The sequence below is a fragment of the Dyella marensis genome (genome assembly GCF_900112865.1).
In the GTDB taxonomy this organism is placed as follows: domain Bacteria; phylum Pseudomonadota; class Gammaproteobacteria; order Xanthomonadales; family Rhodanobacteraceae; genus Dyella_D; species Dyella_D marensis_A.
Genome location: NZ_FONH01000025.1, coordinates 1 through 51,323, shown reverse-complemented (window position 1 = coordinate 51,323; position 51,323 = coordinate 1). Strand labels below are relative to the sequence as shown.

43 protein-coding genes are annotated in these 51,323 nt (G+C 68.5%); 22 read left to right on the top strand and 21 right to left on the bottom strand.

Annotated elements, in window-relative coordinates; genetic code table 11:
• The first annotated feature begins 504 nt into the window (after positions 1–504).
• From BM172_RS20095 to BM172_RS20065, 7 genes are read left to right on the top strand one after another with little or no spacing between them, the layout of a single operon-like run.
• Positions 505–1,008, top strand: coding sequence for an RDD family protein (locus BM172_RS20095; protein WP_035324211.1), 504 nt, complete (start codon positions 505–507; stop codon positions 1,006–1,008).
• Positions 1,008–1,688, top strand: coding sequence for an RDD family protein (locus tag BM172_RS20090; protein ID WP_026636879.1), 681 nt, complete (start codon positions 1,008–1,010; stop codon positions 1,686–1,688). The genes BM172_RS20095 and BM172_RS20090 overlap by 1 nt, the downstream gene beginning before the upstream one ends.
• Entirely contained in the window at positions 1,685–2,668 is a 984-nt protein-coding gene (locus BM172_RS20085) for a stage II sporulation protein M (RefSeq protein WP_026636878.1), read from the top strand. Before BM172_RS20090 ends, BM172_RS20085 begins: the two co-directional genes overlap by 4 nt.
• Positions 2,658–4,196: a hypothetical protein gene (locus tag BM172_RS20080; protein ID WP_026636877.1), complete on the top strand. Its 1,539-nt coding sequence runs from the start codon at positions 2,658–2,660 to the stop codon at positions 4,194–4,196. The genes BM172_RS20085 and BM172_RS20080 overlap by 11 nt, the downstream gene beginning before the upstream one ends.
• Positions 4,193–5,308, top strand: a complete 1,116-nt coding sequence (locus tag BM172_RS20075; RefSeq protein WP_026636876.1) for a DUF4350 domain-containing protein — start codon at positions 4,193–4,195, stop codon at positions 5,306–5,308. Before BM172_RS20080 ends, BM172_RS20075 begins: the two co-directional genes overlap by 4 nt.
• The gene (locus BM172_RS20070) at positions 5,305–6,327 is read left to right on the top strand and encodes an AAA family ATPase (protein WP_035324209.1); all 1,023 of its coding nucleotides are present in this window, start codon (positions 5,305–5,307) and stop codon (positions 6,325–6,327) included. Before BM172_RS20075 ends, BM172_RS20070 begins: the two co-directional genes overlap by 4 nt.
• Entirely contained in the window at positions 6,327–7,634 is a 1,308-nt protein-coding gene (locus BM172_RS20065) for a DUF58 domain-containing protein (RefSeq protein WP_026636874.1), read from the top strand. Before BM172_RS20070 ends, BM172_RS20065 begins: the two co-directional genes overlap by 1 nt.
• 97 nt (positions 7,635–7,731) lie before the next feature.
• Here BM172_RS20065 and BM172_RS20060 read toward each other — a convergent pair whose 3' ends face one another.
• Together BM172_RS20060 and fusA are read right to left on the bottom strand one after the other, a co-directional pair.
• Positions 7,732–8,235, bottom strand: coding sequence for a GreA/GreB family elongation factor (locus BM172_RS20060; protein ID WP_026636873.1), 504 nt, complete (start codon positions 8,233–8,235; stop codon positions 7,732–7,734).
• 119 nt (positions 8,236–8,354) lie between these two features.
• Entirely contained in the window at positions 8,355–10,394 is a 2,040-nt protein-coding gene (gene fusA, locus BM172_RS20055; RefSeq protein WP_026636872.1) for an elongation factor G, read from the bottom strand.
• Positions 10,395–10,642: 248 nt separating this feature from the next.
• On the opposite strand from fusA, the gene BM172_RS20050 reads away from it, so the two are divergent.
• Together BM172_RS20050 and BM172_RS20045 are read left to right on the top strand one after the other, a co-directional pair.
• Positions 10,643–11,659, top strand: coding sequence for a hypothetical protein (locus BM172_RS20050; RefSeq protein ID WP_155964751.1), 1,017 nt, complete (start codon positions 10,643–10,645; stop codon positions 11,657–11,659).
• A gap of 69 nt (positions 11,660–11,728) precedes the next feature.
• On the top strand, positions 11,729–13,666 hold the full coding sequence (locus BM172_RS20045; RefSeq protein ID WP_051549178.1) for a hypothetical protein: 1,938 nt from the start codon (positions 11,729–11,731) through the stop codon (positions 13,664–13,666).
• Between the two features lie 125 nt (positions 13,667–13,791).
• Here BM172_RS20045 and BM172_RS20040 read toward each other — a convergent pair whose 3' ends face one another.
• The 4 genes from BM172_RS20040 to BM172_RS20025 form a co-directional block, all read right to left on the bottom strand.
• Positions 13,792–16,200 (bottom strand): TonB-dependent receptor plug domain-containing protein, encoded by a 2,409-nt coding sequence (locus BM172_RS20040; RefSeq protein WP_026636869.1) that lies wholly within the window; start codon positions 16,198–16,200, stop codon positions 13,792–13,794.
• A 228-nt stretch (positions 16,201–16,428) separates the two neighbouring features.
• Complete coding sequence (locus tag BM172_RS20035; RefSeq protein WP_026636868.1) at positions 16,429–18,738, bottom strand: xanthine dehydrogenase family protein molybdopterin-binding subunit; 2,310 nt, start codon at positions 18,736–18,738, stop codon at positions 16,429–16,431.
• Complete coding sequence (locus tag BM172_RS20030) at positions 18,735–19,268, bottom strand: (2Fe-2S)-binding protein (RefSeq protein ID WP_051549199.1); 534 nt, start codon at positions 19,266–19,268, stop codon at positions 18,735–18,737. Before BM172_RS20030 ends, BM172_RS20035 begins: the two co-directional genes overlap by 4 nt.
• 123 nt (positions 19,269–19,391) lie before the next feature.
• Positions 19,392–20,729 carry an APC family permease gene (locus BM172_RS20025; RefSeq protein WP_026636866.1) on the bottom strand — a complete coding sequence of 446 codons (1,338 nt, stop codon included), beginning with the start codon at positions 20,727–20,729 and terminating at the stop codon, positions 19,392–19,394.
• A gap of 320 nt (positions 20,730–21,049) precedes the next feature.
• Between BM172_RS20025 and BM172_RS20020 the strand changes: the two genes are divergently transcribed.
• Positions 21,050–21,685 (top strand): outer membrane protein, encoded by a 636-nt coding sequence (locus BM172_RS20020; RefSeq protein WP_081805324.1) that lies wholly within the window; start codon positions 21,050–21,052, stop codon positions 21,683–21,685.
• A 180-nt stretch (positions 21,686–21,865) separates the two neighbouring features.
• Here BM172_RS20020 and BM172_RS20015 read toward each other — a convergent pair whose 3' ends face one another.
• From BM172_RS20015 to BM172_RS20000, 4 genes are all read right to left on the bottom strand, one after another.
• Entirely contained in the window at positions 21,866–23,182 is a 1,317-nt protein-coding gene (locus BM172_RS20015; RefSeq protein WP_428844774.1) for an HlyD family secretion protein, read from the bottom strand.
• The gene (locus BM172_RS20010; RefSeq protein WP_035324207.1) at positions 23,131–25,236 is read right to left on the bottom strand and encodes a peptidase domain-containing ABC transporter; all 2,106 of its coding nucleotides are present in this window, start codon (positions 25,234–25,236) and stop codon (positions 23,131–23,133) included. Before BM172_RS20010 ends, BM172_RS20015 begins: the two co-directional genes overlap by 52 nt.
• 191 nt (positions 25,237–25,427) lie before the next feature.
• Complete coding sequence (locus BM172_RS20005) at positions 25,428–25,613, bottom strand: hypothetical protein (protein ID WP_026636864.1); 186 nt, start codon at positions 25,611–25,613, stop codon at positions 25,428–25,430.
• 153 nt (positions 25,614–25,766) lie between these two features.
• Entirely contained in the window at positions 25,767–27,695 is a 1,929-nt protein-coding gene (locus BM172_RS20000) for a S53 family peptidase (RefSeq protein WP_026636863.1), read from the bottom strand.
• Positions 27,696–28,135: 440 nt separating this feature from the next.
• Between BM172_RS20000 and BM172_RS19995 the strand changes: the two genes are divergently transcribed.
• From BM172_RS19995 to BM172_RS19975, 5 genes are all read left to right on the top strand, one after another.
• Positions 28,136–29,650: a fumarate hydratase gene (locus tag BM172_RS19995; protein ID WP_026636862.1), complete on the top strand. Its 1,515-nt coding sequence runs from the start codon at positions 28,136–28,138 to the stop codon at positions 29,648–29,650.
• Between the two features lie 242 nt (positions 29,651–29,892).
• Positions 29,893–32,505: a bifunctional aspartate kinase/diaminopimelate decarboxylase gene (locus BM172_RS19990; protein ID WP_269320419.1), complete on the top strand. Its 2,613-nt coding sequence runs from the start codon at positions 29,893–29,895 to the stop codon at positions 32,503–32,505.
• Between the two features lie 227 nt (positions 32,506–32,732).
• On the top strand, positions 32,733–34,076 hold the full coding sequence (murL, locus tag BM172_RS19985) for a UDP-N-acetyl-alpha-D-muramoyl-L-alanyl-L-glutamate epimerase (protein ID WP_026636860.1): 1,344 nt from the start codon (positions 32,733–32,735) through the stop codon (positions 34,074–34,076).
• Positions 34,077–34,085: 9 nt separating this feature from the next.
• A complete protein-coding gene (murD, locus tag BM172_RS19980) occupies positions 34,086–35,444 on the top strand; it encodes a UDP-N-acetylmuramoyl-L-alanine--D-glutamate ligase (protein WP_026636859.1) in 1,359 nt (452 codons plus the stop codon).
• A 114-nt stretch (positions 35,445–35,558) separates the two neighbouring features.
• A complete protein-coding gene (locus BM172_RS19975) occupies positions 35,559–35,972 on the top strand; it encodes an OsmC family protein (RefSeq protein ID WP_026636858.1) in 414 nt (137 codons plus the stop codon).
• 188 nt (positions 35,973–36,160) lie between these two features.
• On the opposite strand, the gene BM172_RS19970 is transcribed toward BM172_RS19975, so the two are convergent.
• On the bottom strand, positions 36,161–36,913 hold the full coding sequence (locus BM172_RS19970) for an N-acetylmuramoyl-L-alanine amidase (protein WP_026636857.1): 753 nt from the start codon (positions 36,911–36,913) through the stop codon (positions 36,161–36,163).
• Positions 36,914–37,069: 156 nt separating this feature from the next.
• On the opposite strand from BM172_RS19970, the gene BM172_RS19965 reads away from it, so the two are divergent.
• Positions 37,070–37,525, top strand: a complete 456-nt coding sequence (locus BM172_RS19965) for a GNAT family N-acetyltransferase (RefSeq protein ID WP_026636856.1) — start codon at positions 37,070–37,072, stop codon at positions 37,523–37,525.
• Positions 37,526–37,609: 84 nt separating this feature from the next.
• Positions 37,610–38,785, top strand: coding sequence for a GGDEF domain-containing protein (locus BM172_RS19960; protein ID WP_051549175.1), 1,176 nt, complete (start codon positions 37,610–37,612; stop codon positions 38,783–38,785).
• Positions 38,786–38,901: 116 nt separating this feature from the next.
• On the opposite strand, the gene BM172_RS19955 is transcribed toward BM172_RS19960, so the two are convergent.
• The 5 genes from BM172_RS19955 to BM172_RS19945 form a co-directional block, all read right to left on the bottom strand.
• Positions 38,902–41,430, bottom strand: coding sequence for a glycoside hydrolase family 3 protein (locus BM172_RS19955; RefSeq protein WP_081805326.1), 2,529 nt, complete (start codon positions 41,428–41,430; stop codon positions 38,902–38,904).
• Between the two features lie 138 nt (positions 41,431–41,568).
• The gene (locus BM172_RS19950; protein WP_177218847.1) at positions 41,569–42,579 is read right to left on the bottom strand and encodes a serine hydrolase domain-containing protein; all 1,011 of its coding nucleotides are present in this window, start codon (positions 42,577–42,579) and stop codon (positions 41,569–41,571) included.
• A 232-nt stretch (positions 42,580–42,811) separates the two neighbouring features.
• Positions 42,812–42,955 (bottom strand): hypothetical protein, encoded by a 144-nt coding sequence (locus BM172_RS22615; RefSeq protein ID WP_155964749.1) that lies wholly within the window; start codon positions 42,953–42,955, stop codon positions 42,812–42,814.
• A 60-nt stretch (positions 42,956–43,015) separates the two neighbouring features.
• Entirely contained in the window at positions 43,016–43,159 is a 144-nt protein-coding gene (locus tag BM172_RS22610) for a hypothetical protein (protein ID WP_155964747.1), read from the bottom strand.
• Positions 43,160–43,169: 10 nt separating this feature from the next.
• The gene (locus tag BM172_RS19945; RefSeq protein WP_051549170.1) at positions 43,170–44,291 is read right to left on the bottom strand and encodes an alpha/beta fold hydrolase; all 1,122 of its coding nucleotides are present in this window, start codon (positions 44,289–44,291) and stop codon (positions 43,170–43,172) included.
• A 121-nt stretch (positions 44,292–44,412) separates the two neighbouring features.
• On the opposite strand from BM172_RS19945, the gene BM172_RS19940 reads away from it, so the two are divergent.
• Positions 44,413–45,267, top strand: coding sequence for a LysR substrate-binding domain-containing protein (locus BM172_RS19940; RefSeq protein WP_026636854.1), 855 nt, complete (start codon positions 44,413–44,415; stop codon positions 45,265–45,267).
• Positions 45,268–45,390: 123 nt separating this feature from the next.
• Here the strand turns inward: BM172_RS19940 and BM172_RS19935 are convergent, their stop codons facing one another.
• Together BM172_RS19935 and BM172_RS22605 are read right to left on the bottom strand one after the other, a co-directional pair.
• On the bottom strand, positions 45,391–46,782 hold the full coding sequence (locus BM172_RS19935) for a C40 family peptidase (protein ID WP_026636853.1): 1,392 nt from the start codon (positions 46,780–46,782) through the stop codon (positions 45,391–45,393).
• A gap of 15 nt (positions 46,783–46,797) precedes the next feature.
• Positions 46,798–46,935: a hypothetical protein gene (locus tag BM172_RS22605; RefSeq protein WP_155964745.1), complete on the bottom strand. Its 138-nt coding sequence runs from the start codon at positions 46,933–46,935 to the stop codon at positions 46,798–46,800.
• Between the two features lie 296 nt (positions 46,936–47,231).
• Here BM172_RS22605 and BM172_RS19930 point away from each other — a divergent pair, with 296 nt between their 5' ends.
• The 3 genes from BM172_RS19930 to BM172_RS19920 all read left to right on the top strand — a co-directional run bounded on the left by BM172_RS19930 (position 47,232) and on the right by BM172_RS19920 (position 48,224).
• The gene (locus BM172_RS19930; RefSeq protein ID WP_026636852.1) at positions 47,232–47,555 is read left to right on the top strand and encodes a hypothetical protein; all 324 of its coding nucleotides are present in this window, start codon (positions 47,232–47,234) and stop codon (positions 47,553–47,555) included.
• A gap of 76 nt (positions 47,556–47,631) precedes the next feature.
• Entirely contained in the window at positions 47,632–47,889 is a 258-nt protein-coding gene (locus BM172_RS19925; protein ID WP_026636851.1) for a hypothetical protein, read from the top strand.
• Between the two features lie 41 nt (positions 47,890–47,930).
• A complete protein-coding gene (locus tag BM172_RS19920) occupies positions 47,931–48,224 on the top strand; it encodes a DUF6881 domain-containing protein (RefSeq protein WP_026636850.1) in 294 nt (97 codons plus the stop codon).
• A gap of 149 nt (positions 48,225–48,373) precedes the next feature.
• On the opposite strand, the gene BM172_RS19915 is transcribed toward BM172_RS19920, so the two are convergent.
• On the bottom strand, positions 48,374–48,565 hold the full coding sequence (locus tag BM172_RS19915) for a hypothetical protein (protein ID WP_143096566.1): 192 nt from the start codon (positions 48,563–48,565) through the stop codon (positions 48,374–48,376).
• Positions 48,566–48,653: 88 nt separating this feature from the next.
• The gene (locus BM172_RS19910) at positions 48,654–49,649 is read right to left on the bottom strand and encodes an alpha/beta fold hydrolase (protein ID WP_026636848.1); all 996 of its coding nucleotides are present in this window, start codon (positions 49,647–49,649) and stop codon (positions 48,654–48,656) included.
• Positions 49,650–49,808: 159 nt separating this feature from the next.
• Here BM172_RS19910 and BM172_RS19905 point away from each other — a divergent pair, with 159 nt between their 5' ends.
• Positions 49,809–50,642 carry a helix-turn-helix domain-containing protein gene (locus BM172_RS19905; protein WP_051549153.1) on the top strand — a complete coding sequence of 278 codons (834 nt, stop codon included), beginning with the start codon at positions 49,809–49,811 and terminating at the stop codon, positions 50,640–50,642.
• Positions 50,643–50,651: 9 nt separating this feature from the next.
• Here BM172_RS19905 and BM172_RS19900 read toward each other — a convergent pair whose 3' ends face one another.
• Positions 50,652–51,083: a universal stress protein gene (locus BM172_RS19900; RefSeq protein WP_026636846.1), complete on the bottom strand. Its 432-nt coding sequence runs from the start codon at positions 51,081–51,083 to the stop codon at positions 50,652–50,654.
• Between the last annotated feature and the right edge of the window lie 240 nt (positions 51,084–51,323).

The window sequence follows — 51,323 nt, the reverse complement described above, 5'->3', positions numbered from 1 at the left end:
ACTTTCTCTTGCTTGCCCAAGAGAAAGTAACCAAAGAGAAGGGCACCCTGCACGGCGCCCTCCGCAGCTTCGCTGCTGCGGGTACGTGAGGGCTGGCCGGGCTTTTTGACGGGACATCCATGTCCCGTCAAAAAGGCGAGGACTCCTGTCCTCGCCCCCTTCGGGGCCTGATCGTCCAGCCCTCACCGCCGCGCCAAGGGGTTCGAAGATCAAGAGCCAGAGCAAAAGCCAGAGCAAAAGCCAGAGCAAAAGCGCACAAGCGGAACGCCGCGGGCTGCGCCGCGTGCTCTCGTTGGATCTCCGCAACGCCCTGCATCTCCCTCTCCCCTCCGAGGAGAGGGTTGGATGAGGGGCCGGGGCTCGCCTCGACGTAACAACCGCAGGCCGAGGTCATCGCCGGCGAATTCGCTTCCAACAGCCGTCATGCGCCGGTCCGGAATCGCCCCTATACTCGACCCTCAGTGCCTGTCATGGGGGCTGGCACGGATCAACAAGGACGGAACCATGGAACAGGAACGGAATTACTACGCCGCACCACAGGCTGCGGTGGACGATGTCGGGGGCTTTTCGGCGGAAGATCTGGAAGCGCGCAAGGCCGGTCGCGGACAGCGCCTGGCGGCGGTCATCCTGGATAGCGTGATCTTCGCCGTGGGTGGCGTGTTCGCCGGCATCGGCGGCGCGGCCGCCGGCAGGGGCGATGGCGGCATGGTCGCGATGGCCGTGGGCTCGCTGATCATCCTGGCCCTGATCGTGGTCAATTGCGTGTTGTTGCACCAGAACGGGCAGACCCTGGGCAAGAAGCTGCTGGGTATCAAGATCGTGCGCAGCGACGGCGGTCGCATCGGCCTGGGCCGCATCATCGGCATGCGCGTCATCCCGATGGGCCTGCTCGGCGCGATCCCCTACCTCGGCTTCCTGATCTCGCTGGTCGACTCGCTGATGATCTTCGGCGTCGAACGCCGCTGCGTCCACGACATGATCGCCGACACCATCGTCATCCAGGCCTGATGCTCGACACCCTTCGGCAGATCGAGACGCCCGAAGGGGTGTTTCTGCGCCTGCGCGCGGCCGGCGCGCTGCCGCGCGCGCAGGCGTGGACGATCGATTTCGTGCTGCGCCTGGTGGTGTTCTCCGCCGCGATGATTCCCTTGTCGCTGTTCGGCTCGGCGGGCTCGGGCGTCGGCGCGCTGCTGATGTTTGTGCTGATGTGGGCCTACGCGGTGGTGTGCGAGGTGTGGTTCGGCGGGCAGACGCTGGGCAAGCGCGCGATGGGGCTGCGCGTGGTCAGCGCGGACGGCGCGCCGGTCACCCTGGTGCCGTCGGTGCTGCGCAACCTGCTGCGCGTGGTGGACATCCTGCCCGGCGTGTACGCGGTGGGACTGGCCAGCACGCTGATCGATCCCTACGGGCGGCGCCTGGGCGATGTGATTGCCGGCACCCTGGTGATCCATGGCGGCGAACTGCCGGTCGGCAGCCAGGTGCCGAAGGTGGCGCCGATGGCGCCGCCGCCGGGGCTGGCTCCGGACGAGCAGGCGGTGATCGTGGAATTCGCCGAGCGCTGCGGGCAACTCACGCCGCAGCGCCAGCAAGAGCTTGCCGACCTGCTGCAGCCGTTGACCGGCTGCAGCGGCGAGGCCGGCGTGCAGCGCCTGCTCGGCTACGCCAACTGGCTGCTGGGGCGGACATGAAGCAGGAACGGTTCGTCGCCTTGCATCGCGAGGCCTGGAGCGAGCTGCAGCACTGGCTCGACCTGGTCGACAGCAAGCCGCGCCAGGCGCTGCGCGATGCGCGCGCGAGCGGGTTTCCGGTCGAATACCGGCGCCTGTGCCACCACCTGGCGCTGGCGCGCGCGCGCGGCTACAGCGGCGAGGTCACCGACCGCCTGCAGCGCATGGTGCAGCAGGGCCATCGCCTGCTGTACCGCCCGCCGGCGCCGCGCTGGCATCGCGCGCTCAGCTTTCTGGTCGCGGGTTTTCCGCGGCTGGTGCGCAGCGAGTGGCGCTGCATGGCGGCGGCGGCCGTGCTGTTCTTCGCGCCGGCGCTGTTCTGCCTGGTCGCGCTGCAGTTCCATCCGCAATGGGCGCATTCGATCTTCGGCAGCGCGCAGCTGGCCGAATTCGAGAAGATGTACGACCCGGCCAACCACAGGATCGGCCGCAGCAGCGGTACGGACCTGGCGATGTTCGGCCATTACGTGATGAACAACGTCAGCATCGCCTTCCGCACGTTCGCCTCGGGCCTCGCGCTCGGCGTGGGCGCGGTCTACGTGCTGGCAGCCAATGGCGTGATCATCGGCGGCGTGGCCGGCCATCTCACCCAGATGGGCTACGGCGGACCGTTCTGGCGCTTCGTCGCCGCGCACGCGGCGTTCGAGCTCACCGCCCTGGTGATCGCCGGCGGCGCGGGACTCAAGCTCGGCCTCACCCTGCTGGCGCCGGGCCGGCAGCGGCGCGGGCCGGCGATGGTGGCGGCCGGATGGATCGGCGCGCAGCTCGCGCTGGGCGCCTTCGCCATGCTGCTGATCGCTGCGGCGATCGAAGCGTTCTGGTCGTCGGTCGCGTGGTTTCCGGACCTGCTGAAATTCGGCAGCGCCGCGCTGCTGTGGCTGCTGGTGCTGGGCTGGCTGTGGCGCGGCGGCGCGCAGGCGGAGGGCGGCGATGGAGCTTGAGCGCATCACCGTCGCGCTGCGTCCGCGCACGGCGCGCGAGGCGATCGACCTTGGCGCGGCCATGCTGCGCGCGCATGCGCGGCCGGTGTGGGCGGCGTGGTTCGTGTTCAGCCTGCCGATCGCGGCGCTGTGCATCGCGACGGGCTGGCTGCTGCAGCTGCCGTGGCTGGCCACGCTGCTGATCTGGTGGCTGCTGCCGCTGTTCGACCGGGTGCCGCTGTACGTGCTGTCGCGTGCCGTGTTCGAGCGCGCGCCGCGCTGGCGCGAGACGCTGCGGGGCCAGCGGCAATGGCGCTGGGGCGGCACCATCGCCTCGATCAGCTGGCGGCGCATCGACAGCCATCGCGCCTTGCGCCTGCCGATGGAATTGCTGGAAGGACTGGCCGCGAAGCAGCGCCGCGAGCGCTGGCGCGTGTTGCGGCGGCCGATCGGCGCCGACGCGACCGGACTGGCGTTCGGCTGCCTGGAACTGGCCCTGGTGATGTTCATGGGCGCCTTTCTGTTCGTACTGCTGTTCATTCCGCCGGAGCTGCTGCCCGACTGGCTGCGCGGCTCGGTGGGCGGCGTCGCGCACCGCACGCCGGAAGTCACCGGCGCGCTGATCGCCGCCGTGGCCTACCTGGCCTGGAGCGCGATCGAACCGCTGCACGTGGCCGCCGGTTTCGCGCTCTATCTCAACCGCCGCACCCAATTGGAAGCCTGGGACGTCGACCTCGCCTTCCGCCGCCTGCGCGACCGCTGGCTCGCCGCCGGCCGCGTCGCCGCCGCCGTGCTGCTCGCGCTGGCCTGCGCCTGGCCGCATGGCGCCTGGGCGCAGAAGACCGCCGCGCCCGCCGAACACAAGGACGTCCCGGTCACCCACATCGAGGACACCTTCGCCGCGCCTGCCGGCAAGGACGACCAGCGCTTCGCCGAGGCGGCGGCGCAGGCTTTCCGCGATCCGCGTTTCGGCGGCGAGCACAAGGAACACGCCTGGATGCCGCGGCAGTGGTCGGACAAGCCCAAGGAGCTGAAGCCGGGCCCCATGCCGCTGGAAGGCATCGGCAATGCGCTGGCGCTGGGCATGAAGTGGCTGCTCCTGCTGCTGCTCGCCGCGCTGGTGGTGGCGATCGCGGTGTACGTCGCACGGCGCGCGCGCCTGCCGGTGCTGGCCGCGCCGTCGCGCCGGCAGGCGGTGCTGGACACACATCTGGAAGCCATCGAGGCGCAGGAGCGTCTGCCGGAGGACCTGGCCGGCGCCACGCAGCGCCTGTGGAGCGGTGGCCGGCGCCGGGAGGCGCTGGCCTTGCTCTATCGCGGCTGCGTGGAACAGGTGGCGACCGCTTTGCAGTTGCCGGTCGAGCCGGATGCCACCGAGGCGGATTGCCTGCGCAGCGCGCGCCGGCTGGACGACCGGCAGCAGCGCCAGCGCGCCGAGGCGATCGTGCGCGCCTGGCAGTACGCGGCGTATGCCGACCGCTATCCGCGCGACGAGGATTTCGAGCGCCTGCTCGACGGCTGGCCGGCGCGGCACGGGAGCGCGGCATGAACCGCGCGCCGATCCTGGTGATCGTCGTGGCCGCGCTGATCGCCATCGGGGCGACGGCGTTCTTCACCGCCTTCGAGCGCCGCGAAATCACCGTGCCGGCCGAGGCCAAGGGCGAGGCCAGGTACAACCGCTTCTTCGCGCTGGAGCGCACGCTGGCCAGGCTCGATATCCCGGTCAGCTCGGTCGCCACGCTGTCGCCCGAGCGCGTGCCGCTGGCGGAGGACGACATCCTGGTGCTGGGCGACGGCCTGGAGCGCATCGGCGTGGACGACGCGCAGCGCATCGCCGACTGGGTGCGCTCCGGCGGCCGGCTGGTGTTGTCGACCGGCCAGTCCGAAGACGCGGCGCATACGCCTTTGCTGGAGGCGCTGGAGGTGCTGTCGTCCAAGGCCGTGAAAGCCGGCTGCGACCGGCTCGTCGCCGACGTGAAGGACAACAGCGGCGACGGTTTCATGCTGTGCGGCCCGCGCTTCCTGCTCAACGACGAGACGGCGCAGGATCTCGACCTCGGCGTCGGCGACGACCAGCGCGGCTACTCCTTCGCGCGCTTCTTCGTCGGCGACGGCGAGGTGAGCCTGCTGTCCGACCTGGCGCCGCTGTCCAACCGCGCGCTCAGTCATCCGGCGCAGCAGCGCTTCGCCTGGCGCCTGCTGGAGCCCTCGCGCGAGGGGCACGTATGGCTGCTCTACGCGCTGGACGGTCCTTCGTTCTGGCGGGCGCTGTTCACCCGCGGGTGGCCGGGGCTGCTCGCGCTCACTGCGCTGCTGCTGGCCTGGATGGCGATGCGCGGCACGCGGCTGGGTCCGCTGATGCCGGTGCCGCCGCTGCAGCGCCGCGCGCTGCTGGAACATGTGCAGGCCGCCGGCGAGTTCCTCTATCGGCGCGACGCGGGACTGGGCCTGCACGCACTGGCCTGCCGCGCCGCGCTGGCGCGCGCGCGGCGGCTGGACCCGGTCTGCGCCGAACTGGAAGGCGAGGCACTGTACGAACGCCTCGCCGACCGCCACGGCATCGAATCCGCGCAGCTGGCGCGGGCTTTCCAGATTCCCGCGAACGCGCACGCGTTCCGTGACAGCATCACCACCCTGGCGCGACTCAGGAGCCGCCCATGACCACCGATTCCACTTCCCCCGCGCTGGCGCCGGAGCCCGCCGCACCCGCCGTGTCGGCGCTGCCGCTGGACCAGCTGGTGACGCGCATCGCCTCGCTGCGCGAGCAGGTCGCGCGCGCCTTCATCGGCCAGGAGCGGGTGTTCGACGAGGTGCTGCTGGCGCTGCTGGCCGGTGGCCACGTGCTGATCGAGGGCGTGCCGGGCCTGGGCAAGACCCTGCTGGTGCGCGCGCTGGCCGCGGCGGTGAGCTGCAGCTTCGGCCGCGTGCAGTTCACGCCCGACCTGATGCCGACCGACGTCACCGGCCACGCGATCTACGACCCCAAGGCCGAACGCTTCCAGATCCGCCGCGGCCCGGTGTTCGCCAACCTGCTGCTGGCCGACGAGATCAACCGTGCGCCGGCCAAGACCCAGGCCGCGCTGCTGGAATGCATGCAGGAAGGGCAGGTGACCATCGAGGGGCGCCGCTTCCCGCTGCCGGCGCCGTTCATGGTGGTGGCGACGCAGAACCCGATCGAGCAGGAAGGCACCTATCCGCTGCCGGAAGCGCAGTTGGACCGCTTCCTGATCAAGGTGCTGATCGACTACCCGACCCTGGACGACGAAAAGCGCATGGTCGACGAAGTGCTCAGCGGCCGCGTCGCCGCGGACCTGGACGTCTCCCGCGTGAACCCGGTGCTGAGCCAGCCGGAACTGCTCGCCCTGCAGCAGGGCGTAGCGGCGCTGCGCGTGGATGCGGCGGTGATCGATTACGCGGTGCGCATCGCCCGCGCCACCCGCGAATGGCCCGGCGTGCTCGGCGGCGCCGGCCCGCGCGGCGGCCTGGCGCTGGTGCGCCTGGCGCGCGCGCAGGCGGTGCTGGAGGGGCGCGACTTCGTCACGCCGGACGACGTGCGCCAGGTGGCGCTGCCGGCGCTGCGCCATCGCCTGCTGCTGGCGCCCGAGGCGCTGATCGAGCGGCAGCAGCCGGACGACGTGCTCAAGGCGCTGCTGCACAAGGTCGCCGCGCCCCGCCAATGATGCGTCCGGCTTCCACCCTGCTGTGGCTGCTGCTCGGCTGGACCGGGCTGGGCGTGCTGGCGGCGATCGGCTGGCTGCCGCTGGCGGCATGGCTGGCGTTCGCCGTGCTGGTGATCGTGCTGGCCGCGTTCGATGCGCGGCGCCTGCGCGCGCAGCCCAGCCCCGCGGTGCAGCGCGAACTGCCACCGGTGGTGCCGCTCGGCCCCGAGCTGGTGGTGAACCTGCGCCTGCGTCCGCAGGGCAAGCGCTCGCTCGCCTTCGAACTGCACGACCTGCATCCGGGCGGCTGGCCGGTGCGCGGCATGCCGCGCCGGCTGAGCCTGCCGCCGGGCCGCGAACTCGCGCTCGACTACGCGCTGACGCCGACCGGCCGCGGCCGCTTCGATTTCGCCGGCACCCATCTGCGCCTGCATTCGCCGTGGCGGCTGTGGACGCAGCGGCGCACCGTCGGCGAGCCGGCCGGCCTGCGCGTGTATCCGAACTTCGCGCCGCTGGCGCGCATGGCGGGCCTGAGCGTGGAAGTGGCCTCGCGCAGCGTCGGCGCGCGCCTGCAGCGTCGGCGCGGCGAAGGCACCGAGTTTCACGAGCTGCGCGATTACCGCATCGGCGACAGCCTGCGCAAGATCGACTGGAAGGCCACCGCGCGCGTGGCGCGCCTGGTCTCGCGCGAATACCGCGACGAACGCAACCAGCAGGTGGTGCTGCTGCTCGACTGCGGCCGCCGCATGCTAGCGCAGGACGACCGGCTGGCGCATTTCGACCACGTGCTCAATGCCTCGCTGGCGCTGGCCTATATCGCGCTGCGCCAGGGCGATTCGGTCGGCATGCTGGCCTGCGCCGGCGAAGACCTGCGCTGGATGCCGCCGCAGCAGGGCAACGGCGGCATGGACATGCTGCTCGGCGCCGGCTACGACCTGCAGCCGCAGGCGGTGGCCACCGACTACCTCGCGGCCGCCAGCGCCTTGCAGGCGCGGCAGCGGCGGCGCGCGTTCGTGGTGCTGGTGACGAATGTGCGCGACGAGGACGACGAAGAATTGCGCATGGCGGTGCGGCTGCTGTCGCGGCGGCACCTGGTGCTGGTGGTGAGCCTGCGCGAGCTGGCGCTGGATCAGGCGGCGGCGAACGTGGATCACGAACTCGATACCGCCATCCGCGCCGCGGCGGCGATGGATTACCTGGCGCAGCGCGATGCGATGCACGATGCGCTGCGGCGCGCGGGCGTGGCGATGCTGGATGTCAGCTGCAGCGAGCTGTCGGGTGTATTGGTGGAGCGGTATCTCGCCGTGAAACGAGCGGGCCGCCTCTAGCCGGCGTAGGTTGGGGTGAGCCGCAGGCGAACCCCAACAGGCCTTGCATGTGGTCGCGATGTTGGGGTTCGCCTGCGGCTCACCCCAACCTACGCCGTCAGGTATCGTCTCCGTAATCGATCGCCACCACCTCCACCCTCAAATCCCCCGCCGGCCGCTGCCACGTCACCTCCTCGCCAATCCGCGCCCCGATCAACGCCCGCGCCAACGGCGACACATAACTGACCAGCCCGCGCTCCACATCCGCCTCGTCCTCGCCGACGATGCGATACGTACGCTCGCCTTCCTCCGCCGAATCCACCGTCACTCCCGCGCCGAACGCCACCCGGTCGCGCGGCTGCTGCGCCAGGTCGATCTCGATCGCGCCGGCCACGCGCGCCTTCAGCCAGCGCAGTTCGCGTTCCACCGCGGCCAGCTCGCTCTGCTGCGCCAGCGTCTGCTCGCCGGCCTTCAAGGCATCGCGCCGCGCCTGTGCCGCGTCCAGGCGCCCGCGCAGCAGCTCCAGGCCATGCGGGGTGACGTAGTTGGGATGCTCGCTCAGCGGGATTTCCGGCAACGCGTCGCCGGCGTCGTCGGTGTCCTTCACGAAGGCACGGCTCATGACATTCTCCTGCGCCCCGGGACGCGGGGCGCCATGCTTGGTCTATCCATCGACATGGCGCCGGCGCGACCGCGGCTCAAGCGCCGGACGGTCGCGATGCGTCAGATGTGAAGGCGCCGTCAGTCTTCCTCGGCGTGCGGCTTCCAGGCCTCGCTGAGCTGTTTCTGCACCGGCGGCGGCACCGGCTCGTAATGACTCAGGTCCAGGCTGTAGCGGCCGCGACCGCCGGTGACCGCCTTCAGTTCGGAGGGATAGTCGATCAGCTCGGCCAGCGGCGCCTGCGCCTTGATCACCAGCTCGCCGCCGCGCTGCGCATCGGTGCCGAGGATGCGCGCGCGCTTGCCGGCCAGGCCGCCGGTGACGTCGCCCACGTTCGCCTCGGGAATCGCCACCTCCACATCCACGATCGGCTCCAGCACGATCGGACGCGCCTTGCCGACGGCATCCAGGAAAGCCTTCTTGCCTGCGGAGACAAAGGCCACTTCCTTGGAATCCACCGGGTGGTACTTGCCGTCGTACACGGTCACGCGCAGATCCTGCATCGGATAGCCGGCCACCGCGCCGTTCTCCATCGCCTGGCGCACGCCTTTCTCGATCGCCGGCAGGAACTGGTTGGGAATCACGCCGCCTTTCACCTCGTCGACGAACTGGAAACCCGCGCCGCGGTCCAGCGGTTCCACGCGCAGGAATACTTCGCCGAACTGGCCCGCGCCGCCGGTCTGCTTCTTGTGGCGGTGATGGCCTTCGGCGCGGCTGGCGATGGTTTCGCGATAGGCCACGCGCGGCGGGTGGGTGATCACCTCCACGCCGTAGCGCTCCTTCATGCGTTCCAGCATCACCTTCAGGTGCAGGTCGGACAGGCCGCGCACCACGGTCTCGTTGAGTTCCTTGTGATGCTCGACGCGGAAGCAGGGATCTTCCTCGGCCAGCCGCGACAGCGCCTGCGAAAGCTTCTGCTCCTGGCCCTTGTGCTTCGGTTCCAGGGCCAGGCCGAACATCGGTTGCGGAAAGCGCAGGGGCGCCAGGTGGATCAGGTCCTCGTCGTGCGAATCGTGCAGCACGGCATCGAAATGGATTTCCTCTACTTTCGCCACCGCGGCGATGTCGCCCGGGATCGCCTGCTCGATCTCCACGTGCTGCTTGCCGTTGAGCCGGAACAGATGGCCGACCTTGAACGGCTTGCGGCCGTCGTCGATGAACAGCTGCGTATCGCGGCGGATGGTGCCTTGCCACACGCGGAACACGCCGAGCTTGCCCACGAACGGATCGTTGACGATCTTGAACACGTCGGCGATCACGTGCCTTGCCGGATCGGCGCCGACCTCGATGCTTTCGTCCTTCACGTTGAGGAACGGCGGCGGATTGCCTTCGGCGGGATTGGGCAGCAGGCGTTCGGCCAGTTCCAGGAATTCGGCCACGCCCGCGCCGGTGCGCGCGCTGACGAAGCAGATCGGCACCAGGTGGCCTTCGCGCAGGCACTGCTCGAAGGCATCGTGCAGCTGCTGCGGGGTGAGCGCTTCCTCGCCGGCATCGAGGTAGGAGCCCATCACGGCTTCGTTGATTTCCACCACCTGGTCGAGGATGCGCTGGTGCGCTTGGGCCAGCGAGGAGAAATCGGTGGCGCCATCGTTGTGGAAGAAACAGTCCAGCACCTTGGCGCCGCTGTCGGCAGGCAGGTTCACCGGCAGGCATTCGGCGCCGAATTCCTCGCGCAGCGCCTCGACCAGCGCCTCCAGGCGCGCGACGTCGGTGTCGATCTTGTTGACCAGCAGCACGCGGGCGAGGCCGCGTTCCCTGGCGCGCTCCATCATGCGGCGGGTGCCGTATTCGATGCCGTTGGCGGCGTTGACCACGATGGCGACGGTCTCGACCGCGGCGAAGGCCGACAGCGCGGCGCCGCGGAAGTCCGCGTAGCCGGCGGTATCGATCAGGTTGACATGGCAGCGCGGACGATCGATCGCGGCCAGGCAGCTGTCGATGGAATGGCCGCGGGTCTTTTCCTGCGGATCGGTATCGGACTGCGTGCTGCCGCGTTCCACCGAGCCCTGCGTCTGGATGGCGCCGCCTGCATGCAGCAGGGCCTCGAACAAGGTGGTCTTGCCGGAACCGGCATGGCCGGCGAGCGCGATGTTGCGGATGGTTTCCGTGTTGTACGACACGATGCGACCCTCCTCTGCTGAAGCCGGAGGCGCGGGTCCTGCGGTCGTCGACAGTCGGCGCCGCACGACACCGCGCATGGCGGCTGACGATGGCGGGGCGTCATGGCGAGTCCGGGCGTCGGGGACGCGGGGGCGGTCATGGCGGGGTACGGCGCGGGGCGCCGTCCGCATAGCCTTGAGCGAGGGGACGGCGGGGTCAAGCTGCAGCGCGGGGAACCACGACGGATGGGATTTGTCTTGGATGGGTTGTGCGCGGACCATCCGCGCTTTGCCCCGCTTTCAGGTCGCCCGCCATCGAACACGCACCGCAGGTCGAACATCACCGCTGGAACGCGCCGGACGGACGCGACCGTGGCCTGGCTCCGCTGGACGGTCCCACCCGCGCGCTGCTGCACGAGCTGCGCTGGCGCCGGCCTCAGCGCGACCGGCGGCGTTTCTGGGGCGGCATGGCGCTGGCGCTGCTCCTGCACGTGGTCTTCATCGGCATCACCTGGTGGGAAATGCAGCCGCGGCCCGGCGAGCCGCTGCCTCCGCCCCGGGCTGGCGACGCCCTGCAGGTGCGCTTCATTCCCCGCGGCGAATCGCAGGCCGCGCCGCCACCGCCCGCCGAGGCGTTGCCGCCGCCACCGTCCGTGCCGCGCGTGGCGCCGGTGCGCGAGCCGCCGGCCAAGAACGCGATGACGGCCAGCCTGCCCACTCCTGCGCCGGCCCCGGCCACCAGTGTCGCCACGGCGGCGCCGCGCCTGTTCGGTCCGGATGGCCGGCCGCTGCTGCCCTCGACCCAGCCGGCGCGGGCCTCCACCGCCGGTTATGTCGAGCGCGGCGTGGTGGGCGACAGCCAGGTGATGCGGCACGACAACCCGGTGAAATACCAGGCCACGCGTTTCGACAAGGACTGGAACAAGGGCAATGCGCTCGACAGCGCGCTCAAGCGCGTGGTCGACGCGACCACGGTGAAGAAGACCGTGACCCTGGCGCCCGGGCTGCGCATCCACTGCGCGGTCGCGCTGGCCGCGCTGGCCGGCGGTTGCGGCGGCGATCCGCCGCCGCCGCCCTCGGCCAAAGATGGCGACTTCCGCCTCAGCATGGCGCCGGCCCGTTCGCTGGCGCCGGAGCCGAACCCGCCGGCGCCGCCGAGCGAAGAGGAGTGCATCAAGATCTATCGGGACGGCAAGCCGTTGCCGTATGGATGTCCGGTGGATACGCCCACCCGCTCGGTGGATGCCGAATTGAAGCTGCACGCGCCGAAAGAAACGCATCCGTAGGTTGGGGTTCGCCTGTGGCTCACTCCAACCTGCGCCCGGCTGGCGGGCCCGCCCGCTACACTGCGCGCCATGTCGCCAGCCGCCCCGGAACCCTCCCGCGCCATCGTCTCGCTGCCTTCGCCGCGTGACGCAGCGACGCGTGCGGCGGTCTACCGCAATCGCCGCAAGGACCGTCCGCGCGACCGCCTGCTGCGCGTGCTGGGCCTGGTCGGCACGCTGCTGGTGCACCTGATCGTGCTGTTCAGCGCCATCCTCGGCCCGGCCTACGACCTGGCGGAGCCGCCGGAGGAACACAGCGCCCCACTGCAGGTGCGCCTGATCGAAAAGAAGAAAGACGAGCCGCCGCCTCCGCCGCCGGTGCGCGGCACGCCGCCGAAGGAAGTCGGACCCGTGCGCAAGGCTGGCGGTGCGCCCGCGGTGGCGCGCACGCGGCGCGAGAGCAGCAGTTCCACCCGCGTCGAGGCGGATCTCGCGCCGGTGCCGGTGCCGGCGGTGGAGACGCCGGTGATCGTGGTGAAGGCGCGCCCCAGCGCGCCGAAGCCCGAAGCGGTCGCCGCGCCGCGTCCCGCGGTGACCTTGCCCAAGCCGTCGCCCGCGCCGGAAATGCAGCCCGTGCCGACCAGCGCCGAGCCGCCGCAGGTCACGCTGGAGACGCCGCCCGCGCCGCAGCCGGTGCCGCCGAAGTTCCAGCCCGAGCCGGTACGCAAGGCGCAGGCCGAAGGCACCGCGCCGATGCCGCCGCCGGCCTCGCTGGCGCTGCCCGACGTGCCGGCGCAGTCCGCGCCGCAGGTGAGCGCGCCGACCATCGCGATGGAACACGCGGTGCCCAAGCCCACGCCGCCCAGTCCTCCGCAGGCGATCCGCGCCGAAACCGTCGCCGCGCCTGCCGAACCGGAACTGCAGGCGGTGCCGCTGCCGGCGCAGGCCGCGCCGACGGTGAACCTGCAGGCCCAGTCCACCAGCACCGCCGTGGTGCCGCGCGAACAGCAGCGCATCCAGGCGCCTTCGATCCGCGTGGCCGAAGCCGAACTGGAAGCGGTGCCGCTGCCCGACAACGCGCGTCCCAGCCTTGACCGTCCGCAGGCGCCGCCGGTGCAGACGCTGGCGCCGCAGTCCGTCGCCATCGACAACAAGCCTGCGCTGGAACGCCCGCAGCTCCAGGCCGCGCCGTCGCCGGCGCAAGCCGCGCCATCCACCAGCCAGCAGGCCGCACCCGCGGAAAGCCAGGCCGCCAGCTCCACCGCCGGCCCCAAGGCCAGCACGCCGACCGGCGCAACGGCCAGCGCCGAAAGCGGCAAGAGCAGCGCGCCGAACGCCACCCCGCAAGGCAGCGAGAGCGGTACGCCCGGCGCCTCGCCCAACGGCGTCGCCGCTTCGCCCGGCGGTCCCGGCAAGAGCGGCCTGAACCTGTCGCTGCCGCCGGGGCAGGGCACCGGGCAGGGCAATGGCAAGCAGGGCGGCGGCGAAGGCCAGAACGGCCTCGCCGGCAACTACATCCAGCTGCAGCCGCGCGGCAACAGCGAAATCATGGAGCACCGCGCGCCGAACATCGGCTACAAGTCCACGCGTTTCGAGAAGGACTGGACGCCGGAGGGCGAGAGCTCGATCGACACCGCGCTGCGCCATGCGGTGGAGAAGACCACCGTGCGCCACACCTTCCACCTGCCGCGCGGCGTGCGCGTGGAGTGCGTGGTGATGCCGCTGTTCCCGGTGGGGCTGTTCGGCTGCGGCAATGGCGATCCGCCGCCGAAGCCGGTGGACGACAAGGTGTACGAGCGGATGGTGCTGGCGCCGGCCAATCCGCTGGTGCCGCCGGCGCCGGCGGCTTCTGCGGCTGCCGTCGCTGCGCCGATCAAGCTGGACAACAGCGCGCAGTGCGCGACGGCGAGAGTGAGCGGCGGTCCGTTGCCGCCGGGGTGCGTGGACGATCGCCTGCCGGCGGGGCGCGCGGCGCCGGCGAAGGCATCCACCTCGTCATGGGTGCCGGCGAGCGATCAGTTTCACTGATCCGCCCCCGCCGTAGGTTGGGGTGAGCCACAGGCGAACCCCAACAAACGTCACGAAGTGCCTCAGCGCCTGTTGGGGTTCGCCTGCGGCTCACCCCAACCTACGGCGGCGTTGCGTTGCCGGCATTACTTGAAGTCGATCGCCACGCGCGCGAACCACGACGCGCCATTCAGGCCGAACTGCACCGCTTCGTACTTGAAGCCGTTGTCGGTCTCGTTCGGATCCTGCCTGGTCGGGAACTTGTCGAAGATATTCGAGCCGCCCACGGTCAGCTTGATCTGATCGTTGAAGTGATAGGTGAGCGCCACGTCGGCTGATGTCTTGTCCGCATAGTGCTGATTGGGCACCGGCGGTCCACTGAAGGTGCCCAGCGTCATCGGGCCGAAGTAGATGAACTTCCAGCTCGCTTCCCATGCGCCGCGGGCGTAGTCGAAGCCGAGGATCGCCTTCGAGCTCGGTGCGCCGTCTTCCAGGAACAGGCGTTCGCGCTCGGACAGCAGCACGTCCTCGCGGCCTTCGAGGGCCGGCGGTGCGTGGATCTTCTTGACGCGGGTGAACGAGCGGTTGAAGCCGAAGTTGGTGCGCAGCGTGCCGCCGCCCAGTTCCATGCGGTGGCTGGCGGTGAAGTCCAGGCCCTTGGTGCTGGTGTCGACCGAGTTGACGAAGAACTGCGCCTCGCCCACGCCCAGCTGTTGCAGGGTCGCGCCGATGTTCGGGTCGGTGGTGTCGAAGCGGCCGCTGAGCACGATGCGGTCGTCGATATCGATGCGATAGCCGTCCAGGGTGAACTGCAGGTCGTTGCCCGGCGACCAGGTGGCGCCCAGCGTGTAGCTCTTGGACTTCTCTTCCTTCAATGGCGGAATGCCCGCGGCGTTGGCGATCGCGCCGCCGTTCGGCGCCAGCACCACGTCGACCGGCTGGCCGCTGACGAAGTCGGTGAAGGTCGAGGAGAACCAGCGCTGCTGCAGCGACGGCGCACGGAAGCCGGTCGACACCGAGCCGCGCAGCAGCAGCTTGTCGGTGGCGTGGTAGGCGCCGGCCAGCTTGCCGGTGGTGGTGGAGCCGAAATCGCTGTAGTGCTCGTAGCGCACCGCGGCGTCGGTGAGGAAGCGTTCCGTCCAGTCGGTTTCCACGTCGGCATAGGCCGCGTAGCTGTGGCGGCTCTGGTTGGTGGCGTCGCCGGGCTGGAAGCCGGGGAAACCCTGGCTGCCGGCATTGCCGCCGCCGGGGCCGTCGGCGTCGATGTACGAGCCGGGCTCGCCGGGGGTGATGCGGTAGTTCTCGCGGCGGTATTCCGCGCCGAACGCCACGTTGAGGCCGTGCAGGATGTCGCCGTAGTAGCGCGACAGATCCAGGTTGGTGGTTTCCTGCTCGAAGGAGAAGCCGCCGGCGTGGAAGCGGTCGGGACTCAAGCCCGCGCCGCCGGCCAGCAGGTCGGCGTTGGCGATGGAGGCGTTGAGCGTGTTGCTGATGATGTCCTGCAGCGAGTTGTAGCCGTAGGTCTGCGACAGGTCCGCGCGCCAGTCGCCGAAGTTGTCCCACACGCCGAGGATGGCGTAGCGGTCCTTGATCGAGCCGTTGATGTACGGCACGAAGCCGTCCGGATACATCGCCGCCGAGTTGCGCGAGGGAATGTCGTCCGAGCCGAGGCCGCCGCGCGCGAACGCCGCGGAGGAGGCCGAGCGGTTCTGGATGCCGCCGGTGAAGTACAGGTGCGCCGATTCGGCCACCGGCACTTCGCCGTTGACGTACAGCGTCTCGTTGTCGACCTTGGTGTCGCCGATGGTGCGCGGATCGCCCGGGTCGGAACGGTTGGAGCGCCCGCGCTTCTGCCACTCGCCGGTGACGCCGACGCTGCCGCCGTTGTCGAAGCGGAAGCCGCAATAGGCCGAGGTGAGGTAGTTCTTGCCGTCGCCGCGGGTGTATTCGCCGAAGCCGGCCACGCTTTCGCAGCCGGGGCTTTTCTTCAGCACGATATTCATCACGCCGGCGATGGCGTCCGAGCCGTACTGCGCGGCGGCGCCGTCGCGCAGCACTTCCACGCGTTCGATCGCCAGTGCCGGAATCGCATTGAGGTCGGTGCCGGTATTGCCGCGGTTGCGTGCGCCGAACAGGTTCACCAGCGCCACGCTGTGGCGGCGCTTGCCGTTCTCCAGCACCAGGGTCTGGTCCGAGCCCAGGCCGCGCAGCGCGGCGGAGTCGACCAGGTCGGCGTTGTCCGAGCCGGTCTGTCGCACCGAGGTGAACGAAGGCACGGTGTACTGCAGGTTCTGCGCGAGATCGAATTGCGGGCTCTGCTCGGCGAGCTTCTGCATCGGGATCACATCGACCGGCACAGGCGTTTCCGTTTCCGAACCGCCGACGCGGCGCGAACCGAGCACGGTCACGCCTTCGAGATTGGTGGCTTTCTTCTGGTCCGCCGCTGGCGCGTTGGCGTCGGCGCTCTTGGCATCCTGGGCCGCCGCGGTGGCGGCAAAACCCATCATGGCCATGGCAACGGCCGTGCACAGCAGTGTCTTGCGCGAGTAATGCATTCCACCCTCCCCGGTGAATGTGGATCCCCCCGGGCGAGACTAAGCGACGCATGCGCCGGCTGAAAACCTGCGCAGCGCACATTGTGGACGATGTCAGCTATGCGCAAGCTTGAAAGGTAGGTCGGGGTGAGCGCAGCGAACCCCAACGGGCGGTCGTTTCAAACGCCCGGTTAGCCGTGTGGCGTTTTGTTGGGGTTCGCTGCGCTCACCCCAACCTACGACGTGCGTCTACAACAGGCGCAGCAGTCCCTTCATCAGCGGCAGCCGGCGCACGCGCACTGCGCTGACCCGGAACACCGCATTGGCCAGTGCCGGCGCGGCGGTGGGCATGGCCAGGAAGCTGGCGGCGGCCGGATCGCGGTCGCCGGGCACGATGATCACGTCCACCGCATCGGGCAGCTGGGCCATGCTGGCCAGCGGATAGTCCTTGTAGCTGCGCTGCTGCGGCTGGCCGTCCTTGAAGGTGATGGCGAGATTGAGCGCGGCGGAGAGCGCATCCAGCGTGGCGCCGGCGATCTGTCCCTCGAGGCCGAGCGGATTGATCACGCGGCCCACGTCGACCGCGCAGACCACGCGTTCGATATTGAGCTTCTCGCCCTGCAGCGAGGTCTCGATCGCATGCGCCACGTAGGCCCCGTCCATATGCCAGCACGCCATGCCCAGCCCGTTGACCGTGCGCAGCCAGTTCCTCCACTCGATGCGGTCGGCGACCAGCTTGAGCACATTGATCAACCGGCCGGTATCGAACGAGCCGCCGCCCTGCAGCGGCACCTCGCGCGCCTCGCCGAGCAGGCGCAGGCGCGTGACGAGCGGGTCTTCCTTCAGCGCGTTGGCGATCTCGTCGACGAAGCTTTCCACCGCGAACGCGTTGCTCACATGCGGCATGCCGCGATGCGGGCCGCGCGGCAGCGCGGACTGCAGCGCATACCAGTCGCTGCGGTAATTGGGCACCAGGCCGGCGGGCAGCTGGTTGACGTCGACCTCGGAGGTCCACAGCCGCTGTTCCGGCGTGCCGCGGCGGGCGAGCGCGGAGGCGCTGGCCATGCGCTGGTCCCAGGTGACGATCTGGCGCTTGCGGTCCAGCGTGGCGCTGAGCCGGTGCACGCTGGCGGGGCGGTAGAAGTCGTGCGCGAGGTCTTCCTCGCGCGTCCACAGCAGGCGCACCGGGCGGTCGGCCAGCTTGGCCAGCATCACCGCCTCGGCCACGAAGTCGTGGTCCAGGCGACGGCCGTAGCCGCCGCCGACGCGCGGCACGCGGATCTCGATCTGGTCCGGCTTGAAGCCGGTCAGCCGCTGCACCACCGACCAGGCGCGCTGCGGCGCCTGGGTCGGCGCGACCAGCACGGCGCGGTCCTTGTCCACCCGCGCCAGGCAGTTCATCGGCTCGGCGGTGGCGTGGGCCAGCCACGGCTGCACGTAGGTGGCGTCGACGCGGCGCGCGGCTTTCTTCGCCATGCCGTCGACGTCGCCGTCGTTGCGCACGCGCATGGTGGGGGTGTTGTCCCTGGCGGCGGCATCCTTGGCCGCGGCGCCCTTGGCGGTGGCCTCCCTGGGATTGACCAGGTCGTTCGCCTGCTGCTCCAGCGCGGCGCTGGATTCGCTGCCGCTGGGGCCCGGCTTCCATTCGAGCTTGAGCTTGGCGCGCGCCTGCAGCGCCGACCAGGTGTCCTCGGCCAGCACGGCCACGGACGGCGCCAGCGGCGTTTCGCCGGGCAGCAGGCCGGGCTCGGGCTTGAGCTCGACGATCTTGACCACGCCCTTGACCGCTTCGGCCTCGTGGAAATCCTTGTCGGCCAGCGTGCCGTCGACCCACGGGCAGTGCACCAGCACGGCCACCAGCGCGTCGCCGAAATAGTTGTCGATGGCGAACTGGGCCTGGCCGGTGACGATGGCGCGCGCGTCGACGTCGCCGGCCGGCTGGCCGATCAGGGTGTAGCGGTCGGGCGTCTTCACCGGCACCGGCGCGGTGGGCGGGGCGACCTTGGAGGCGGCCTCCGCCAGCGAGCCGTAGTCGAAGCGGCGGCCGTCCGGCGAGATCACCGCGCCGCCCTGCGTGCGCAGGCGGTCCGCCGGCACGCCGAGGCGGCGCGCGGCGGCCTGCATCAGCAGCCAGCGGGCCAGCGCCCCGGCCTGGCGCAGGTCGTGCCAGGCGGCGGGGATCGAACTGCCGGTGCCGCCGACCTGGTGGCCGTAGATCCAGCGCGGCTCGCCATTGCCGTTCTCCACGCCCAGGCCCAGCGGCACCACGCTCACGCGCGCCCAGTCGGCGTCCAACTCGTCGGCCAGGATGCGCGGCAGCGCGGTGGCGACGCCGGTGCCGGTGTCCGGATCGCGCGCGCCGATCAATACATTGCCGTCGGCGTCGATGCGCACATAGGCGCCCAGGCCGTACAGCGTGTCGCCGAGCATGGCCGGCGGCACCGGCGCATCGCCGGCTTCGGCGTAGCGCACGCCGACGATCAATGCGCCGGCGGTGCCGGCCAGCACCTGCAGGAAGCGGCGGCGCTGGGGCAGGGCGGGAGTGTTCTTGCGGCTCATGCATGGCCTCCGGCCATCGCCGCGGAAGCGCGCTTGATCGCGCGGCGCACGCGGGTCTGGCAGCCGCAGCGGCACAGGTTGGGCAACTGGTCGATCTGGTCGTCGCTCGGCTGCGGATGGCGGTTGAGCAGGTCCAGCGAGGCGATCAGCCAGCCCGGCGTGCAGTAGCCGCAGCCGATCGCGTCCTCGTCCACGAAAGCCTGCTGCAGCGGATGCAGCTTGCCATCGGCGGCCGCCAGGCCTTCGACGGTGGTGACTTTCTTGTCGGCCAGCTCATGCATGGGCACGCTCGCGGCCGACACCGGCTTTTTGTCGACCAGCACCAGGTCGGCGCCGCCCAGGCCATGGTCGCTGGCGTACTTGGTACCGGTGAGGCGCAGCACGTCGCGCAGGTACCACAGCAGCGGCATGTCCGGATCGCCGGTATGGCGGAACGGGCGCCCGTTGATCTCCACCTCGATGCCGTCGCGCACCTTCTCGGGAGTGATGCTGCTGGTCGGATTGCTTGCCAGGGCCTGCGCCTGCGCCATCGTGAAACTCTCCTTGCCGATCCGGTGCATTGTGGCATCGCCGGGGCGGCTTGGGGACTCGCCCGCGCGTCCGCGCCGGGCCCGTGGTTCATGTGACCGGTGCTGACGAGCGCCGCGAGGGGATCAGGGCGACTGCGAAGGCAGCGCCGACGCGGGGAACATCCGACGCCAGACATGGAACACCGGGATGCCCACCGCCATCACGGCGAGCACGATGCATGCCTGGATCGGCTTGGCCAGCAGGGTGGCCACGACGATCCAGCCGACGACGCCGACGAAGATCAGTGGCAACACCGGATAGCCGGGCACGCGGAAGTCGGCGCCACCTTTGTCGCGCGAGCGATACCAGAAGATGGTGACCACGCCGACGGCGCAGGCGAGCCAATCGCCAAAGGTCGCGTAGTCGAGCAATTGGCCGAAATTGAATGCCATGGCGAGAAACACGGCCCAGCCGGACAGGAGCAGCAGCGCCACGTTCGGCGTGCGGTGGCGCGGGTGCAGGCGCGCCACGTTGCGGAAGAACAAGCCATCGTCGCCCATCACCTGCAGCACGCGGGCGCCGGCCACCAGGGTGATGTTGCAGAAGCCCAGGGTCGAAACGGCGATGCCGATGGCAATGACCTTGGCGCCGATCGGGCCGAACACGCGGCTCATCACGTCAGCGGCAGGCGTGTTGCTGCGGGCGAGACCGTCGTGCCCGAGCACCGCCAGATAGGCGACGTTGACCAAGGCATACACCACGATCACCGCGAGCATGCCGAAGAACAACGCCCGCGGCAGCGTCCGCTGCGGCTCGCGCACTTCGCCGGCAAGATTATTGAGATAGGTGAACCCCGAGTAGGCAAACAGCACCGGCAGCGCCGCGCCGATGAAGCCCACATTGCCGCGCGCCGGATCGCTCGCCAGCACGCCCGCGCCATCGGCGCCGGCCAGGAACAGCCCGCACACCACCAGCACCGCCACCGCCAGCAGCTTCAGCAGGGTGAACAGGTTCTGCACCTGCGCGCCGAGCTTCAGGCCGAACAGGTTGATGCCGGCCACGAACACCAGCGCGCCGGCCGCCAGCGGCTTGATCGTGCCCGGCGGCAGGCCGAACACGCCGGAGGCGTAGCTGGCGAAGATCGTCGCCACCGCCGCCGCCGAGCCGGAATAGATCACCAGCAGCATGGTCCAGCCGAACAGGAAGCCCGCGAGCGAGCCGAACGCCTCGCGCAGGTACACATAGCTGCCGCCCGCATGCGGGCGCCGCGCGCCGAGCTCGGCATAGCACAGCGCGCCGATCAGCGTGAGCACGCCCGCGCCCACCCACACCAGCAGCAGGGCCAGGCCCGATTCCGTGCGCTGCGCGGCAATGCCGGGATTGAGGAAGATGCCCCCGCCGATGATCCCGCCGACCACGATCATGGCGGCATCCCACGAAGTCAGTCGCCGCATGTAACCGGATGCCGGGGTATCGCTCATGGAGGGGCCGCCCTGTGGAAAAAACTGGCGGCGAGCATGGCGGGTATCGAAGGAGGGGGCAAGCGTTCGGCCGCTCTGGCCGAGCTGGGGCCGAGGGGAACACCCATCGCTTTCCAGGGCACTCGACGATTCCGTACGCAGCCGCGTGCGCTCCAGAGCTCCAGATAAATCCGGGTTACCTGCTTTTTTGCGCTCCCTACGATGCGCAGCCCCATGACTTTCTATGACAGAAATGCCGCCGTCGAAGCGGCCGGGGTTCATCCGCAACGGGGCTGGTTAATGCGCTCCCTTATTCATCAATCTCCAAATCGGTAAATCAAATGACGCATTGGATTTCGAAGACCGCCCTGGCGGTGGCAATGGTGACCTCCGGCGCGGCGATGGCGGCCGACGGCGGCCAGTTCTTCGTCAACGGCCAGATCGGAAGCCAGAAGGTTTCCACGTCCAAGGCGCTGAAGGGCGTGAAAAAGAACGAGCTGATCGGCACCCTGCGTGCCGGCTATATGTGGAACAACGGTCCGCTCTCCTACGGCGCCGAAACCGGTTATGTCGTGCTGGGCAGCGAAAACGGCGTTATTGCCAAGGAGTCCAACGGCGTTTCTCCCCGTATCGTGATGCCTGAGCAGGCGTTGAGGGTCAAGACCAATGGTTGGCTCTTCGGCGGCAACGCAAAGCTGCATATCGGCGACAGCTGGTTCGTGTCCGGCCGTGGCGGCCTGTTCCGCTCCAACCTCAGGGTGCGTACCGGCGAGGTCAACAAGCCCGCGAGTTCGTCCCACAAGAGCACCAAGAACGGCTATTACGCCGGCGTCGGCGCGGGCTACGATTTCAACGAACACTTCGGCCTGGGCGCCAACTTCGACTACTACCGTGCCCGCGTGAATCTCGGGAGCGGCGTGAAAACCATCGGTGGCGGCTATGAAGTCTATGGTGTCACCGCCGAGTATCGGCTCTAAAAAAGCGACATCACCCGGTGTCATCCGATGCAATAGGACAGCGGCCGCTTGATGCGGCCGTTTTCTTTCGGGAGCAAGCCAATCGCGCCAAAAAAACCGGCCCCTCGCGGGCCGGCCAATGTCGTTGAAGCGGCTCCACCGCAGGACATACACCACGGTCGCCGCGAGCATGCCTCCGCTTCAGTCGGCATTGCCGGCGATTCCACGCAATGAATACAGCGGCTCCAGCAGCCACTCGTAGATCTTGCGATGCTCGCCCAGGATGTCCGCCTCGAGTGCCATGCCAGGGCGCAACGGCTCCTGCCGGCCGTAGGTCATGACGGTTTGCGCCTCCAGCGTCACCGACACGCGATAGTACGGTTCGGTGGCCTGGCCGTTACCGGCCAAGGCCGTCGATTCGCCGGGATTGACCGCGCTGCGCGAGATCCGGCGTACCCGGCCGCGATAGTGCCCGAACTTCTGGTACGGGTACGCCTCGTAGCGCAGCAGCACGATGTCCCCCGGCTTGACGAAGCCGATGGCGCGGCTGGGCACCATCAGCTGGGCACGCAGTTCCGAGCCTCTGGGCAGCAAGCTCAGCAAGGGTTGTCCGGCCTTCAACGCCTGGCCCGCTTGCACCAGACGGCTGGCGACCAGGCCTGCGACCGGCGCTTTCATCAGCAGCTCGCCATGGGTCTCCTGCTGCACGCGCTCCTGGTTGAGCAGGGCGCGATCGCGCCGGATCGTCGCCAGCTGTGCCTGCCGCTGTGCCCGCAGTTCGTGCAGGGATTGTTCCATCTGCGCCATGCCGCGGTAGATCGACGTCGCCTGCCGCTCTAGGGTCTGCCGCTCGCCCGTCAGTTCCAGCAAGGCCTGTTCCTGCTGGTTGACCTGCAGCTGGCTGACGTATTTCGCGTGGGCGATGCGTCGATAGCGCTCGAGGGTATCGCGGCCGAGACGAATCTGTTCGCCCCGCGTCGCGAGGGATTCCTTCACCTGGCGCAGTTCCTTGCCTGCCATCGCCAGCTGTCTTGATGCACCGGCCATCTGCGCGTCGATCTGCGCGACCTGCGCGTCTCCCAGTCGCTGCACGTTGAGCTCCCGCACGGCCAGTTCCTGGCGAATGACGGTCAGTACGTCCTGCCCGGCTGCAGTGGCGCGCGGTACGTCGATCCGTGCCAGCGGGTCACCGGCGGCGACCAGATCGCCTTCTTCCGGAAACAGGCGTCCGACCACGCCGGCAACCGGCGCCGCCACGGTGGACAGGCCCAGGCTAGGTACGAGCTGTCCGGTCACGCGCGAGCGCCGGCTGTACTGGCCGCAGACGAGGAAGCCGATCACGGTCGCCGCGGCGGCGACCGAGAACCCGGCCAGCACCCACGGTCGTGCTGGCTGGGCCAGCGAAATTCCGCCGAGCTGGATGCTCCGCCTGGACTCCAGTACTTCGCGGCGAAAGAGTTCGCCCGTCATGCAGGACCGGTGGGCATGGCTTGGGCTGGCCGCGGTGGTGGCCGCCATTCCTTTGCAATGCGGCCGCCATGCAGCACCAGCACCCGGTCGGCGCTGGCGATGGTTTCGGGGCGATGGGCAATGATAATGCGGGTCATCTTGAGCGCACCGACGGCCTCGTTGACCAGGCGTTCGCGCTCCACATCGAGATGGCTGGTCGCCTCGTCCAGGAACAGGAAGCGGGGATTGCGGTAAAGCGCGCGTGCCAGGATCACTCGCTGCTTCTGCCCGCCCGACAGCGTCGTACCCATGTCGCCGATCAGGCTGTGATAACCCATCGGCATGGCTTCGATCTCCTGATGGACTCCGGCACGGCGGGCGGCGTCCTCGACGCAGCGCAAGTCGTAGCCGTCATCGCCGAAGGCGATATTTTCGGCCAGGCTTGCGGCAAACAACTGGTCTTCCTGCATCACCGCGCCGACCCAGCGGCGGAAGTGTCGTGGGCCAAGACGCTGCAGATCTTCACCATCGATGAGGATCGAGCCCGCTGTCGCCGGCAGCAGTCCCAGCAACAGTTTCATCAGCGTGGTCTTGCCGCATCCGGAGGGGCCGACGATCGCCAGCGATTCGCCGTCTTCGACGGCGAAGCTGCAGTCCTTCAACACCCACGGTTCGCCTTCGGCGTAGCGAAAGCCCAGCCCTGTCACCTCCAGCCGCGCGTGCTCGGGCATCGCAGGTTCGGACCGGCCCTGGTCGGCTTCCGGCTCGGCCAGCGCGATGTCCGCCAGGCGTTCCCCATGCAGACGGAGCATGCGAAATTCGACCCACTTGTCGATCAAGGTGGCCACGCGCTGGGCGAACTGGTCCTTGTAGGCCAGGTACGCCACCAACATGCCGACGGAGAAGGCGTCGGAAAGCGCCAGCACCGCGCCGATCCAGATCACCGCAATGCGCTCGGCGCCGAAAATCAGCTGGCTGGCGGAGTTGAAGCCAAGGCCAAGCCTAGCCAAGCAGACTTCACTGTTGAGCGTATCCTGCATCAGGTTGGCATGACGCGAGCGACGCACGGATTCGCAGCCGGCGACTTTCACCGACTGGATGCCGCGGATCGATTCAAGCAGATGGGTCTGCTGCAGCGCGGCCGCGACCAGCTGCCGCTCGGTGCCTGCGCGCAGCGGCCCATAGACCAGCCAGCGCAGGCTCAGATAGAGCGTCGCTGCCAGCAGCGTCACCAGAGCGAGCTTGGCGCTGTACAGGAGCATCATGCCGAGTGTGACCACCGCCATGAGGCCGTCGATGAACGCCTCGACGAAGTGGGTGGTAAGGGTCTGCTGGATCGCCTGCACCGCGCCCATGCGCGAGGTGATGTCGCCGAGGTGGCGCTTCTGGAAGAAGTCCAGGGGCAGGCGGAGCAGGTGGGCGAACACATTGCCCATCCATTGGAAGCCGAGCCGGGTCGAAAGGTAGATGACGCTCCAGCCACGCAGCAGGCCGATGCCCAGCTGCAGCAGCAGGGCAAGACTGAAGCCGAGGCCCAGCACGGCGAGCAGATCGCGGTCGGCCGTGACCAGCACCTGGTCGACCACCCACTGCATGAAGAACGGAGCCAGCAGCACGAACACCTGCAGGGCGACCGACAGGAGCAGGATCGGCGTGATAGCCCGGTACAGGCCGCTGATGCGACCCGTAAGCTGCAGCACGGAAATCCGCGGGAGGGCACGCCGCGGCTGGAAGGTCGAGGTCGGCGTCAACTCCAGCGCGATGCCGGTGAAGTGCTTGGAAGCTTCGGTGCGCGGAAGCGTGCGCTTGCCGGCCGCCGGATCATGGACGGTGAGCCGGTCGCGCTTGACCTTCGCCAGCACGACATAGTGGTTCAGGTCCCAATGCAGGATGCACGGCAGGCTGAGTCGATCGAGCTGTTCCAGCTCCAGCCGCAGCGGGCGGCCTTGCATCTGGATCTGCTCTGCAACATGCATCAGCCGCAGCAGGTTCATCCCCCGGAGCGACGCCGGAAAGCGGCGTCGCAGTTCGAACAGGCCGATGCGTTGTCCGTGCGCCGCGGCAATCATGGCCAGACACGCCAGACCACATTCCCCAGTCTCTGTTTGGACGATCGCCTCCATCGTCAATGTGCCAAGGACCGGCAGTCGCCCCGATCGATGGCCGCGGAGGCGAACCACGAGCCCGATGCATGCCGGGTGCAGCACACAACGGGGAAGTGGCTTTCAAAGCGGCAATGCAAACCAGGGCTCCTTCTTGGGTAAAGGTGCCCGCTCCGAAGAAGGGGCACGGGATGATTCTGGTGTGATTGAAATCAGGGCCGGCATTCGGCGACGTAGAAGACTCCGCGTCGCAGGAATATCGGCGGGCCGAACATGCCCGGTGTGGGGTAATCGCAGATTCCAGGCGCCGTGATCCGCTTCCCGTCGTCTACCAGCCAAATAATGCGGCCGTTGCCGCCGTTGACGGTTTCCAGTTCTTGCATGGTGAGTTCTCGCATTTTCTTTCTTTCCGTTCTGGCAATGCTGCACGGGTAGAAAAACACACGGAGAGCTTGCGCGAAATCGATAGACGTCCAGCAATCGACGCAAAAACGCCAAAAAAAACCGGCCCCTCGCGGGGCCGGCCAAAGTCCTGTATCGCTTAAGACGTTTCAGAACGCGCGCAGGAACAGGTCGAAGTTCGCCACGTTGAGCGTGCCGATGCCCGAACCCGGCTCGTAGCCGCCCTTGCCCTGGTAGAACCAGTTGTCGCCCTGGCGGATGTCGTTGAAGCCGCTCCAGCTGCCGTAGCCGAAGATGTTCTGCAGCGCATACACCTGCGGATTCCAGAAGCCCACGCGGTGGCCGGCGCTCTGCGTCAGCAGCGCGCTGATGCCGTTGAGCTGCGGCGCCACGAAACTGGTGCCGCCGTTGCCGGCGGTGGCGCCGCCGTCGACGCTGGAGACCACGATGTAGCCGGTCTCCGGATCCGCATTGAGCGAGATGTCCGGCAGGTTGCGGCCGTGGAAATTGCCCGGCAGCTTCAGCAGCACCTGCGGACCGGTGGTGTCGTTGTAGGTCAGCGTCTGGTTCTTCTCGCTGGTGCGCACGCCCTGGGTGAACAGCTGGTAGAACGGCCGCTTCCAGTACACGCTCACGCCGCCGCCGGCGCCGACTGAGAACAGGTCGATCGCGCCCTGGCCGACGTACTTGTCGAAGTAGTTCTGCAGGTAGTCCCAGCCCCACACCTGTTCCTTGGTGATCGACTCCACCGGGCCCGTGCGGAACTTGTAGCTGAAGGGCGTGGTGGTGCCGCCCGCGGCGGTCATGAAGGGATCGGAGGCCGGCGAATCCACCGTCAGCGGTGCGTTGAAGGTGCCCGGCGTGGTGCCGACGCCGAGGCCGCGCACCGTGTCGTAGGCGCCGGAATCGCCGGTGGCGGCGAAGAACGACTGACCCTGCACGGCCGCTTCCAGCAGGATCTGATGCCAGATCTGCAGGTCGCCGACGTCGGTGGTGTCGGTGTTCTTGGCGCCGTCCACGTTGAGCGCGGCGAAGTTGTAGATCTCCGGCAGGCCCCAGCTGGTGGAGATGGTGTCGGCCACGTTGTCCGACACCGCCTGCAGCGCGGCGTTGGTGAAGCTGCTGCCCGAGTTGGGCCCGTGGTAGACCAGGATGTCCGCCTCGGGCGCCAGGCCGCCGGCCTGTTCCACGTCCAGCGAAGTCTCGCCGCTGCCGCCGTCGATCGGGGCGCCGCCATCGACCGGAACCTTGGTGATGCGGTTGGCCTTGGTGGTCAGGCCGATGCCGTCCCAGTAGGCCTGCACGTCGTCGACATAGAAGTCCGACAGCGTGACGATGGCGACCGTGGTGCCCTTGCCGGTGATGCCGCGCGCGTACAGCGGATTGATGTTGTACAGGTTGGCCACGTCGCCGACGGTGTACTCGCCCGGCACGCCGGTCGCGGTGGGATTGCCGGCGGCGGGCTTCGCCGTGGCGGCGATGCTGGCCTGGGTCTTGGCCGCCGGCTGCAGCGTGACCTTGGCCGCGTCCGGCGCGGTGATGCGGTGCGACAGCACTTTGTGCTCATTGCTCAGGCTGGAGCCGAGCAGCACGCTGTCGGCGATCGAGGCCGGCAGGACCGGCGCCTTGGACGGACGATGGAAGACATCGCCGCTTTCCTTCGACCGGTAGTTGTGGATCGGCGCCTGGAACGCGGTGGCGAACTGGCTGATGGTGCCGCTGGTGCGGATCGCCATGCGGTTGGGCAGCAGCGTGCCGGTGAGGCCGTTCTGGCGCAGGAAGTCCTGCACCCGCTTGATCTCCTGGTCGGTCGCGCCGTACTTGTCGGCGAACTGCGCGGTGCTCAGGAAGCGGCGGAAGTTCGGATGGCCGGGTGTCACGGTCTGCTGGATGTACTGCTCCAGCTGCGCCTGGTTGTGCAGCTTGAGCACCAGGGTGACGTTGACCTTCTGGTCCGCGCTGGCGGCGCCCAGGTCCGCGGCGGGCTTCGTGCCGGCGGCGAATGAAGCGGTGGAGACGGTGGCGAACAAAAGCGTCAGGGACGCGGCGAGGGTCTTGCGGTGAAGCTTGGCGAGCATGTGCGTTCCTCCGTGGATGGACCCGGATGCGCGGACACGAACGAACGGCGAGGCGACAGGTGCCAACGCCGCGCTCCGCAGCCAGGCCGGCTAAGCGCTGCTTTGGTCAATGCGAAGAACTTCCCCGCCGATACGCGGCTCCCCTGAAGGCCGAGGTATCGGTTCGGCAAAGCTAGCGCTTGGCGGTGCCGGAGCCAAGAAGTTTCCTATGGAAATTTTCTTATTAGATCGCCGAAAAATCCGAGGCTGCGACCGGATGGCTCTCGGCAACTCGTTGGTTCTCAAGGGAAAGAATGGGCGAGTGTTGGCCGTTATTTCTTAGGGCTTAATCCATCCGGTTTGGGAGCCAGCGCACGCTTGCGGCACAATGGCCGGGTTGTGCACCGCGAAAAACCATCGCGCGGCGCACCGCTTCTTCCCTCCAGTCCCCAGCCGCCGCCATGACCACCATCAAGCAAGACGATCTGATCCAGTCCGTCGCCGACGCCCTGCAGTACATCAGCTACTACCACCCGGTCGACTACATCACCAACCTGGCCCAGGCCTACGAGCGCGAGGAATCGCCGGCGGCACGCGATGCGATGGCGCAGATCCTGATCAATTCGCGCATGGCGGCCGAAGGCCATCGCCCGCTGTGCCAGGACACCGGCATCGTCACCGTGTTCCTCAAGGTCGGCATGAACGTGCGCTGGGATGCCACCCTGTCGCTGGAAGACATGGTCAACGAAGGCGTGCGCCGCGCTTACAACCATCCGGACAACAAGCTGCGCGCCAGCGTGCTGGCCGACCCGGCCGGCAAGCGCCTCAATACCAGGGACAACACGCCGGCGGTGATCAATGTCTCGATCGTGCCGGGCGATACGGTCGAGGTGATCGTGGCGGCCAAGGGCGGCGGTTCGGAGGCGAAATCCAAGTTCGCCATGCTCAACCCGTCCGATTCCATCGTCGACTGGGTGCTCAAGACCGTGCCGACCATGGGCGCCGGCTGGTGCCCGCCCGGCATGCTGGGCATCGGCATCGGCGGCACCGCCGAGAAGGCCATGCTGCTGGCGAAGGAATCGCTGATGGAGCATATCGACATCCAGGAGCTGATCGCGCGCGGCCCGCAGAACCGCATCGAGGAACTGCGCCTGGAGCTGTACGAGAAGGTCAACGCGCTGGGCATCGGCGCGCAGGGCCTGGGCGGCCTCACCACGGTGCTGGACGTCAAGATCAAGGACTATCCGACCCACGCCGCCAACCTGCCGGTGGCGATGATCCCCAACTGCGCCGCTACCCGCCATGCGCACTTCACCCTGGACGGCTCCGGCCCGGTGATGCTCGAGGCGCCGTCGCTGGAGCATTGGCCGAAGCTGACCTACGACTCCTCCAAGGGCCGCCGCGTCGACCTCGACACGATCACCCGCGAGGACGTGGCCAGCTGGAAGCCGGGCGAGGTGCTGCTGCTCAACGGCAAGCTGCTCACCGGCCGCGACGCCGCGCACAAGCGCATGGTCGACATGCTCAACAAGGGCGAGCCGCTGCCGGTCGATTTCAAGGGCCGCTTCATCTATTACGTCGGCCCGGTCGATCCGGTGCGCGACGAAGTGGTCGGCCCCGCCGGCCCCACCACCGCCACCCGCATGGACAAGTTCACCGAGCAGGTGCTGGCGCAGACCGGCCTGCTGGGCATGGTCGGCAAGGCCGAGCGCGGCCCGGCGGCGATCGAGGCGATCAAGCAACACCAGTCGGTGTACCTGATGGCCGTGGGCGGCGCCGCCTACCTGGTGTCCAAGGCGATCAAGTCCTCGCGCGTGGTGGGCTTTGCCGACCTCGGCATGGAGGCGATCTACGAGTTCGACGTCAAGGACATGCCGGTGACCGTGGCGGTCGACTCGGCCGGCACCTCGGTGCACCAGACCGGCCCGAAGGAATGGCAGGCGCGGATCGGCAAGATTCCTGTAGTCGTGGCCTGACCAGGGCGTAAGCCCCTCTCCCTCCGGGAGAGGGGTTGGGGTGAGGGTGCGGGCGGAGCGGTGCGCCTGACTCCGCCCGTACCCTCATCCGGCTGCCGCCACCTTCTCCCGGAGGGAGAAGGACTACACCTCCGTAGACTTCCGTCCAGCCTGATTTTCCGGCCTATATCCCATTGCATTCTTCCCTGATGCAGCGCAACACTCGGTGGATTACTTCTTCCACCACGCAACCGAAGGTACCCGTGAACCCGCAAAGCCCCGCGTCGCTTCCTGCCGACGCATCCTGGATCGTGATGAAGTTCGGCGGCACCAGTGTCGCCACCCTGCCGCGCTGGCAGAACATCCGTGAGCTGGTCGCCAGCCGCCGCGCCGAAGGCGCCCGCGTGCTGGTGGTCGTGTCCGCGCTCACCGGCATCACCGACGCACTCAAACAGATGTGCGCCCAGGAAGACAAAGGCAAACGCGTCGAGGCTGCACGGGCGATCGCCCAGCGTCATTACGACCTGCTCGATCACATGCAGCTGGCGGTTCCGGCCACCCTCGCGGAGCGGCTGTCCGAACTGGCGATGCTGGCCGAGGACGGCCCCGGCGCCATGGGCGAACTGGCCTGGGCCGCGCTGGTGCAGGCGCATGGCGAGCTGATGTCCAGCGCACTGGGCGCCGCGTTCCTCTCGCATGCCGGGCTGCCCACCGAGTGGCTGGATGCGCGCGACTGCCTCGCGGCGGTGGCGCTGCCCAACCAGAACGAGCGCACCAAGCTGCTGTCGGCGATGGTCGAGGCGCGCCCGGACCCGGCGCTCAACGCGCGCCTGGCGGAGCTGGGCGAGGTGTTCATCACCCAGGGCTTCATCGCCCGCGAGGCGCAGGGCCGCACGGTGCTGCTCGGCCGCGGCGGCTCGGACACCTCGGCTTCGTACTTCGGCGCGCTGCTGAAGGCGCAGCGCGTGGAGATCTGGACCGACGTGGCCGGCATGTTCACCGCCAACCCGCGCCAGGTGCCGGGTGCGCGCCTGCTGCAGCGGCTGGATTACGAAGAAGCCCAGGAAATCGCCTCCACCGGCGCCAAGGTGCTGCATCCGCGCTGTCTCTCGCCGCTGCGCGAGCCGCGCGTGCCGATGCTGATCAAGGACACCAACCGGCCCGAGCTGGAAGGCACCGTGATCGGCCCCGAGGTGCGCGAGCACGCGCCCAGCGTCAAGGCGATCAGCGCGCGCAAGGGCATCACCCTGGTCTCGATGGAATCGGTGGGCATGTGGCAGCAGGTCGGCTTCCTAGCCGACGTGTTCGCGCAGTTCAAGCAGCACGGCCTGTCGGTGGACCTGATCGGCTCGGCCGAGACCAACGTCACCGTGTCGCTGGATCCCACCGAGAACCTGCTCGATTCCGACGCCATCGCGGCCCTGGCCAGCGACCTGGCCAAGGTGTGCCGGGTCAAGGTGATCGCGCCCTGCGCGGCGATCACCCTGGTCGGCCGCGGCATGCGCTCGATGCTGCATACGCTGTCCGGCGTGCTGGCGGAATTCGGCCAGATCCGTGTGCACCTGATCTCGCAGTCGTCCAACAATCTCAACCTCACCTTCGTGGTGGACGAGAACGTGGTGGACGATCTGCTGCCGCACCTGCACGAGCTGCTGATCGCCGCCGGCGCGCTGCGCACCGACGACAGCGCACTGTTCGGCCCCAGCTGGCAGGCGCTGTACGGCAGCGGCGAAGTGGCCGCCCCGGCGGCCTCGTGGTGGCGCACGGCCGAGCGCGAGCGCCTGCTCCGGCTCGGCGCCGAGCGCACGCCGCGCTATGTCTACCACCTGCCCACGGTGCGCCAGCAGGCACGCGAGCTGAAGTCGCTGGGCGCGGTCGACCGCCTGCACTACGCGGTGAAGGCCAATACGCATCCGGCCATCCTCAAGGCGCTGGCCGAAGAGGGCTTCGGCTTCGAATGCGTGTCGCCGGGCGAGCTGAAGGCGGTGCTGGCGGCGGTGCCGGAATCGGCCCCGCTGCTGTTCACGCCGAACTTCGCGCCGCGCGCCGACTACGAGTGGGCGCTGACCACGCGCGCCACCATCTCGCTGGATGCGCTGTACCAGCTGGAAAATTGGGGCGAACTGTTCCGCGGCCGCGAAATCGTGCTGCGCGTGGACCTGGGCCGCGGCCTGGGCCACCACGAGAAGGTGCGCACCGGCGGCAGCGGCAGCAAGTTCGGCCTGCCGGTGGAACTGGTGGACAGCTTCCTGCGCCTGGCCGACGCGCACGGCGTGATCGTGCGCGGCCTGCACGCGCACCTGGGCTCGGGCATCCTCGACGAAGGCCACTGGGGCGAGGTCTACGGCCAGCTGGCCAGCCTGGCCGAGCGCATTGGCAGCGTGGCCTTCCTGGACATCGGCGGTGGCCTGGGCGTGCCCTCGCATCCGGGCGAGGCGCGGCTGGACATCGCCGCCCTGGACCGCGTGCTGCGCAGCGTGAAGGCGGCCTATCCGCACTATCAACTGTGGATGGAGCCCGGCCGCTACCTGGTGGCCGACGCCGGCGTGCTGCTGGCCCGCGTCACCCAGCAGAAGGGCAAGGGCTCCTGGCGCTACCTCGGCGTGGACACCGGCATGAACAGCCTGATCCGCCCCGCGCTGTACGAAGCCTGGCATGAGATCGTCAACCTCACCCGCCTGGACGAGCCGGCCACCGGCCTGTTCCAGGTGGTCGGCCCGATCTGCGAAAGCGGCGACGTCCTCGGCACCGACCGCCGCCTGCCGGAAGCGCAGGAGGGCGACGTGGTGCTGGTGGCGCAGGCCGGCGCGTACGGCAAGGTGATGTCGTCGCCGTACAACATGCGCGATGAGGCGGAAGAGGTGATCCTCGACTAGCTACTTGCCCTTGCCTCACGGTGTGAGGTGGAATCCTTCTCCCTTCGGGAGAAGGTGCCGGCAGGCGGATGAGGGTACGGGCGGAGTGGTGCGCACCACTCCGCCCGTACCCTCACCCCAACCCCTCTCCCGAGGGGAGAGGGGCTCTGCGCCGCCGCACGATCAGCATTCAGCCACTTTGCTGCCGACACAGTCAGGCAAGGTGACAAAACGGAGCCACTAATAAAGTGACCACCCCCATCCAACCCCGCCTCACCCAGGTCTTCCGCTTCGTCCGCTGCAGCTACGCCGACGGCGTGGCCGAGCTGGCCTATGCCTTCGACAATGGCGAGGAGCTGGTCGAGCGCGTGCGTTTCCCCGGCGCCCCCGCCGTGCCGCCCGCGTATGCCGCCGCCTTCGAGCGCGCGCTGCAACTGCTGCACCTGGTCGCCGGCGTCAGCTACTACAAGGCCGGCGTGCCGCCGCGTATCGAAGTGGCGGGCGGTCCGCTGGACGACGGTACAGCCGATCTGCTGGATGCGCTGTACCTGCATGGCCTGGCGGAATTCGCCTATCGCAATGGCCTGGATCTGCGCGGGCGCATCGCCTTTCCACGCGGCGCCGCCGCGGCTGCGCCGGCGCCCGCGCTCAACCTGCCCAAGCGCACCCTGGTACCGATCGGTGGCGGCAAGGACTCGCTGGTCGCGGTGGAGGCGATCAAGTCCGCCGGCGGCGCGGCCACCGCGGTGTGGGTGGGCAATTCGGAGCTGATCGCGGCCTGCGCGGCTCGCACGGGCCTGCCCACGCTCAACATCCAGCGCGAGCTGGCGCCGCAGTTGTTCGACCTCAACCGCCTGGGCGCCTGGAACGGGCATATCCCGGTGACCGCGGTGAACTCGGCGATCCTCGCCCTGGCCGCGATCCTGTACGGCTTCGACAGCATTGCCTTCGCCAACGAGCGCTCGGCCTCGGCCGCGACGCTCGAATACGAAGGCCAGCAGGTCAACCATCAATGGAGCAAGGGTTACGCCTTCGAGCAGCTGCTGGGCGACTGGCTGCATGCGCAAGTGGCGGCGGATCTGGACTATTTCTCGCTGCTGCGGCCGTACTCGGAGCTGGCGGTGACCCGCGCCTTCGCCAAGCTCACGCCGTACTTCGATGCGTTCTCCAGCTGCAACCGCAACTTCCGCATCCTCGGTCCCAAGCCGGCCGACCGCTGGTGCGGGCAGTGCCCGAAATGCCATTTCGTGTTCCTCGCGCTGGCGCCGTTCCTGCCCAAGCCACGCCTGCTGCAGATCTTCGGCCGCAACCTGCTGGACGACGACAGCCAGGCCGCCGGCTTCGACGCGCTGCTGGAATACCAGGACCACAAGCCGTTCGAATGCGTGGGCGAGGGCGCCGAGGCGCGCGCCGCGATGTACGCGCTGAGCCAGCGGCCGGAGTGGCAGGAAGACGCGCTGGTGGCGCGCTTCCGCAGCGAGATCCTGCCGCAGCTCGATGTCTCGGCGCTGGCGCTGGAGCCCTGGCTGCAGCCGTCGCCCGAGCAGCGCATCCCGGTGCGCCTGCGCGGCGCGCTCGACTTCTTCGCCTGAGCGGCCCGCATGCGCATCGCTGAGCTGGACGCCAGGCGTGTCGCCATCTGGGGTTTCGGCCGCGAGGGCCGCGCCGCCATCGCCGCCCTGCGGCAACGCCTGCCGCAACTTCCGCTGACGCTGTTCTGCCGCGAGGCGGAGGTCGCCGCGGCACAGGCTTTCGATGCCGCGCTGGCCGTGCATGGACGCGAGCCGGATGCGATCGACCTGGCCGCGTTCGACGTGGTGGTGAAATCGCCCGGCGTGTCGGCCTACAAGCCGGCACTGCTCGCCGCGAAAGAGGCGGGCCTGCGGGTCACCTCGGGCACCGCGCTGTGGTTCGGCGAGAACCCCGCGGCCAAGGTCATCGCGGTCACCGGCACCAAGGGCAAGAGCACCACCACCGCGCTGCTCGCGCACCTGGCGCGTGCGCTCGGCGTGCGCACCGCCCTGGCCGGCAATATCGGCATGCCGCTGCTGGAGCTGCTCGACCAGTCGGCCGAGCTGTGGACGATCGAGCTGTCCAGCTTCCAGACCGGCGAAGCCGGCCCGCTGGCGCTGGGCGTGATCACCAGCCTGTACGAGGAACATCTGGACTGGCACGGCTCGCGCGAGCGCTACGTCGCCGACAAGCTGAAGCTGGCGGACGTCTCGCAACGCCTGCTGGTGAATGCCCTGCAGCCGTCGCTGCTGGACAAGACCGCCGGCCATCCCGCACGCCTGCTGTTCGGCGAGGCGCATGGCTGGCATGTCGCGGACGGCTTCATCCGCCGCGGCGACCGCAATGTCTTCGAGGCGAAGCGCCTCGCCGCCCCCGGCGCGCACAACGCGCTCAATGCCTGCGCCGCGCTCGCCGCACTGGAAGCCATGGGCTACGACGCCGTGGCCGCGGCGCCGGCGCTGGCCAGCTTCGTGCCGCTGCCGCATCGCCTGCAGCCGCTGGGCGAGCGCGACGGCATCCACTGGGTCAACGATTCGATCAGCACCACGCCGCTGGCCACGCTGGCCGCGCTGGAAAGCCTGCACGGCCGCGCGGTGACGGTGCTGGCCGGCGGCCACGACCGTGGCCTGGACTGGTCGGAATTCGTCGCCGCCGAACTGGCGCATCCGCCGCATGCCATCGTGTGCAGCGGCGCCAACGGTCCGCGCATCGCCGCCGCGCTGCGCGAAGCCAAGGTCGCGACCACGCTGGTCGAAGCCGCCACCCTCGACGCCGCCGTGGCCGAAGCGCGCAGGCTTACGCCAACCGGCGGTTGCATCCTGCTTTCGCCCGGCGCGCCCAGCTTCGACCAGTTTCATGACTATGCCGAGCGCGGCCGCCATTTCGCGGATCTTGCCGGCTTCGACGGGCGCGCGATTACCGGCATCGCCGGCCTGGGCATCGCCTGACCGAAACGGATGGCGTAGGTTGGGGTGAGCCGCAGGCGAACCCCAACAGGCCTCTCATCACGAACGCCACGTTGGGGTTCGCCTTCGGCTCACCCCAACCTACGAGGGATCTTCATGGGCCGCGTCGCCGCTGTTTCGATCGTCTCCACCGACACCGACTACCTGCACCGCATCCAGGCCGGCCATTTCGCCCTCGACACCGACGAGCCCAAGGCGCTGGGCGGGCAGGGCGCGGCACCGGCGCCGTTCGACCTGTATCTGTCCTCGCTGGCGGCATGCACCGCGATCACTTTGCGCATGTATGCGCAGCGCAAGGACTGGAACCTGGGCGAGTTCCGCGCGGAACTCAGCCTCACGCGCGATGAGGAAGGCAAGCTGCATATCCATCGCGTGCTGCGCTCGGACCAGCCGCTGAGCGACGAGCAATGGAACCGCCTGCTGGAAATCGTCGCCAACACGCCGGTGACCAAGGCCATGCGCGAAGGCGCCGAGATCAGCAGCGAGCGCGGGGCTTTCATTGCTTTATAAAAGGCAGTTGTCGCCCTCAGGTACGATTTAGCGTCATTCCGGCGCAGGCCGGAATCCAGCAGCGACCACGTCCGATCCTGGCGGGAGAGCTTCCCGCCTTTCATCGCCTCGCAAACATCCAACAATATCGCCACTGGATTCCGGCCTGCGCCGGAATGACGGGCTTTGCCGACTTGTAGCGCCATGACCTACGGCGTGGTGACTGCCCCCAGCTGCTTCGCCAGCGCATACAGCACGCGCATGTCGTCGATATCGAGCGTGTCGCCGTCCATGCCGCGGAAATGGTGATGGAACGAGCGCACCGCCGCCGCGCGGTTGTCGAGCGAGTAGCCGATCAGGCCCAGCGCCATCCACGGATCGAAACCCGCCGGCGGATCCACCAGCCATCCCTGCGGCCACAAGCCGTAGCCCGCATCGGCCAGCCGGTTCCACGGAAACAGCGGGCCGGGATCGTCCTTGCGCCCCGGCGCGAGGTCTTCATGGCCGATGATCTGCGTGCGCGGAATGCGCAGGCGCGTGGTCAGGTCGCCCAGCAGCCGCAGCAGGCTGTCGATCTGCGGCTGGGCGAATGGCGTGTGGCCGTCGTTGTCCAGCTCGATGCCGATCGAGGCGGAGTTGACATCGGTGATGGTGCCCCAGCGTCCGGGTCCGGCGTGCCAGGCGCGCTGCTCGTCCGCCACCAGCTGGTAGATGCCGCCGTCCGCGCCGATCAGGTAATGCGCGCTCACCGGGCCGCCGCTGTTGGCGGTGCGCAGCGTGTGCAGGCTTTCCTGCACCGAGTGCTGGTCGGTGAAATGCAGCACGATCAGCACCGGCCGGCGGATGTCGTGATTGGGCGAGGGCACCCAGGTGGCCAGCGGATTGCGCGCCGGCAGCGGCGCGCAGGCGGCCAGCCAGGCCAGCGGCAGCAGGATCAGGCCGCGGCGCGCGGCATGGCACAGGGCAACGCAGGCGGAACGTGACAAGGCGCTCTCTCGCGGCAGGAAACCCGGCGAAAGCTGCCGCAGCGCAGGGACAGCGTCAAGGATGCCGATCGCCGGTTGGCGGCCGCCGGTCCCGCGGCTAGGATCGATGCGACCACGATTGCGCGCCCCGCCATGCAGATCCGCCTCGACGACCTGACCGATCCCCGCATCATCGACCTGCTCGGCGAGCACCTGCGCGACATGGCGCGCCACTCGCCGCCGGAAAGCATCCATGCCCTGGACCTGGACGGCCTGCGCCGGCCGGAGCTCAGCTTCTGGACCGTGTGGGACGGCGAGGACCTGCTGGGCTGCGGCGCGCTCAAGCAGCTCGACGCCGGCCATGGCGAGATCAAATCGATGCGCACGGCCAACGCGCACCGGCGGCGCGGCGTGGCGGCGGTGATGCTGCGGCATATCGTGGATGAGGCTGCCGCGCGTTCGTACCGCCGGCTGAGCCTGGAAACCGGCTCGATGGCGGCCTTCGAGCCGGCCCGAAAACTTTATGCCAGCTTCGGCTTCGCCTTCTGCGGACCCTTCGCCGACTACGTCGACGACCCCAACAGCGTCTTCATGACCCGGCTGCTGTAGCCGTCACGCACGCCGCTTCGGGCTGGGCAATAATGCGGCCGTCTGCACTTTAGGGGGCGCCGCTTTTCGGCGCAGGGGTGTGCGATGCATCTGGACCTTTTCACGCTCGGCGTCATCGGACTCGCCGTCGGGGCGACGATTTCCCTGAGCTTCACCCTGCTCGGCCTGGTGCTGCGCGGGCTGCCTGCGCTGCGCATCTGGGCGGCGGCGTTCTGGATCATCACCCTGGCCGGCCTGGCACAGGGCCTGGACGAGCGCGAGACCTTCCTGTCGGCGATCGTCGGCAACGTGCTGATCGCCATCGCCAACGCGGCAATGCTGATGGGCATTGCCGTGCACGTGCGCTATGCGTTGCGCTGGCGCTGGCCGCTGTTGCTCTCGGGTGTTTTCCTGGTCATGCAGGTGGCCTTCCTGCTGGCGCCGCCCGGGCAGCGCGTCGAGGCGCTGGCGTTCGGCGGCAGGAGCGTGGTGTGGGATGCGTGGATGATCTGGGTGCTGCTGCGCCGCGCGCCGCGCGACCTGCGCGTCAGTTGCGTATTCACCGCGCTGGTGTTCGGTTCCGACGCCGTGTTCTACGCCATGCGCTCGATCGTGATGGTGGCGCCGGCCACCACCTCGCAGGTGCTGCTGGCCACGCAACTGGTGACGGCCAACTATCTGTTTGCGATCTTCTGCACCTTCCTGGTCAGCACCGGCTTCACCCTGATGCTGGCCGAGCGCCTGACCCTGGACCTGCGCAGCATGGCGCGCACCGACGGCCTCACCGGCCTGCGCAACCGCAACGCGGTGATCGACGACGGCCGCCAGGCGGTCGCAGCCTGCCGTGCGCAAGGCCGCACCTCGTCGGTGCTGCTGCTGGACCTGGATCGCTTCAAGGCCGTTAACGACAGCTGGGGCCATGCCGCCGGCGACGAAGTGCTGCGCCACTTCGTGAAGATCGTGCACGCGGTGCAGCTGCCGGATGGAGCGCTGCTGGGCCGCTACGGCGGCGAGGAATTCCTGCTGGTGCTGCCTGGCATCGACGCCGCCCAGGCCATCGTCGCCGCCGAGGAAGTGCGCTCGCGCCTGGCCGCGGCGCCCGCCGCGCACGGCGAGCTGCGCATCGCCGTCACCACCAGCATCGGTGTCGCCGGCGGCGCCGGCCTGGATATCAACAGCCTGATCACCGCGGCGGATGCGGCGCTCTATCGCGCCAAGCACCACGGCCGCAACCGCGTCGAATGGGCCGGCTTCCGCGAGGCGCAGACGGCGGCGGTGTGAGATTGACCCTGGCGTAGGTTGGGGTGAGCCGCAGGCAAACCCCAACAGACCTCACACGTGTTCGCGATGTTGGGGTTCGCTGGCGCTCACCCCAACCTACGCCGAAGTAGGGGTTTTCAGCGCGGCAAAGCCAGTGAGCCTTCGATCAAGAACTCCGTCCCGGTGTTGCCGGCGGGCTGTTGCCCGCCGGCGAACAACACGTACTTGCCTGGCGCCACTTTCCTCTCACCCTTGAGGTTCACCACGCTCAACTGCCGTGGATCGATCTCGAAATGCACGAGCTTCGATTCGCCCGCCTTGAATGCCACTCGCCGAAAGCCGACCAGACTATGCCGTGGCGCGCCTTCCTCGCTTGAACTCAGATACACCTGTACCACCTCGTCGCCATCCCGCTCGCCCGCATTGCGCACCCGCACATCGACGCCAAGCTTGTCACCGGCCTTCAAGGTTTTGCTCGACAACGTCGGCGCCTCATAGGCAAAGCGCGTATAGCTCAGCCCTTCGCCGAACGCGAACAGCGGCGTGCCACGGAAATACCGATACGTCCTTCCTTCCATCCGGTAATCGTCGAACTTCGGCAGGTCGTCCGCGGACGCATAGAACGTGACCGGCAGGCGGCCCGCCGGGTTGTAGTTGCCGGCCAATACATCCGCGATCGCCGTACCGCCTTCCTCGCCGGGGTACCACGCGGCGACGATCGCGTCGGCGTGCTGCTTCGCCCAGTTCAGCGCGACGGCGCTGCCGCTGGTCAGCACCACCACCAGCGGCTTGCCGCTCGCCTTGGCCGCCTCCAGCAGCTTCTGTTGAGTGGCGGGCAGGGCCAGGTCGGTGCGGTCGCCGCCGGAGAAGCCCGGCACGCTGACCTGCAGTTCCTCGCCCTCGACATCCGGCGACAGCCCGACCACCGCCACCACGACATCGGCCTTGGCAACCGCTTCCTTCGCTTCGCGCAGCTGCGCATCGGCCGGCGCGTTCCATTGCAGGCGGATGCCCTGGTCCTCGCCGCTGTGGCGCAGTTCCAGCTTCAGCGGGCGCGGGCGCGTGTCGGCGAAATGCAGCGGCACGTTGAGGTCGTAGTCCTTGCCGTGGTCGTCCAGCACCAGCTTGCCGTCGACGTACAGGCGCACCGGATCGTGGCCCTTGCAGTCGAAGCAGCGGTCGATGTGCACGTTGAGGTTGTAGTCGCCTGCGCCAGGCGGGAGCAGGTCGCCGGTCCAGCGCACGGCGTAGTTGGCGGCGGCGAAGCCCTTGGCGGGCGGCACTTCGTCCCAGTCGAAGTCGATGCGGTGGTCGGTGCGCACGAGCCTGGGCTTGCCGTTGAAGTCGGCGTGGTCGAAGTACTCGCCGCGCAGCCCCGGCCCCGCATCCTTGCCGCCCGTGCGCAGCGCGCTGGCCGGCACGGGCACGGACACGCCCTGCGCCAGCGTCGCGCCTTGCGCATAGCTCACGCGCGCCGCGCCGAACTGCTTGCGCAGGCCCGCCAGTGGCGTGACCGGATCGACCGCGGTGCCGTGGTAGTTCGCCTCCAGGATATTCAGCGCATCGGCATTGGGTCCGATCACCGCGATGCGCGTGTCCTGCTTCAGCGGCAGCGCGCCGCCTTCGTTCTTCAGCAGCACGATCGATTCGCGCGCGGCCCGCAGCGCGAGCGCGCGATGCGCCGGGGAGTTGATGTCGGCCGCGCCAAGCGTGGCATAAGGGCCGTTCGGCTCGTCGAGCATGCCCATCCGGTAACGCGCGGCGAACAACCGCCGCGCAGCCTGGTCCAGCACGGCCTCGCTCACCTGGCCCTTGCGCACCGCCTCGCCCAGCGCCGCGTAGGCGATGCCGCAATCGAGATCCGTGCCCGCGGCAACCGCGGCGGCCGAGGAGCCGGCGTTGTCGGGCTTGTAGTGGTGGAACTGGGTCATGTCGTCAACCGCATCGCAGTCGGAGACGACGTAGCCGGCGAAGCGCCAGTCGCGGCGCAGCCGCTCCTGCAACAGCAGCGGCGAGGCGCAGGCCGGCGTGCCTTCCAGCGCGTTGTAGGCGCACATCACCGACGCGGCCTGGCCTTCGGTCACCGCCATGCGGAACGCGGGCAGGTAGGTGTCTTCCAGGTCATGCGGCGGGGTGTGCGAATCGAAGCCATGCCGGCCTTTCTCCGGCCCGCTGTGCACGGCGAAATGCTTGGGCGTGGCGGCAGCCTTCAGCTCGGCCGGGTCGTCGCCCTGGATGCCGCGCACGAACCGGGTGGCGAGCGTGCCGGTGAGGAACGGATCCTCGCCGTAGGTTTCCTGGCCGCGGCCCCAGCGCGGGTCGCGGAAGATATTGATGTTCGGCGACCAGATGCTCAGGCCGTGATAGCGCGGATGATCGCCGCGGCCGGCCAGATTGTACTTCGCGCGCGCCTCGGTGGAGACCACCTCGCCCACCTCATGCAGCAGCGCCGCGTTCCAGCTCGCCGCCAGGCCGATCGCCTGCGGGAACACCGTGGCATAGCCCGCGCGCGCCGTGCCGTGCAGCCCCTCGCTCCACCAGTCGTAGGCCGGCACGCCCAGGCGCGGGATCGCCGGCGCCGAGCTCTGCAGCTGCGCGATCTTCTCCTCCAGCGTCATGCGCGCCACCAGCTCCGCCGCGCGGCGCTCGGCCTGGGCGGCGTCCATGGCGACGGCGTGGCCGGCGCAGGCCAGGCCCAGCGCCAGGGCGGCCAGGCGCCGGAAACGAAGGGGACGAACGCGGGAACGGGACGACGGCTTCACGGACTCTCCTCGCAGGGCAGGGGAGTCCCGAGTCTGCCACGTTCAATTTTTTGGACGGGACAATGCCGAGGCCGCCGGGGCAGGGCCGTAGCTGGCCTCCATCAGCGTCGTCGCCAGCTCGCCGATCTTCAGGTGATCGAAGCTGGTGTTGTTCAGCACGATCACGCTGTGGCCGTCGTCCAGCGTGCGCCAGGCGAGCGCGCGGAAGGCGCCGTTGGAGCCGTATTCCCAGGCGACGGGGTGCTCGACGCCGGCAAAGGAGAGCGTCTTGGTGCGTCCGCCCAGGGCGTAGTGCTGGGGCGAGCGCTCTACGCTCATCAGCGTGCGCGTACTTTCCGGCGACAGCAGCCTGCCGCCGAACAGGCCATCCATCAGGGCGAACAGATCGTTGGCGCTGGCGTAGTAGCCGCCGGCAAGCGCCATGAAGTCCGGCGAAGGCTTGTCCAGCGCGATGGGATGCGGTGCGAGCTGCCGATAGCCGAGCGCCATGCCCGGCACCTTGGACGAGCTTCCCGTATAGACGCCGCTGTGGCGCAGCGCCAGCGGCTGGACCAGATAGCCGTCCACCAGGGACACATAACTGCGCCCGGTGACTTTCTCGACGATCGCTTTTACCAACAGCCAGTTGGCGTGTGAGTAATCCCAATCCGTGCCAGGCGCGAAGCGCAGGTCGCCACTGGCGTAGCGGCGGACGGCTTCGGCGTTGTCGAGCGACAGGAGACGCACGGACGGATCGCGCTTGATCGCCTCGTCGATCTCGTTAGGTACGCCGCTGGCGTGGCTCAGCAGATGGCGCAAGGTGAGCTTGTTGCCGTTGTCGCGGCGATAGTCCGGCAGATAGGTCGAGATCGGCCGGTCCAGCGCCAGTTCGCCTTGCTGCACCAGCCGCATCACCAGCATCGAGGCGATCCATTTGGAGATCGAGCCGCTTTCGAACGGCGTATCGGCCGTCAATGGGCGCTGCGTCTGCGCATCCGCTACGCCGAAGCTCTCGACATAGTCCACCTGCGAGCCATGGCCTACCAGGATCACGCCATTGAAGTGCTGGTCCACGGCAAAGCGCCGGGCGGTGGCGGCGCAGGCAGCGCAATCCGCGAGGGCGGGGAAGGCGGCCAGCAGGAAAGGCGCTGCCAGTATCCATCGCCATCCCGCCCATCCATGCTTACGCTTGCGCAACTTCGACGAGCCATTCATCGGGGCACCTTGCGGGAGAGAAGCTCCAGTTCGGATGCCCGGCGGCGCTGCAGGGTTTAAGCGCGCCGCGATCTTTCCTCGCCGTGTCGGCTCAGCGGCTGGTGGACACCGCGGCGTTGCTGGCGACCGAGGCCGGTACCGAGACCTGCGTGGTCAGCATGCTGCCCAGCACCAGGGCGCAGACCAGCAGACCGGCGGCGAAGAAACCGTGCAACATGATGTTCTCGAATTTCATGACAGCTCTCCCAGGCGCAACCGATGGGTGGCATCCGTACGCGCCGTCTTGCGCGTCGTATCAACGGCCGGCGGTAACCACCGCGGTGGCGGCGATCGCTTGCGGAGCCGCGGCGTGGGTGGTCAGCATGCCGCCCAGGACCAGGGCGCAAACCAGCAGGCCGGCGGCGAAGAAGCCTTGCAGCATCACGGTCTCGACTTTCATGACATCTCTCCTAGGTGGGTGATTGAGTCTTTCGAGGTATAGATGGCAAGGGGCGTGCCAACCTCGAAGAAGGCTCGCAGGCCGCACCGTTGAGCCATTTCTCGAAAACGTCATGAGGCGCCGAGATTGTCCGCGGACAGATGGACGGCCATATCCGGACACGGCGGACACCGGACACCAACGCGCCGTACCAGGGCAGCGCGTCCCGCTGCCGCTCCAGGAATGCACCCACCAGGCCGGCCACTTCATCCGGCGCATCCAGCGTCGCGAAGTGCGTCGAATCGAGGATATGCACCTCCGCCTGCGGCGCCTCGCGCCGGTAGGCCCAGGCGCCGGGCACGGTGAAGTACTCATCCCGCTTGCCCCACAGCACCAGCACCGGCACGCGCAGCTTGCGCAGCAGCGCCTGCCAGGCCGGATAGCGCTCGACATTGCTGCCGTAGTCGAACCACAGGTCGTTGCGCGCCTCGACCACGCCGGGCCGTTGCGTGGCGGCGCGCATCAGCGCCCAGGCGTCGGGGCCGGCGTGATCTTCGTCGTCCCAGTCGTCGGCGCCCGGGTACGGCAGCCTGCCGGCATACGCCGTACGGCGCATATCCAACTGTTCGTTGCGCTCGCGCCAATGCCGCCGCAGCTCGCCCTGCGGATTCTGCGCGGCGGGAAAACCATCGAGATGGATCACGCCGTTCTGCACCATCACGGCGGTGATCGCCGAGGGATCGGCGCCGATCAGGCGGAAACCGACCGGCACGCCGTAGTCCTGCATGTACAGGCTGTAGCGATGGATGCCGCGTGCGGCCAGGAAGTGCGCCACCGTCTGCGCGAGATGGTCGAAGCTGTAGCGATAGCTCCGGCGATCCGGTGCGTCGGAATAGCCGAAGGACGGATAGTCCACCGCGATCACATGCAGATGCCGGTCGGCCAGTTGCTCCATCACCCGCGCGTACTGGATCGACGACAGCGGATAGCCATGCAGGAACACCACGGTCGGATCGTCCGGCGAGCCGCCCTCGCGATAGAACAGGCGCAGGCCGTCCACCGCCTGCCAGCCTTCCCGCAAGGTGGCGGCGCTTGCCGTCATCGGTGCGCAGGCCAGCGCGAACAGCCACAGCAGGGACACGAGCGTCTTCATGGGTTCTCCGGCAAGATGGGCAGCCCCGAGCGGGGTGCGCCGAGTATTCGGCGCGGTAGCGGGCCGGTGAAGCGAAGAGTCTTCATCGAGCCATGAATGCCCTTCATGCCGCCGGAGCACCATGCGCTACACGCTGCCGCCGATGCACACGCTGCGCGCCTTCGAGGCCGCGGCGCGCCTGCGCAACTTCACCCTGGCCGGCGAGGAGCTGCACCTGACCGCTAGCGCGGTGAGCCACCAGATCCGTGCGCTGGAAGCGTTCTACGGTACGGCGCTGTTCCGGCGGCAGCGGCACGAGGTGGCGCTGACCTCCGCGGGCGAGCGCCTGCTAGACGCGGCGCAGCCGTTGCTGGAGCGGCTTTCCGCGCTGGGCGATGCGCTGCGCGCGCGCGACGCGCAACGCTTGTCCCTCACCGCGCCGCCGTCGCTGGTGAGCCGCTGGCTGATGCCGCGGCTGGGCGCCTTCCTCGCGGCGCATCCGCAAGTCGACTTCAGGCTGCATGCCACCACGGCGCTGCTCGACCTGGATGCGGAGCAGGCGGACCTCGCCATCCGCTATGGCGACGGACGCTGGCCGGGCTTGCATGCGGAGAAGCTGTTCGACGAGTCGATCTTTCCGGTGGCCGCGCCGGCGTATGCGCGCATGCTCAAGCTGGTTGGCGACGATTTCCATGCCGCTACGCTGTTGCGCGATGACTTCCACAGCTGGGAGCGCTGGCCCGGCGCCGCGGGCGCAACGCCGTCCGGGCCGGTGTACAGCGATTCCGCGCTGCTGCTGCAGGCGGCCGAGGCGGGGCACGGCGTGGCGCTGGGGCGCAGCGTGCTGGTCGCCGATGCCATCCGCTCCGGCGCGCTCGTCCGGCTGGGCACGCGTGCCATCGCCGTGCCTGGCGCCTATTACCTGGTTTCCGCCCGCGACGTAGCGGACACGCCGGCGGTGGCCGCGTTCCGCGCATGGCTGGCAACGGCCACGTAGGTTCGGGTGAGCAGAGCGAACCCCAACGGTCCCTCGATGGCCGCCGTCACGCTGGGGTTCGCTCTGCTCACCCCAACCTACGCGGTGCGGCTTGCTCCCGGGCATTGGTCATATCGCGGCCGCTTATGGCCGAATGCTTACCAGGCTGGTCATCGCGTCCACGTAGGAAAGCTTTTCGTCCACCAGCAACGGCAACAGCGGCGTCACCGACACTTCGTTGGTCTTGGTCCAGCGCAGCTTTCCTTCGCCATCGCGGAACACCAGTCCGCCCACGTCCTGGATCACGTACGGTTCGCCATTGACGCGGCCCAGGAACATCATCACGTGGCCGGGGATGTAGATCAGATCGCCAACCTGGGCATGGGCCAATGCGCGCATGCGCTCTTCGTGGTTGTCCCTGGCATCGAAGAGCCGATGCTTCAGCACCGGGCTTCTGGCTTGATCGCCGCTGTTGCGCGGCAACTGCAGGCCCATGCTGCGATAGACGTCGGAGACGAAGCCACTGCAGTCGCGACCGTTGTAAAGATGGCCCCAGCCGTAGCGCTCGCCGAGGAACTTGAACGCCTGGCGGATCAGGTTGGCGCGGGTCAACGGCAGATAATCGGCGGCGCTGTCGGCCTTGCGCTGGAGCAGCGCCGGTTGCAGGTGCAGCGAGCCGTCTCCCGTGCGAGTGGGCAGCGACAGCGTCCAGGCTTCGTAGGGTCCCTGGCCATTCACCGGTTGATCCGGCGGCAACAGGGCCAGCGGGATGCGTGTGCCCATGTCCAGTTGCGTTTCCGATACGGTCGGCGCTTCCGGCGTGAACACGGTGCGCTCCTTGTCGCCGGTGATTACGCGATACGAGGTCTTGGCCGCATAGGCCAGCACTTCGTCGCGCGTGCCGATACCGATGGCCGCGCGTTCCACCCAGGCGGCGTAGCGCGGGCTCACCACGAAGAACCACTGGCCGTCCGCGCTGGTGTGCACGATGGCCACCGGGTCGCCGGGGAACAGCGTGCTCTCCTGGAACTGCTCGAAATCCTGCAGTCCCTTGCCGGGGAAGGCGCGCAAGCCGGTGGGCAGGTTGCGCATCGATACGCGGTGCGTCACCAGGCCGTAGCGGACCGGCGCACGCGCGGGAATCTTGTCCAGTGCCAGTGCGGCGATCGCCGCATCGATCGCGGCCTTCGGCACCAGCTGGTCGTGTTCGTCGTACAACGGTTTGGCTGGTGCCTTCGACAGCTTGGCGATCCAGGCCCGTACTTGTTCGCCTGCCACTTCGCTGCCGAGCCTGGACAGGTCGTACATGCTTGGGTCGTTGGCGAGCAGGCGCGCATTCAAGGCGTCGATCGCGCTCTTGTCCAGAATGAGTTTGTCCGTTTCTGAAGCGCGCGCCACCCAGTATTCCGGCGAGAGCATCGCATCGTCGGTGCCGATCACGCCGGAAGGCGGAATGGGCAGCACATCGCCGGCGACGACCGGCGCGCAGACCAGGGCAAGCAGCAGCGCGCCGGCGAGATGGGTGGTCAATCGCATGTTTCGTTTCCCGGATCAGCGGTGAGCGGATACGTTGCTGGCGACCGACTCCGGCGCAGACACATGCGAGCTCAGCATGCCGCCCAGGGCCAGGGCACAGACCAGCAGGCCGGCGACGAAGAAACCCTTCAGCATCATGGTCTCGAATTTCATGACATCTCTCCTTGGGGTGGTGATTGAGGCTTTCGGGGTACAGGTGGCAAAGGGCGTGCCAACTGATGCGATGGCTCGCAAACGGCGCAGTTGAGCCATTTCTTCAAAGTGGCGCGGCGCGGGAGGGTTGTCCGCGGACAGGCGGACGCCCGTGTCCGGACAACGGGGCGGACAGCGGACGCGGGCCTGCCCGCGGCGGGCGGATAGTGGGGTGTCGGTCACGCGGCCCGGCGGCATGCCCCGCTAAAATCGCCGGACCGCGCCGCGCGGCAACCGCTGAAAAGGAGTTTCACGGTATGCGCATCGAAACCGTCGATGAGCTCAAGCACCACCTCAAGATCCTGTTCGACGACCCCTCCCTGCAGTTCGACGACGACCTCGGCTACGGCGTCACCTTCGGCGTGCCCGGCAAGGCCAGGGACGTGATGCTGTCCCTGCAGGACCGCACCGACGCCACCCGCTGGGGCGGCGAGGCCGGCAATCTGTTCTACAAATGCGACGACCAGAACTGGCTGCTCTACCTGCGCTCGATTCCGCACGCGGTGGTTTGCATCGCGTCGGTGCGGTCGCTGCATCGGCGGCATCTGGAGCAGTACCAGGGGATGGGTTCGCAGGCGTGAGAGCGTGGCCGGCTGGAACGGTCCGTTGAAGTCGGGCAGGCTAGGGGGAGATGGGCTGCGACCGGATAGGGGCGTCATGGCCATACCGAAAGTCTGGAATCCCGGGTCGAAGGCGCGGCTCGGCATCGCGTTGTTCGCGCTGGCGTATCTCGCGGCGACTCATCCGTGGACGTCGGACGAACGCTCGATCGCGCAGGGCCACTATCAGTTGGCGCTGGCGTTCTTGATGATGGCTGCGTTTCCGCGCGGGACGAAGCTGTACGTGGCGCTTGGCGTTACGCTCGCGGTGCTCCTGCTGGTGGGGGCGGCCCTCGATGGGCTGTCCATGAGATGAGACCTCAGATAGTGCGGCGTGCCGGAACCGAGGTGATGTCGATGGAGTACATCAGAGTCTTGTGGAAGGGCGTAGGCCTCGGCTATCCCATCGAAATCCTGCTGGAGATCGGCCCGGACGGTTACCAGCGGCGCAAGGTGGAGCGTTTCGCCGATGGTCGCGTGGCGCTGGCCAGCGCGAGGTTTGCGGAAGGCGATACGCGGTTGGATGAAACGCCGTCGCCGTCGCTGGCGGAGATCGATGCCGATCCGGAATTCGTGGCGCAGCGGATGACGAGGATGGAGTTCGAGCGTGCGTGGAACGATGGATTCCTGACGCGACGCGCGACGTCTTGATACAGGTCCGTAGGTTGGGGTGAGCCGTAGGCGAACCCCAACGCCGCGATCACGTGCGAGGCCTGTTGGGGTTCGCCCATGGCTCACCCCAACCTACGCCAGCTCGTCATTCCGGCGCAGGCTGGATGACGGGTCGAGTGATGAGCTGCTCACGCCTCCGGCGGCGTCACCCCGCATGCCGCCAGCATCTCCGTAATCTTCGCGCTGACCCAATCGAAATCCTCCGGCCCTGCCGCGGCCAGCGGCGGGTCGGTGAGGTTGGCGAAGGCGGTCCAGAATTCGTCGCGGTCGTCGGTTTCGCGCAGCAGGTGCGGGACCTGTTGCGCGATGGTGTCGAGCATGGCCTGGAGCTGGTCGCGGGGCGTAGTCATTCGCGAAAAGTACGCCGCCGGTTGCTATGGCGGCGTGTAGGTCTTGGCCTCAGCGATATCAGGCAATGCCCCACAGCTTTTTCGCTTCTTCTGCGACCACGTCAGGGAATTCCTCGGGGAAGAACAGGTTCGCGCCTTCGATCCGGCGTACGCCCTTGGAGTTGCCCAGCGTCTTGTCCAGGTAGTCCGGATCGGAACCCTTGAAGATGGTGTCGCCGGTGCCCCAGAGGATGCGGGTGGGGATCGTACTCTGCTTAAGCTTCGCCTCGACGCCGGCCAGCGGGTTGGGATCGAGGCCGAGCGCGTAGGCATCGGCCAGGGCCTTGCGCTGTGGCGTGGCGACGATCGGGCCCAGGTACATGTCGAAGGTTTCATCGGCCATGCGCGCGGGGTAGGTGAAGGTCGAGCCGCCCAGGCCCTTGGGCGAACGGGCGAAATTCTTGTCGAGCACGTTGGGGACCAGCCACTCGTCGGCGAACTTGCCGCGGCGCGCGGCTTCCAGCACCGGCAGCACGGCGGGTGGCGGGCTGTCCGGCTCCACGTCGCAGTTGGTGAGCAGGACGGTGCGCACGCGCTCCGGATGCGTAGTCATGAACAGCTGGGCGACGGCGCCGCCGCTGTCGTTGGCGATGAGATCCACTGTGCCGATGTTCAACTGGTCGAGCAGGGTGGTGAGCATCTGCATCTGGTCGGCGGGTGTCACGCCCTGGCCGGGCGCGGGGCGGGTGTAGCCCAGGCCCATCGAGTCCGCCGCCACGCAGCGGCGGTAGGGCGAGAGGCGGTCGATCGCGCCGCGCCATTGATAGCTGTTGAGCGGGAAGCCGTGCAGGAACAGCGCGGCCGGGCCGCTGCCGCGATCGACGTAGGCGATCTCGCCGAAGCGATTGCTGGCGTAGCGGCGGGCTGCGTTGAAAGCGGCGACGCCGTCGAGGCTGCCGCCGCCGGAGCCGCCTGAGGCGGCGATGGCCTTCCGGGCGCCGCGAGGGACACAGGCGACCAGCGCGCCGGCGGCCAGGGTACCGGCGGCGAGGCTGAGGAACTGTCTGCGATGCATGGCGATGCTCTCCGAATGGTCTTGCATGTGGGTAGGAGACGGCTGATGAGGGACGATGATTCGCTCGCGCCGGCATCGCGGCAATGACCTCCGAGGTCATGGCGCCATGACCTGCCAGGTCATGGTTTCGGATATGGGCGCGCCGTATGCTCCGTTCCCATGAACCGAGCCCACGCCCCCTTGCCGATGGCCATGCCCGCCTCCGCGGTGGGCGGATTGCTGCGCGAATGGCGTGCCGCACGGCGGCTCAGCCAGCTGGATCTGGCGCTGGAGGCCGGCATCTCTGCCCGTCACCTCAGCTGCGTCGAAACCGGCAAGGCGCAGGCCAGCCGCGAGATGCTGGCGCGGCTGGCCGACACGCTGGGCATGCCGCTGCGCGAGCGCAACTCACTATTGGTGGCGGCGGGTTTTGCGCCGAAGTATCCGGAAAGCGCACTGGCCACACCGGCGATGGCGCAGATCCGCAATGCCATCGACGCGATCCTGCAGCAGCAGGAGCCGTACCCCGCCTTCCTGCTCAATCGCCACTGGGATGTGCTGGGCGCCAACCGTGCCGCGGAGCGCATCGGCAACCATGTGATGCGCGGCAGGCCGAGCAAGCACACCAATATGCTGCGGCAGATGTTCGATCCGGAAGACTTCCGCCAGGCGGTGGTCAACTGGGAAGAGATCGCCGGGAGCATCGTGCGCCACCTGCACAACGAGGTGGCCGCGGCGCCTTCCGATACCCAGGCGCGTGAGTTGCTGGACGAAGTGCTTGCCTACCCGGGCGTGCCGGCCAGCTGGCGCACGCGCGACCTGTCCACCGCGCCGTCGCCGCTGATGACGACGGTGTTGCAGGGCGACGGCGAGCAGCTCAGCTTCTTCTCCACCATCACTACCTTCGGCACGCCGCGCGACGTGACGCTTGAAGAGTTGCACATCGAGTGCTGCTTCCCGATGGACGAGGCCACCGCCGCGCGTTGCCGCCAGCTGGCGGACCAGGATCCCTGAGCCAACCGGCTAGTGGCAGACCAGCACCGGCACGTCGCAGCACAGAATCACCTTGTGCGCGACATTGCTGAGCATCAGCCGCTCGATGCCGTTGTGCGTGTGCGCGTCCATCACGATCAGGTCGCAGTGGTGCTTGGTGGCGGCGCCGGCGATGGCCGCATAGGGGCGGTTGTCGAACACATATTCCGCATCGCAGGGCACGCCGGCCGCCTGGGCTTTCTCGCGCACCTCGTCGAGGTATTCCTGCGCATGCTCGATCGAGCGCCGCTTGCAGGCGTCGCCCTGGACCATGTCGGCGATGAAACTGACGGCGGGTAGCGGCGGCAGCACATGCAGGGCGTGCACGCGGGCGTGCAGTTGCGCGGCGAGGCGGATGCCCGTGTCGATGGCGTGGACGGAGGCGTCGGTGCCGTCGGTGGGAATGAGGATGTGCGTGTACATGGTCGTCTCCCTTATGACTCGCCTGCCGTGCGGTTGGGGCGCGGCGAGGGCGGGTGACGGTTCCGGTATCCGCTGATTGGGGTGAGGTTGCAAGTGGTGCGCTTGGTGTATTGATTTCCTTCAAGTTGGAATCCTTCTCCCTCCGGCGACCCGAAGGTAGTCCCCGTGGGAGAGCACGCGGGGAGCGCACATGGATGTGCGCGGCTCTGAGGAGCGAGGAAGGTGGCGGCAGCCGGATGA

Excerpts from the sequence above, each read along its gene's own strand:
- BM172_RS19995 (WP_026636862.1), top strand. The coding sequence starts at position 28,136 with ATGACCACCATCAAGCAAGACGATCTGATCCAGTCCGTCGCCGACGCC.
- BM172_RS19960 (WP_051549175.1), top strand. The coding sequence starts at position 37,610 with ATGCATCTGGACCTTTTCACGCTCGGCGTCATCGGACTCGCCGTCGGG.
- BM172_RS19915 (WP_143096566.1), bottom strand. The coding sequence starts at position 48,565 with ATGCTCGACACCATCGCGCAACAGGTCCCGCACCTGCTGCGCGAAACC.
- BM172_RS20080 (WP_026636877.1), top strand. The coding sequence starts at position 2,658 with ATGGAGCTTGAGCGCATCACCGTCGCGCTGCGTCCGCGCACGGCGCGC.
- BM172_RS20075 (WP_026636876.1), top strand. The coding sequence starts at position 4,193 with ATGAACCGCGCGCCGATCCTGGTGATCGTCGTGGCCGCGCTGATCGCC.
- BM172_RS20015 (WP_428844774.1), bottom strand. The coding sequence starts at position 23,182 with ATGGCGGCCACCACCGCGGCCAGCCCAAGCCATGCCCACCGGTCCTGC.
- BM172_RS19975 (WP_026636858.1), top strand. The coding sequence starts at position 35,559 with ATGGGCCGCGTCGCCGCTGTTTCGATCGTCTCCACCGACACCGACTAC.
- BM172_RS20010 (WP_035324207.1), bottom strand. The coding sequence starts at position 25,236 with ATGGAGGCGATCGTCCAAACAGAGACTGGGGAATGTGGTCTGGCGTGT.
- BM172_RS20020 (WP_081805324.1), top strand. The coding sequence starts at position 21,050 with ATGACGCATTGGATTTCGAAGACCGCCCTGGCGGTGGCAATGGTGACC.
- BM172_RS20025 (WP_026636866.1), bottom strand. The coding sequence starts at position 20,729 with ATGAGCGATACCCCGGCATCCGGTTACATGCGGCGACTGACTTCGTGG.
- murD (WP_026636859.1), top strand. The coding sequence starts at position 34,086 with ATGCGCATCGCTGAGCTGGACGCCAGGCGTGTCGCCATCTGGGGTTTC.
- BM172_RS19920 (WP_026636850.1), top strand. The coding sequence starts at position 47,931 with ATGGAGTACATCAGAGTCTTGTGGAAGGGCGTAGGCCTCGGCTATCCC.
- BM172_RS20005 (WP_026636864.1), bottom strand. The coding sequence starts at position 25,613 with ATGCGAGAACTCACCATGCAAGAACTGGAAACCGTCAACGGCGGCAAC.
- BM172_RS19910 (WP_026636848.1), bottom strand. The coding sequence starts at position 49,649 with ATGCATCGCAGACAGTTCCTCAGCCTCGCCGCCGGTACCCTGGCCGCC.
- BM172_RS20095 (WP_035324211.1), top strand. The coding sequence starts at position 505 with ATGGAACAGGAACGGAATTACTACGCCGCACCACAGGCTGCGGTGGAC.
- BM172_RS19900 (WP_026636846.1), bottom strand. The coding sequence starts at position 51,083 with ATGTACACGCACATCCTCATTCCCACCGACGGCACCGACGCCTCCGTC.
- BM172_RS19905 (WP_051549153.1), top strand. The coding sequence starts at position 49,809 with ATGAACCGAGCCCACGCCCCCTTGCCGATGGCCATGCCCGCCTCCGCG.
- BM172_RS19945 (WP_051549170.1), bottom strand. The coding sequence starts at position 44,291 with ATGAAGACGCTCGTGTCCCTGCTGTGGCTGTTCGCGCTGGCCTGCGCA.
- BM172_RS19940 (WP_026636854.1), top strand. The coding sequence starts at position 44,413 with ATGCGCTACACGCTGCCGCCGATGCACACGCTGCGCGCCTTCGAGGCC.
- BM172_RS20035 (WP_026636868.1), bottom strand. The coding sequence starts at position 18,738 with ATGAGCCGCAAGAACACTCCCGCCCTGCCCCAGCGCCGCCGCTTCCTG.
- BM172_RS20045 (WP_051549178.1), top strand. The coding sequence starts at position 11,729 with ATGTCGCCAGCCGCCCCGGAACCCTCCCGCGCCATCGTCTCGCTGCCT.
- BM172_RS22615 (WP_155964749.1), bottom strand. The coding sequence starts at position 42,955 with ATGAAATTCGAGAACATCATGTTGCACGGTTTCTTCGCCGCCGGTCTG.
- BM172_RS20060 (WP_026636873.1), bottom strand. The coding sequence starts at position 8,235 with ATGAGCCGTGCCTTCGTGAAGGACACCGACGACGCCGGCGACGCGTTG.
- BM172_RS19965 (WP_026636856.1), top strand. The coding sequence starts at position 37,070 with ATGCAGATCCGCCTCGACGACCTGACCGATCCCCGCATCATCGACCTG.
- BM172_RS22605 (WP_155964745.1), bottom strand. The coding sequence starts at position 46,935 with ATGAAATTCGAGACCATGATGCTGAAGGGTTTCTTCGTCGCCGGCCTG.
- BM172_RS20030 (WP_051549199.1), bottom strand. The coding sequence starts at position 19,268 with ATGGCGCAGGCGCAGGCCCTGGCAAGCAATCCGACCAGCAGCATCACT.
- BM172_RS19935 (WP_026636853.1), bottom strand. The coding sequence starts at position 46,782 with ATGCGATTGACCACCCATCTCGCCGGCGCGCTGCTGCTTGCCCTGGTC.
- BM172_RS19955 (WP_081805326.1), bottom strand. The coding sequence starts at position 41,430 with ATGGACGCCGCCCAGGCCGAGCGCCGCGCGGCGGAGCTGGTGGCGCGC.
- BM172_RS20040 (WP_026636869.1), bottom strand. The coding sequence starts at position 16,200 with ATGCATTACTCGCGCAAGACACTGCTGTGCACGGCCGTTGCCATGGCC.
- BM172_RS20085 (WP_026636878.1), top strand. The coding sequence starts at position 1,685 with ATGAAGCAGGAACGGTTCGTCGCCTTGCATCGCGAGGCCTGGAGCGAG.
- BM172_RS20065 (WP_026636874.1), top strand. The coding sequence starts at position 6,327 with ATGCGTCCGGCTTCCACCCTGCTGTGGCTGCTGCTCGGCTGGACCGGG.
- BM172_RS22610 (WP_155964747.1), bottom strand. The coding sequence starts at position 43,159 with ATGAAAGTCGAGACCGTGATGCTGCAAGGCTTCTTCGCCGCCGGCCTG.
- BM172_RS19930 (WP_026636852.1), top strand. The coding sequence starts at position 47,232 with ATGCGCATCGAAACCGTCGATGAGCTCAAGCACCACCTCAAGATCCTG.
- BM172_RS20000 (WP_026636863.1), bottom strand. The coding sequence starts at position 27,695 with ATGCTCGCCAAGCTTCACCGCAAGACCCTCGCCGCGTCCCTGACGCTT.
- BM172_RS20070 (WP_035324209.1), top strand. The coding sequence starts at position 5,305 with ATGACCACCGATTCCACTTCCCCCGCGCTGGCGCCGGAGCCCGCCGCA.
- BM172_RS20090 (WP_026636879.1), top strand. The coding sequence starts at position 1,008 with ATGCTCGACACCCTTCGGCAGATCGAGACGCCCGAAGGGGTGTTTCTG.
- BM172_RS19925 (WP_026636851.1), top strand. The coding sequence starts at position 47,632 with ATGGCCATACCGAAAGTCTGGAATCCCGGGTCGAAGGCGCGGCTCGGC.